This window comes from Microbacterium oxydans (assembly GCF_000956405.1).
Classification (GTDB): domain Bacteria; phylum Actinomycetota; class Actinomycetes; order Actinomycetales; family Microbacteriaceae; genus Microbacterium; species Microbacterium oxydans_C.
This window is the reverse complement of sequence record NZ_JYIV01000030.1, coordinates 285,760-342,160: the sequence shown is the minus strand read 5'-3', so window position 1 is coordinate 342,160 and position 56,401 is coordinate 285,760. Positions and strand designations below refer to the sequence as shown.

Annotated in this window: 55 protein-coding genes and 1 tRNA gene (2 of these 56 running past the window's edge); 24 read left to right on the top strand and 32 right to left on the bottom strand. The window is 67.7% G+C overall.

Annotated features, from left to right (window positions below):
* Window positions 1-275, bottom strand: partial view of a 50S ribosomal protein L19 gene (gene rplS / locus RN51_RS17000; protein WP_045265383.1) — the 5' portion only. 73 nt of this gene lie to the left of the window's left edge; only the first 275 of its 348 coding nucleotides appear in the window; its start codon is at window positions 273-275; the stop codon falls past the left edge of the window.
* A gap of 168 nt (window positions 276-443) precedes the next feature.
* Complete coding sequence (locus RN51_RS16995) at window positions 444-932, bottom strand: hypothetical protein (protein ID WP_045265210.1); 489 nt, start codon at window positions 930-932, stop codon at window positions 444-446.
* 109 nt (window positions 933-1,041) lie between these two features.
* Here RN51_RS16995 and map point away from each other — a divergent pair, with 109 nt between their 5' ends.
* Window positions 1,042-1,824, top strand: a complete 783-nt coding sequence (map, locus tag RN51_RS16990; RefSeq protein WP_045265209.1) for a type I methionyl aminopeptidase — start codon at window positions 1,042-1,044, stop codon at window positions 1,822-1,824.
* A gap of 75 nt (window positions 1,825-1,899) precedes the next feature.
* A complete protein-coding gene (locus RN51_RS16985; protein WP_045265208.1) occupies window positions 1,900-2,493 on the top strand; it encodes a histidine phosphatase family protein in 594 nt (197 codons plus the stop codon).
* A 27-nt stretch (window positions 2,494-2,520) separates the two neighbouring features.
* Here RN51_RS16985 and trmD read toward each other — a convergent pair whose 3' ends face one another.
* The 4 genes from trmD to rpsP are packed head-to-tail and all read right to left on the bottom strand — an operon-like array spanning window position 2,521 to window position 4,532.
* A complete protein-coding gene (gene trmD / locus RN51_RS16980) occupies window positions 2,521-3,240 on the bottom strand; it encodes a tRNA (guanosine(37)-N1)-methyltransferase TrmD (RefSeq protein WP_045265207.1) in 720 nt (239 codons plus the stop codon).
* Between the two features lie 19 nt (window positions 3,241-3,259).
* A complete protein-coding gene (rimM, locus tag RN51_RS16975) occupies window positions 3,260-3,877 on the bottom strand; it encodes a ribosome maturation factor RimM (protein ID WP_045265206.1) in 618 nt (205 codons plus the stop codon).
* Window positions 3,861-4,091: an RNA-binding protein gene (locus RN51_RS16970; RefSeq protein WP_017830729.1), complete on the bottom strand. Its 231-nt coding sequence runs from the start codon at window positions 4,089-4,091 to the stop codon at window positions 3,861-3,863. Before RN51_RS16970 ends, rimM begins: the two co-directional genes overlap by 17 nt.
* Before the next feature lie 6 nt (window positions 4,092-4,097).
* Complete coding sequence (rpsP, locus tag RN51_RS16965) at window positions 4,098-4,532, bottom strand: 30S ribosomal protein S16 (RefSeq protein WP_045265205.1); 435 nt, start codon at window positions 4,530-4,532, stop codon at window positions 4,098-4,100.
* A gap of 210 nt (window positions 4,533-4,742) precedes the next feature.
* Here rpsP and RN51_RS16960 point away from each other — a divergent pair, with 210 nt between their 5' ends.
* Window positions 4,743-5,894: a glutamate--cysteine ligase gene (locus RN51_RS16960; protein WP_045265204.1), complete on the top strand. Its 1,152-nt coding sequence runs from the start codon at window positions 4,743-4,745 to the stop codon at window positions 5,892-5,894.
* Window positions 5,895-5,924: 30 nt separating this feature from the next.
* Here RN51_RS16960 and RN51_RS16955 read toward each other — a convergent pair whose 3' ends face one another.
* Window positions 5,925-6,896 (bottom strand): sugar-binding transcriptional regulator, encoded by a 972-nt coding sequence (locus tag RN51_RS16955; protein WP_045265203.1) that lies wholly within the window; start codon window positions 6,894-6,896, stop codon window positions 5,925-5,927.
* Between the two features lie 102 nt (window positions 6,897-6,998).
* On the opposite strand from RN51_RS16955, the gene RN51_RS16950 reads away from it, so the two are divergent.
* The 3 genes from RN51_RS16950 to glpK all read left to right on the top strand — a co-directional run bounded on the left by RN51_RS16950 (window position 6,999) and on the right by glpK (window position 11,094).
* A complete protein-coding gene (locus RN51_RS16950; RefSeq protein ID WP_045265202.1) occupies window positions 6,999-8,708 on the top strand; it encodes a glycerol-3-phosphate dehydrogenase/oxidase in 1,710 nt (569 codons plus the stop codon).
* A gap of 92 nt (window positions 8,709-8,800) precedes the next feature.
* A complete protein-coding gene (locus RN51_RS16945) occupies window positions 8,801-9,553 on the top strand; it encodes an MIP/aquaporin family protein (protein WP_045265201.1) in 753 nt (250 codons plus the stop codon).
* A gap of 26 nt (window positions 9,554-9,579) precedes the next feature.
* Window positions 9,580-11,094, top strand: coding sequence for a glycerol kinase GlpK (gene glpK / locus RN51_RS16940; protein ID WP_045265200.1), 1,515 nt, complete (start codon window positions 9,580-9,582; stop codon window positions 11,092-11,094).
* A 69-nt stretch (window positions 11,095-11,163) separates the two neighbouring features.
* Here glpK and RN51_RS16935 read toward each other — a convergent pair whose 3' ends face one another.
* The gene (locus RN51_RS16935) at window positions 11,164-12,081 is read right to left on the bottom strand and encodes a hypothetical protein (protein ID WP_045265199.1); all 918 of its coding nucleotides are present in this window, start codon (window positions 12,079-12,081) and stop codon (window positions 11,164-11,166) included.
* 84 nt (window positions 12,082-12,165) lie between these two features.
* Window positions 12,166-13,041 carry a LysR family transcriptional regulator gene (locus tag RN51_RS16930; protein WP_045265198.1) on the bottom strand — a complete coding sequence of 292 codons (876 nt, stop codon included), beginning with the start codon at window positions 13,039-13,041 and terminating at the stop codon, window positions 12,166-12,168.
* 77 nt (window positions 13,042-13,118) lie between these two features.
* On the opposite strand from RN51_RS16930, the gene RN51_RS16925 reads away from it, so the two are divergent.
* Window positions 13,119-14,033, top strand: coding sequence for an EamA family transporter (locus tag RN51_RS16925; protein WP_045265197.1), 915 nt, complete (start codon window positions 13,119-13,121; stop codon window positions 14,031-14,033).
* A 6-nt stretch (window positions 14,034-14,039) separates the two neighbouring features.
* Here the strand turns inward: RN51_RS16925 and ffh are convergent, their stop codons facing one another.
* Both ffh and RN51_RS16915 read right to left on the bottom strand, forming a co-directional pair.
* Window positions 14,040-15,602, bottom strand: coding sequence for a signal recognition particle protein (gene ffh, locus RN51_RS16920; RefSeq protein WP_045265196.1), 1,563 nt, complete (start codon window positions 15,600-15,602; stop codon window positions 14,040-14,042).
* 51 nt (window positions 15,603-15,653) lie between these two features.
* Window positions 15,654-16,238: a TetR/AcrR family transcriptional regulator gene (locus RN51_RS16915; RefSeq protein ID WP_045265195.1), complete on the bottom strand. Its 585-nt coding sequence runs from the start codon at window positions 16,236-16,238 to the stop codon at window positions 15,654-15,656.
* Window positions 16,239-16,335: 97 nt separating this feature from the next.
* On the opposite strand from RN51_RS16915, the gene lipB reads away from it, so the two are divergent.
* The gene (gene lipB / locus RN51_RS16910) at window positions 16,336-16,989 is read left to right on the top strand and encodes a lipoyl(octanoyl) transferase LipB (protein WP_045265382.1); all 654 of its coding nucleotides are present in this window, start codon (window positions 16,336-16,338) and stop codon (window positions 16,987-16,989) included.
* Window positions 16,986-17,975, top strand: coding sequence for a lipoyl synthase (gene lipA, locus RN51_RS16905; RefSeq protein WP_045265194.1), 990 nt, complete (start codon window positions 16,986-16,988; stop codon window positions 17,973-17,975). The genes lipB and lipA overlap by 4 nt, the downstream gene beginning before the upstream one ends.
* Window positions 17,976-17,984: 9 nt before the next feature.
* Here the strand turns inward: lipA and RN51_RS16900 are convergent, their stop codons facing one another.
* From RN51_RS16900 to smc, 3 genes are read right to left on the bottom strand one after another with little or no spacing between them, the layout of a single operon-like run.
* Window positions 17,985-18,485, bottom strand: coding sequence for a DUF2004 domain-containing protein (locus RN51_RS16900; protein ID WP_045265193.1), 501 nt, complete (start codon window positions 18,483-18,485; stop codon window positions 17,985-17,987).
* Between the two features lie 44 nt (window positions 18,486-18,529).
* Window positions 18,530-19,402, bottom strand: coding sequence for a signal recognition particle-docking protein FtsY (gene ftsY / locus RN51_RS16895; RefSeq protein WP_045265192.1), 873 nt, complete (start codon window positions 19,400-19,402; stop codon window positions 18,530-18,532).
* Between the two features lie 57 nt (window positions 19,403-19,459).
* Entirely contained in the window at window positions 19,460-23,011 is a 3,552-nt protein-coding gene (gene smc, locus RN51_RS16890; protein ID WP_045265191.1) for a chromosome segregation protein SMC, read from the bottom strand.
* 527 nt (window positions 23,012-23,538) lie between these two features.
* On the opposite strand from smc, the gene RN51_RS16885 reads away from it, so the two are divergent.
* From RN51_RS16885 to RN51_RS16870, 4 genes are all read left to right on the top strand, one after another.
* Window positions 23,539-23,823, top strand: a complete 285-nt coding sequence (locus RN51_RS16885) for a hypothetical protein (RefSeq protein WP_045265381.1) — start codon at window positions 23,539-23,541, stop codon at window positions 23,821-23,823.
* A 125-nt stretch (window positions 23,824-23,948) separates the two neighbouring features.
* Window positions 23,949-25,019 carry a GNAT family N-acetyltransferase gene (locus tag RN51_RS16880; protein WP_045265380.1) on the top strand — a complete coding sequence of 357 codons (1,071 nt, stop codon included), beginning with the start codon at window positions 23,949-23,951 and terminating at the stop codon, window positions 25,017-25,019.
* Between the two features lie 101 nt (window positions 25,020-25,120).
* Window positions 25,121-25,816, top strand: coding sequence for an ABC transporter ATP-binding protein (locus RN51_RS16875; RefSeq protein ID WP_045265190.1), 696 nt, complete (start codon window positions 25,121-25,123; stop codon window positions 25,814-25,816).
* Window positions 25,813-27,135 (top strand): FtsX-like permease family protein, encoded by a 1,323-nt coding sequence (locus RN51_RS16870; protein ID WP_052674775.1) that lies wholly within the window; start codon window positions 25,813-25,815, stop codon window positions 27,133-27,135. The genes RN51_RS16875 and RN51_RS16870 overlap by 4 nt, the downstream gene beginning before the upstream one ends.
* Before the next feature lie 44 nt (window positions 27,136-27,179).
* On the opposite strand, the gene mutM is transcribed toward RN51_RS16870, so the two are convergent.
* The 6 genes from mutM to RN51_RS16840 all read right to left on the bottom strand — a co-directional run bounded on the left by mutM (window position 27,180) and on the right by RN51_RS16840 (window position 32,277).
* Window positions 27,180-28,046 (bottom strand): bifunctional DNA-formamidopyrimidine glycosylase/DNA-(apurinic or apyrimidinic site) lyase, encoded by an 867-nt coding sequence (gene mutM, locus RN51_RS16865; RefSeq protein WP_045265189.1) that lies wholly within the window; start codon window positions 28,044-28,046, stop codon window positions 27,180-27,182.
* The gene (gene rnc / locus RN51_RS16860; protein ID WP_045265188.1) at window positions 28,039-28,731 is read right to left on the bottom strand and encodes a ribonuclease III; all 693 of its coding nucleotides are present in this window, start codon (window positions 28,729-28,731) and stop codon (window positions 28,039-28,041) included. The genes mutM and rnc overlap by 8 nt, the downstream gene beginning before the upstream one ends.
* A 10-nt stretch (window positions 28,732-28,741) precedes the next feature.
* Window positions 28,742-28,951 (bottom strand): 50S ribosomal protein L32, encoded by a 210-nt coding sequence (rpmF, locus tag RN51_RS16855; protein WP_017830754.1) that lies wholly within the window; start codon window positions 28,949-28,951, stop codon window positions 28,742-28,744.
* Window positions 28,952-28,953: 2 nt separating this feature from the next.
* The gene (locus RN51_RS16850; RefSeq protein WP_045265187.1) at window positions 28,954-29,502 is read right to left on the bottom strand and encodes a YceD family protein; all 549 of its coding nucleotides are present in this window, start codon (window positions 29,500-29,502) and stop codon (window positions 28,954-28,956) included.
* Between the two features lie 72 nt (window positions 29,503-29,574).
* Entirely contained in the window at window positions 29,575-30,072 is a 498-nt protein-coding gene (gene coaD, locus RN51_RS16845; protein ID WP_045265186.1) for a pantetheine-phosphate adenylyltransferase, read from the bottom strand.
* 30 nt (window positions 30,073-30,102) lie between these two features.
* The gene (locus RN51_RS16840; RefSeq protein ID WP_045265185.1) at window positions 30,103-32,277 is read right to left on the bottom strand and encodes an ATP-dependent DNA helicase RecG; all 2,175 of its coding nucleotides are present in this window, start codon (window positions 32,275-32,277) and stop codon (window positions 30,103-30,105) included.
* Between the two features lie 61 nt (window positions 32,278-32,338).
* Between RN51_RS16840 and rsmD the strand changes: the two genes are divergently transcribed.
* Window positions 32,339-32,956 (top strand): 16S rRNA (guanine(966)-N(2))-methyltransferase RsmD, encoded by a 618-nt coding sequence (gene rsmD, locus RN51_RS16835; protein ID WP_045265184.1) that lies wholly within the window; start codon window positions 32,339-32,341, stop codon window positions 32,954-32,956.
* On the opposite strand, the gene thiL is transcribed toward rsmD, so the two are convergent.
* The gene (gene thiL / locus RN51_RS16830) at window positions 32,926-33,921 is read right to left on the bottom strand and encodes a thiamine-phosphate kinase (protein WP_045265183.1); all 996 of its coding nucleotides are present in this window, start codon (window positions 33,919-33,921) and stop codon (window positions 32,926-32,928) included. The two genes, rsmD and thiL, sit on opposite strands and share 31 nt — an antisense overlap.
* A 23-nt stretch (window positions 33,922-33,944) precedes the next feature.
* Between thiL and RN51_RS16825 the strand changes: the two genes are divergently transcribed.
* Window positions 33,945-34,427 carry a DUF3515 domain-containing protein gene (locus RN51_RS16825; RefSeq protein ID WP_045265182.1) on the top strand — a complete coding sequence of 161 codons (483 nt, stop codon included), beginning with the start codon at window positions 33,945-33,947 and terminating at the stop codon, window positions 34,425-34,427.
* A gap of 21 nt (window positions 34,428-34,448) precedes the next feature.
* Here the strand turns inward: RN51_RS16825 and RN51_RS16820 are convergent, their stop codons facing one another.
* From RN51_RS16820 to leuC, 6 genes are all read right to left on the bottom strand, one after another.
* Complete coding sequence (locus RN51_RS16820) at window positions 34,449-35,531, bottom strand: D-alanine--D-alanine ligase family protein (RefSeq protein WP_045265181.1); 1,083 nt, start codon at window positions 35,529-35,531, stop codon at window positions 34,449-34,451.
* Entirely contained in the window at window positions 35,437-36,594 is a 1,158-nt protein-coding gene (locus RN51_RS16815; RefSeq protein ID WP_156149216.1) for an NAD(P)H-dependent glycerol-3-phosphate dehydrogenase, read from the bottom strand. The genes RN51_RS16820 and RN51_RS16815 overlap by 95 nt, the downstream gene beginning before the upstream one ends.
* The gene (locus RN51_RS16810; protein ID WP_045265179.1) at window positions 36,560-37,324 is read right to left on the bottom strand and encodes a lysophospholipid acyltransferase family protein; all 765 of its coding nucleotides are present in this window, start codon (window positions 37,322-37,324) and stop codon (window positions 36,560-36,562) included. The genes RN51_RS16815 and RN51_RS16810 overlap by 35 nt, the downstream gene beginning before the upstream one ends.
* Window positions 37,321-38,688, bottom strand: coding sequence for a UDP-N-acetylglucosamine 1-carboxyvinyltransferase (gene murA, locus RN51_RS16805; RefSeq protein WP_045265178.1), 1,368 nt, complete (start codon window positions 38,686-38,688; stop codon window positions 37,321-37,323). Before murA ends, RN51_RS16810 begins: the two co-directional genes overlap by 4 nt.
* 65 nt (window positions 38,689-38,753) lie before the next feature.
* Window positions 38,754-39,350: a 3-isopropylmalate dehydratase small subunit gene (leuD, locus tag RN51_RS16800; protein ID WP_045265177.1), complete on the bottom strand. Its 597-nt coding sequence runs from the start codon at window positions 39,348-39,350 to the stop codon at window positions 38,754-38,756.
* A gap of 3 nt (window positions 39,351-39,353) precedes the next feature.
* Window positions 39,354-40,796, bottom strand: coding sequence for a 3-isopropylmalate dehydratase large subunit (leuC, locus tag RN51_RS16795; RefSeq protein ID WP_045265176.1), 1,443 nt, complete (start codon window positions 40,794-40,796; stop codon window positions 39,354-39,356).
* 201 nt (window positions 40,797-40,997) lie between these two features.
* Between leuC and RN51_RS16790 the strand changes: the two genes are divergently transcribed.
* Together RN51_RS16790 and RN51_RS16785 are read left to right on the top strand one after the other, a co-directional pair.
* Complete coding sequence (locus RN51_RS16790; RefSeq protein WP_045265175.1) at window positions 40,998-42,293, top strand: O-acetylhomoserine aminocarboxypropyltransferase/cysteine synthase family protein; 1,296 nt, start codon at window positions 40,998-41,000, stop codon at window positions 42,291-42,293.
* Window positions 42,290-43,603, top strand: coding sequence for an LLM class flavin-dependent oxidoreductase (locus tag RN51_RS16785; protein ID WP_045265174.1), 1,314 nt, complete (start codon window positions 42,290-42,292; stop codon window positions 43,601-43,603). The genes RN51_RS16790 and RN51_RS16785 overlap by 4 nt, the downstream gene beginning before the upstream one ends.
* A gap of 20 nt (window positions 43,604-43,623) precedes the next feature.
* Here RN51_RS16785 and RN51_RS16780 read toward each other — a convergent pair whose 3' ends face one another.
* Both RN51_RS16780 and RN51_RS16775 read right to left on the bottom strand, forming a co-directional pair.
* On the bottom strand, window positions 43,624-44,121 hold the full coding sequence (locus RN51_RS16780; RefSeq protein ID WP_045265173.1) for a DUF427 domain-containing protein: 498 nt from the start codon (window positions 44,119-44,121) through the stop codon (window positions 43,624-43,626).
* 35 nt (window positions 44,122-44,156) lie between these two features.
* Entirely contained in the window at window positions 44,157-45,161 is a 1,005-nt protein-coding gene (locus RN51_RS16775) for a TerC/Alx family metal homeostasis membrane protein (RefSeq protein WP_045265172.1), read from the bottom strand.
* A gap of 287 nt (window positions 45,162-45,448) precedes the next feature.
* On the opposite strand from RN51_RS16775, the gene RN51_RS16770 reads away from it, so the two are divergent.
* The 4 genes from RN51_RS16770 (at window position 45,449) to RN51_RS16755 (ending at window position 49,071) form a co-directional block, all read left to right on the top strand.
* The gene (locus tag RN51_RS16770; RefSeq protein WP_045265171.1) at window positions 45,449-46,009 is read left to right on the top strand and encodes an RNA polymerase sigma factor; all 561 of its coding nucleotides are present in this window, start codon (window positions 45,449-45,451) and stop codon (window positions 46,007-46,009) included.
* On the top strand, window positions 46,006-47,166 hold the full coding sequence (locus tag RN51_RS16765) for a DUF4349 domain-containing protein (protein WP_045265170.1): 1,161 nt from the start codon (window positions 46,006-46,008) through the stop codon (window positions 47,164-47,166). Before RN51_RS16770 ends, RN51_RS16765 begins: the two co-directional genes overlap by 4 nt.
* 115 nt (window positions 47,167-47,281) lie before the next feature.
* A complete protein-coding gene (locus RN51_RS16760; protein WP_045265169.1) occupies window positions 47,282-47,830 on the top strand; it encodes a helix-turn-helix domain-containing protein in 549 nt (182 codons plus the stop codon).
* Window positions 47,830-49,071, top strand: coding sequence for an MFS transporter (locus RN51_RS16755; protein ID WP_045265168.1), 1,242 nt, complete (start codon window positions 47,830-47,832; stop codon window positions 49,069-49,071). The genes RN51_RS16760 and RN51_RS16755 overlap by 1 nt, the downstream gene beginning before the upstream one ends.
* 60 nt (window positions 49,072-49,131) lie before the next feature.
* Here RN51_RS16755 and RN51_RS16750 read toward each other — a convergent pair.
* Window positions 49,132-49,204, bottom strand: a tRNA-Glu gene (locus RN51_RS16750).
* A gap of 150 nt (window positions 49,205-49,354) precedes the next feature.
* On the opposite strand from RN51_RS16750, the gene RN51_RS16745 reads away from it, so the two are divergent.
* Together RN51_RS16745 and RN51_RS16740 are read left to right on the top strand one after the other, a co-directional pair.
* Complete coding sequence (locus tag RN51_RS16745; protein WP_045265167.1) at window positions 49,355-49,993, top strand: MBL fold metallo-hydrolase; 639 nt, start codon at window positions 49,355-49,357, stop codon at window positions 49,991-49,993.
* A 2-nt stretch (window positions 49,994-49,995) separates the two neighbouring features.
* A complete protein-coding gene (locus tag RN51_RS16740; protein WP_045265166.1) occupies window positions 49,996-50,880 on the top strand; it encodes an aminoglycoside phosphotransferase family protein in 885 nt (294 codons plus the stop codon).
* Here RN51_RS16740 and pepN read toward each other — a convergent pair.
* Both pepN and RN51_RS16730 read right to left on the bottom strand, forming a co-directional pair.
* Window positions 50,870-53,356, bottom strand: coding sequence for an aminopeptidase N (gene pepN / locus RN51_RS16735; protein ID WP_045265165.1), 2,487 nt, complete (start codon window positions 53,354-53,356; stop codon window positions 50,870-50,872). The genes RN51_RS16740 and pepN overlap by 11 nt on opposite strands.
* Window positions 53,357-53,400: 44 nt before the next feature.
* Entirely contained in the window at window positions 53,401-55,854 is a 2,454-nt protein-coding gene (locus RN51_RS16730; protein ID WP_045265164.1) for a hypothetical protein, read from the bottom strand.
* Window positions 55,855-55,995: 141 nt separating this feature from the next.
* On the opposite strand from RN51_RS16730, the gene RN51_RS16725 reads away from it, so the two are divergent.
* Window positions 55,996-56,401, top strand: the 5' portion of a protein-coding gene (locus RN51_RS16725) for a hypothetical protein (protein WP_045265163.1). Its footprint extends 92 nt past the window's final position; 406 of the gene's 498 nt are visible here — the first part of the coding sequence; its start codon is at window positions 55,996-55,998; its stop codon lies beyond the right edge, outside the window.

The following is a 56,401-nucleotide window of genomic DNA, read 5'->3' as shown; positions in this document are numbered from 1 at the left end:
CGCACGTCACCGCGGGTGACGACCTCGATGTGGTCGATCACCGGCGAGTGGACCGGGAAGGTACGCTCGACGCCGACCTGGAAGCTGATCTTGCGGACGGTGAAGGTCTCGCGGACGCTGTCGCCCTGGCGGCCGATGACGACGCCCTGGAAGACCTGGATACGAGAACGGTTGCCCTCGGTGATGTTGACGTGCACCTTGACGGTGTCACCGGGGAAGAAGTCCGGAATGTCCGAACGGAGGGAAGCCGCGTCGACGGCGTCGAGGATCTGCATGATCGTCTCTCTCTGCACCCGCCACAGGTCGCATGCATGTATTCAAAGGAACAAGAAAAGGGTTGAGCTGTACGGAGCTGACGCGTCCGCGGGCTCCCCTGTGGCAGAGCCGGTCACAGCACAAACAACCATTCTGCCATGGATGCAGCGGCGGGCCAAAACGCGGTCTCAGTCCCGGGAGTCGGTCTCCCGCACCACGATCACCTCGGGGGCACGCGTTGGGACCGATGGCTCGTCCATGGTCGGAATCGTGGACCAGGTGATGGTCTCGCGCAGCCGCGCCCCGCTTCCTCTCGCCTCATTCCACAGCTGCCACAGCTGTAGCCAGATCAGTCCGATCCCGGCGACGATCGCGGCCGTGAGCAGCCACGGGAACGCCCCGTCGATGAAGAACCCGACCGCGATCGTGAGACCATTCCAGACGGTGAATCCGACGACGTCCCACCAGGAGACCGCGCGTTCGATGCGGACGGACGGACGGGACCTCGTGAGAAGGGTGAGCAGCAGCTGCCCCAGGAACACCGAGGGCATCGCGATGAGCAGCACCCACAGGATCGACCACCCGCCCTGGAAGACACCCCACCCGATCAGCAGCCAGAGCGGCAGCAGGAACGCCGCCGGGAGAAGCCAGCGGAAGTAGGCCTGTCGCAACCACATGTTGAGATCGTACGACGACGACCCGACGCGCGCTCCTGTGTTCGCTGAGAGCGCTCGGGCGTCCGCACCCTCACGATCAGGGAGAATGGGAGGGACGAGAGGACAACCGATGATCGAACTGCGCACCCCCGCCGAGATCGAAGAGATGCGCGCCGCCGGGCGGTTCGTCGCCGAAACGCTGGCGACGCTGCGTGACGAGACGAAAGTCGGAACCAACCTGCTCTCGATCGATCGGCGGGCGCACGACATGATCCGTCGCGCCGGCGCCGAGTCGTGCTACATCGACTACCACCCCTCGTTCGGAGCGAGCCCGTTCGGGAAGGTCATCTGCACCTCCGTGAACGACGCCGTGCTGCATGGCCTTCCGCACGACTACACACTTCGAGACGGAGACCTCGTCACCCTCGACTTCGCTGTCGCGGTCGACGGCTGGGTCGCAGACTCCGCGGTCTCCTTCGTCGTCGGAACAGCGCGCGAAGAGGATCTCCGACTCATCGACACGACCGAGCGTGCGCTGACCGCGGCGATCGACGCCGCCACCGTCGGGAACCGCATCGGGGACATCTCCGCAGCCGTCGCCGCGATCGCCCATGGCGAGGGCTACTCGATCAACACCGACTTCGGCGGCCACGGCGTCGGCCGCACGATGCACGGCGACCCCCACGTCCCCAACGACGGTCGCCCCGGTCGTGGCTTCCCCCTGCGCGCCGGCCTCGTCCTCGCCCTGGAGCCCTGGCTTCTCGCCACGACCGACGAGCTCGTCACAGACCCCGACGGGTGGACTCTGCGCAGCGCGGACGGCTCCCGCGGTGCACACTCCGAGCACACCATCGCGATCACGGAGCAGGGTCCGATCATCCTGACCGACCGGTCGTTCCTCGGCGTCGACTGACGCGCGACCCGGCCGATCGTCGGGTCGGCTCAGCACCCAGGCGCGATCGGCGGGCCGGTGTGCCATCCTGAGTCCATGATTCCGCAGGATCGACATGTGCCGGAGAGAGTTCTCCTCGCCCGGCACGGACAGACCCGATGGAACCTCGAGCATCGTCTGCAGGGACGACTCGATTCTCCCCTCACCCCGGAGGGCGTGGCGCAAGCGCATGCGATCGCGGACCGTCTGACAGATGTCGGTGTTCACACTGTGTGCTCCAGCCCGCTGGGCAGGGCGGTGCACACGTCGACGATCGTCGCGGACCGCCTCGGCGCCGACGTGGTCGAGGTGCCGGAGCTTGCCGAGCTCGACCACGGCGAGCTCGCGGGTCTGACTTGGGACGAGATCGACGCGGCCTACCCCACGGTCAGGGAAGAGCGAGCCGCCAACCGATACGGGTGGGCGTTCCCCGGCGGCGAGAGCTATGCCCAGGCGAGAGCGCGAGCACGGAAAGCTCTCACCAGTTGCGGATGGGTGTCGCTCGGCACCCCTCTCCTCGTCAGTCACGAGATGATCGGGCGCATGCTGCGTGCGGAGCTGCGAGGGCTGGATGCACCGACTGCCCTCGGACTGCGACACCCGCACGGTGTGGTCTTCGAGATCGACGGCGGCTCGGAACGGATGCTCTGAGAGGCTGGGCCCGAGGTCGCGGTTCGGTCAGGAAGAGGCTGACTCGTCGTCGCCGAGGAGATCGGGACGCCGCGATCGGGTGCGCTCGAGCTGCTGCTCTCGACGCCACGCGGCGATCGCGGCATGATTCCCGCTCAGCAGCACATCGGGCACGGCCCGCTCCCGCCACGATGCGGGCTTCGTGTACGACGGATACTCGAGCAGCCCATCCTCGTGGGACTCCTCGACGAGGCTCTCCGGGTTGCCGACGACTCCCGGGATCAGACGGCCGATGGCCTCGATCATCGCCATGGTGGCGACCTCTCCCCCGTTGAGGACGTAGTCGCCGAGGCTGATCAGCCTGACCTCGCCCCGCTCGGCCGCGTACTCGAACACACGCTCGTCGATGCCCTCGTAGCGACCGCACCCGAAGATGAGGTGCTCACGAGTCGCCAGATCGCGCGCGGTCTTCTGCGTGAAGACCTCGCCGGCGGGTGACGGGAAGATGATGGTGGGACGTCCGGCGCTCGACGCGGCCGATTCATCGACGATCTCATCGAGAGCAAGCCCCCAGGGCTCCGGCTTCATGACCATGCCCGCTCCGCCACCGTAGGGGGTGTCGTCCACGGTGCGATGGCGGTCCGAGGTCCAGTCGCGGAGGTCCCGGACACGGAGATCGATGATCCCTGTCGCCTGGGCCTTTCCGAGCAGGGAGAGCGTCAGACCGTCGAAGTACGACGGGAAGATCGAGAGGACGTCGATGCGCACGGCGGAACCGTTTCAGCGATCACTCGGACGCATGAGCGTCCGTGCCTGCCTGCGGCTCGGCGTCGGTGGTCTCCGGAAGCTCCTCGAAGAGCCCGGGCGGCGGGGTCACGATCACGCGCCCTGCCTGCACGTCGACGGTGGGCACGATGGCAGAGACGAAGGGCACCATCACCTCGTCGTCGCCTGCCTTGACGATGAGGAGATCCTGCGCGGGGAAGTGCTCCACCCGCACGACTCGACCGATCACCGTGTCGTCGCGAACCACCTCGAGGCCGACGAGCTGGTGATCGAACCATGCGTCGTCCTCGGCCTCATCCGCGTCCTGGTCGATCCAGAGGATGGCCCGCACGAGGCTGTCTGCCGCGTCGCGGTCTTCGACGTCCTCGAAGAAGACGACAGGGTTGCCGTTCATCACCCGGTACTCGCGCACCGTGATCTCCTTGCCGTGCCACGGAGATGCCTCGGGCACCTGCAACGTGAAACCGGCACCGGGGACGAAACGTCCCTCGGGGTTGTCCGTGTACAGCTCGAGCTTGAGACCGCCCTTGAGCCCGTGCGCCTTGACGAGACGCCCGACCCGCAGCTGGTTCTTGCCCTGGTTTCGGTCCTTCGCCACCACGTCAGTCGTCCGCGACATCGACGCGGACCCGACGACCGTCAGCGAGAGCGCTGACGAGAGTGCGAAGGGCCTTCGCTGTGCGGCCGCCGCGCCCGATCACGCGTCCACGGTCGTCGGGGTGCACGCGCACCTCGAGGAGGTCGCCTCTCGGCGAAGTGGATTCGTTGATACGGACATCCTCCGGGTGATCGACGATCCCCTTGACGATGTGTTCGAGCGCGGCGGCGAGCACGACGGATTACTCTGCGTCTGCTGCGGGAGCCTCAGCGGCCTCCGCGTCGGCCGCGGCGGGAGCCTCCTCAGCAGGAGCCTCCGCCTTCTTCTCGACCTTGGGCTTGACGACGGACTTCTTGGATGCGTCGACCTCGAAGGGAACCTTCGGCTCGGCGACCTTGAGCGTGGACTTCGCGTCCTTGTCGCCCTTGAACTTGCCCCAGTCGCCCGTGATCTTGAGGATGGCAGCGACCTGCTCGGTCGGCTGCGCGCCGACGGACAGCCAGTACTGCGCACGCTCGGAGTCGACCTCGATGAACGAGGGCTCCTCGGTGGGGTGGTACTTGCCGATCTCCTCGATCACGCGACCATCACGCTTGGTCTTCGAGTCGGCGACGACGATGCGGTAGTAAGGCGCGCGGATCTTGCCCAGGCGCTTGAGACGAATCTTGACAGCCACGATTCTCCTGAATTGTGTGGAAGGAAACGAACCGGTCGCCTGGAGAGTGGGGTGCACACCCGGCGGAAGCTCTGATGAGTGTGGACTCCTGCTGGATAGAGGGTCGAGCAGGTCGTCCGACCCTCTATTCTGCCAGATCAGCGGGCCGGGCGCGAAACGTGGCGAAACGGCCGTTGCCGTGTCGCGCGCCTCGCGTGCCAGACTGTGCGGGTGAAGCTCGAGTTCGCCCCATCGGCCCGGTCCACCGTCGGTCTCGAATGGGAGATCATGCTCGCCGACCCGGTGAGCGGTGACCTCGTCGGGCGCGCACCCGAACTGCTCGCGGCGCTCGAGGCCGAAAGTGCCGACGAACGCCACACCGTCACCGGTGAGCTCCTCACCAACACGATCGAGGTGACCAGCGGCATCGGAGACTCGGTGGCCCATGCCGTCGACGACATCGCCAACGCGATCACGGCTGTGCGGTCGGCGACCGATCCCGCGGGTGTCGAGCTGCTGTCGGCCGGAAGCCACCCGTTCGCGCAGTGGTACGACCAGCAGGTCACCGACAAGACGCGGTACCACACGCTCATCGAGCGTACTCAGTGGTGGGGGCGCAACATGATGATCTGGGGCATCCACGTGCACGTCGGGGTCGAGGATCAGCGCAAGGTCTTCCCCATCATCAACGCGCTCGCGGGCTTCCTCCCCCATCTGCAGTCGCTCGCCGCGTCGAGCCCCTACTGGGCGGGCGAGCGCACGGGCTACGCGTCGAACCGCGCGCTCGTGTTCCAGCAGCTTCCCACCGCCGGACTCCCGTGGCCGCTGCACGACTGGTCGCAGTACGAGTCGTACCTCGACGACATGGTGCGCACCGGGGTGATGGCCGATGCGACGGAGGTGCGCTGGGACATCCGGCCGGCTCCGCGGTGGGGAACCATCGAGGTGCGCGCCTGCGACGGGTTGTCGACACTGCCCGAGCTCGCCTCGGTCGCCGCGCTCGTGCAGGTCCTGGTCGAGGACTTCTCGCGCCAGCTCGACGAAGGGAAGACCCTCCCCGAGCTCCCGGCCTGGTTCCACCGCGAGAACAAGTGGAGAGCAGCACGTTACGGACTCGACGCACGTGCGATCGTCGATGCCGCCGGAACACAGCGCCCCGTGCGCGAGCACCTGTCCGAGACTCTCGAATCCCTCACCCCGACCGCGGTGGAGCTCGGGTGCGGTCGCGAGTTCGGCGGCATCGCCACGATCCTGGACGGGGGTGCCAGCTACGCGCGTCAGCTCGCCGTCGCCGATGCCGCGGGCGGCGATCTCTCCGCAGTGGTGCATCATCTGATCAGGGAGTTCCGTTCCGGCCCAGAATCGTCGACCGAGGAGCCGTAGCTCTCGAGGCGTCCCCTGCGACGATGCGCGTCAGTCCTCGACGAGGCGCCGTGCGAGCCCCTCGTCGAGGACGACGTCCGTGATGAGTCCGGCCGCCAGGGCGGCGCGAAGACTCACCAGCTTCGGAATGCCCGATACGACGCACACCCGGCGGGGAACCCGTCGAAGTCGATCGAGGCCGGGACCCGTCGCCCGCGCGTTCACGCGGATGTCGCGCCATGACCCGTCGGAGCGGAAGAACACGGTGGCGACATCACCGATCGCATGGTCCTCGCGGAGGCTGCGGTAGTCGTCACGTCCGAGATAGCCGCCCACGTAGACGCGACTGGGCACCTCGGCGGCCGGGGAGCCGAGACTGAACACCGCGACGTCCATCTTCGCCTGGAGGTCGAGCACACGACGCGTGCTGCGTTCGCGCCACATCGCCTCCCGGGTTGCGGGGTCGTCGAAGAAGGCAGGGACCGGGAACTGCTGGACCTGGGCACCGAAGGCGCTGCCGAACCGCTGCAGGATGTCGCTGGAGTACTCGACACCCGTCGTCTGGGTGTTGCCGGCACCGTTGAGCTGCACGAAGGTCGTGTTGTGGGTCTCCTTCTGTGTGAGCCCACGACTCACAGCGCTGATGGTCGAGCCCCACGCGACACCGATGACCATGTTCGAATCGACGAACTGCGACAGCAGACGACCCGCCGTCAGTGCCACGCGTTCGAGTCGCTCGACCTCGCTCAGGATCTCGGGCATGGGCACGACGTGCGCGGCCACACGATGCCGATCTCGGATGCGGTGCTCGAGCATCCCGAGCCGTTCGAGGGGCGAGTTGATGCGGATGTCGACCAGGCCGCTCTCCCGCGCGAAGCTCAGCAGGCGGGAGACCGACGATCTCGAGGTGCCGAGCTCCTTCGCGATGACCTCCATGGTCTTGTCCTGCATGTAGTAGAGCTGTGCCGCGGTGAGCGCCGCGATCAGCTTGCTGTCGCGAGATTCCGCGCCTGCACCGGCCATGACATCCTCCTCATCATCGATCCTTGCACATATGTGCAGTGGGCTTGCGCGGGATGTCACACAGGTCGATGCTGGTGGCAAGCAAGGAAGAGAGGGTCGACGATGATCGATTCGACACACTCGTCGGCGGAGCGCGCGGAGATCCGCGCCGTCCGCGAATCCGGACGCACGACCGTCCTCGTCATCGGTGGTGGGATCAACGGGATCTCCACGTTCCGCGACCTGGCATTGCAGGGCGTCGATGTCGTGCTCGTCGAACGAGGAGACTTCGCCTCCGGCGCTTCCTCCGCGTCGAGCCACATGATCCACGGAGGCATCCGCTACCTCGAGAACGGCGAGTTCCGACTCGTGCGCGAGTCGGTGGAAGAGCGCAACGGTCTGCTCAAGATCGCACCGCACTACGTGAAGCCGCTCCAGACGACCATCCCGATCTACTCGACCTTCTCGGGCATCCTCTCCGCTCCCCTGCGTTTCCTGACGCACAAGAGCGGAAAACCGCAGGAGCGCGGAGCGTTCCTCATCAAGATCGGTCTGACGATCTACGACACGTTCTCCCGGGACGGTGGCACGGTTCCGCGGCACCGCTTCCTCGGCCGCAAGAAGTCGCTCGCCGAACTGCCGTCGCTCGATCCCAAGATCAAGTACACCGCCACCTACTACGACGCCTCCATGCACGACCCCGAGCGCCTGGCTCTGGATGTGCTGCAGGACGGACGCTCGGCCCACCCCGGCGCGCACGCGCTCAACTACGTCGAGGCCATCGCCCGCGACGGCGATAAGGTCGTGCTCCGTGACCGCGAGAGCGGAACCGAGTTCGCTGTACAGGCGGATGTCGTCGTGAACGCCTCCGGTCCGTGGACCGACCTCACCAACGATGCGCTCGGCACCGACACGAAGTTCATGGGCGGGACCAAGGGCTCGCACATCGTGCTGGATCACCGCGAGCTGCTCGAGGCGACGCGTGGGCGCGAGATCTTCTTCGAGCACTCCGACGGTCGCATCGTCCTCATCTACCCCCTCAAGGGACGCGTCCTCGTCGGCACCACCGACATCGACGCCGACCCGCGCGAGGTCGCGGTGTGCACAGAAGAGGAAGTCGACTACTTCTTCGATCTGATCCACCACGTCTTCCCCACCATTCCGGTGTCGCGCGAGCAGATCGTGTACAAGTTCTCGGGAATCCGTCCGCTGCCCCGTCACGAGGACACGGCACCCGGATTCGTCTCGCGCGATTACCGCGTCGAGGTCGACGAGAAGGGCGCGGTACCGCTCGTCAGCCTCGTCGGCGGCAAGTGGACGACGTTCCGCGCACTCGGCGAATCCCTCTCCGACAAGGTGCTCGGACTGATCGGCCGCACCAGGACCGTCTCGACAGCGGGCCGGGCGATCGGCGGTGGGCGCGAGTTCCCGCGCACCGAGAAGGCCAAGCGCATCTGGTTCCAGGAGAACCTGCCCGGCGCCGGAGCACGCGCCGAACAGCTGCTGGCCCGATACGGCACCCGCGCTGCTCAGGTCTGGGAGTTCGTCGAGCAGGGTGAGGACGCGCCGCTCGCAGGTGGTGACCTCTCCACACGTGAACTCGAGTGGATGGTGCAGAACGAGCTGGTGGCCCGCCTCGAGGACGTCATCCTGCGTCGCACCAGCATCGCATTCACCGGCGGCGCGACCGCAGAGGTGCTGCATGAGATCGCCGATGCCCTCGCACCGATGCTCGGCTGGGATCGTGCGCGCCACGACGCCGAGGTCGAACAGACCCGCGAACTGTTGAACGAACGTCACGGACTCGATATCCCGTCCCGCGCCCGCGGCTGACGGGGTCTCGGACTGCCGCCCTCCTCGCGGTGCAACTCCCATAAAGTGTCGGGGCAGAGGGGCCCCGACACACAAGAAAGGTCAAAGAAGACATGGCTGATGTGAATCTCGGTCTCTACTTCCTCTCCGAACTCGTAGGAACAGCGATGCTGGTCCTGCTCGGATGTGGTGTCGTCGCCAACGTCGCACTCGCGAAGAACAAGGGCTTCGGCGGCGGCTTCCTGATGGTCAACTGGGGATGGGGTCTCGCGGTCTTCGCCGGTGTGCTCGTCTCCGCGTACTCCGGTGCGATCCTCAACCCGGCCGTCGGCATCGGCCTGCTGATCTCGGGCACGATCGACTTCCCGATGTTCCTCGTCGCCACCGCGGCAGAGCTCGTCGGCGCGATCATCGGTGCGATCGTCGTGTGGCTCGCGTACAAGCAGCACTTCGATGAGGAGCCGGAGGCCGCCAACAAGCTGGGCGTCTTCTCGACCGGCCCCGCGATCCGCTCCTACGGATGGAACCTGGTCACCGAGGTCATCGGCACGTTCGTCCTGGTCTTCGTGATCCTCGCCTTCGCGGACTACGGCGACATCGAGGTCGGAACGCCCGGAGGCCTCGGACCGCTCACGGCACTCCCGGTCGCCCTGCTCGTCGTCGCGATCGGCGCCTCACTCGGTGGACCGACCGGATACGCGATCAACCCCGCCCGTGACCTCGGTCCGCGCATCGCGCACGCGATCCTCCCGATCAAGGGCAAGGGCTCCAGCGACTGGTCCTACTCCTGGGTCCCGGTGGTCGGTCCGCTGATCGGTGGCTCGATCGCCGCCGTTGCAGCTCCCGTCCTGCTGCACCTTGCCTGAACGACCTGATTTCAAAGGAGAACAACATGGCTGACTACATCCTCGCCATCGACCAGGGAACGACTTCGAGCCGCGCGATCATCTTCGACAAGAAGGGCAGCATCATCGCGACCGGCCAGAAGGAACACGAGCAGATCCTGCCCAAGGCCGGCTGGGTCGAGCACGACGCCTCCGAGATCTGGCGCAACGTCCAGGAAGTCATCGGTCTCGCCCTGAGCCGTGCCGACCTCACCCGCCACGACATCGCCGCGGTCGGCATCACCAACCAGCGTGAGACCGCCGTGGTCTGGGACAAGACCACCGGCAAGCCCGCCTACAACGCCATCGTGTGGCAGGACACCCGTACGCAGGCGATCGTGGATCGTCTCGCTGAAGATGGCGGCGTCGAGCGATTCAAGCCGGTCGTAGGACTCCCCCTGGCGACCTACTTCTCAGGCACCAAGATCGCCTGGATCCTCGAGAACGTCGACGGCGCTCGCGAGAAGGCGGAAGCCGGCGACCTGATCTTCGGCACGACCGACAGCTGGGTCCTCTGGAACCTGACCGGCGGTGTCGATGGTGGCGTGCACGTCACCGATGTCACGAACGCCTCGCGCACGATGTTCATGGATCTCGAGACGCTCGAATGGCGTGACGACATCCTCGAGGCGTTCGGCGTGCCGCGCTCGATGATGCCGGAGATCCGCTCCTCGTCCGAGGTCTACGGTGCGGCGGAGGACTCTTCGCTGCTTCGCGAGACCCCGATCGCCGGCATCCTGGGTGACCAGCAGGCCGCGACGTTCGGGCAGGCCGCCTTCCAGAAGGGCGAGAGCAAGAACACCTACGGCACCGGCTGCTTCCTCATCTTCAACACGGGCGAGGAGATCGTCCACTCGAAGAACGGGCTGCTCACCACCGTCGGCTACAAGCTCGGCGACCAGCCGACGCACTACGCACTGGAGGGATCTATCGCGGTCACCGGATCGCTGATCCAGTGGCTGCGCGACCAGCTCGGCATCATCTCCTCGGCCCCCGAGGTCGAAGAGCTCGCCGACAAGGTCGAGGACAACGGCGGCGTGTACATCGTGCCGGCCTTCTCCGGTCTGTTCGCCCCCTACTGGCGTCCGGACGCCCGCGGCGCCATCGTGGGCCTGACCCGCTACGCGAACAAGAACCACATCGCTCGCGCAGCGCTCGAGGCCGTCGCGTTCCAGACGCGCGACGTGCTCGACGCCGTGAATGCGGACGCCGGTGTGGATCTGACCGAGCTCAAGGTCGATGGTGGCATGGTCGCGAACGACGCGCTCATGCAGTTCCAGGCCGACGTCCTCGGCGTCCCGGTGGTTCGTCCGGTCGTCGCGGAGACCACGGCGCTCGGTGCAGCCTACGCAGCCGGCCTCGCCGTCGGGTTCTGGAACGGCCTCGACGACCTCTCCGCCAACTGGCAGGAGGACAAGCGTTGGGAGCCCTCCATGGACGAAGCGGAGCGCGACCGCCAGCTGCGGCTGTGGCGCAAGGCCGTCACGAAGTCGATGGACTGGGTCGACGACGACGTGAAGTGATCTGACACACTAAAGAAGCGGGTCCGGAGCATGAGCTCCGGACCCGCTTTCGTCTTCGACGAGGAGGACTCAGAATCCGTTGATGGCCGCGAAGAACGCGCCGGTGCCGTCGATGGCGACGCGACCGCTCTCGTCGCTCGACGTGACCTGCTCGTACCCGGACTCGCTCCAGTAGAAGACGTCCGTCGCGATCTCTCCGACTCCCTGCCCGAACGCCTGCTGGGCGAATCCGTGCAGGTCCTGCACGACGTGGATCGCCCCAGGCCCGGTGATGACGTGGAATGCCACGTGATGACGCGAAGGTACGGTGAAGAGGACGCCGTGCGGTGCGGACTCGACGCCGGCGGCCGTCAGCAGCGCCGGGAAGTCGAGGGCGCGGCTCGCCGTGAACATCGACTCGGAGGCGATCGCATGGAACGCCCCGTTACCGACATCGAGGGTGTGGATCTCATCGATCGGCTCGGCAGACACTGCTGTGAGGGCGGTCGCCCACAACTGCTCAGCATCGAACCTGTCGACGATCGAGTCGGGGACGGCGCTCGTGATCTCGGGATGATCGAGCATCAGGATCACCTCGAGGCCGTTCGCGATCACGCGGCGATAGGTGAACGATCCGCGCTGGCTCTCCGGCAGGTATGCGGAGGGGATGAGACGCGCTTTCACCAGCGAGAGGATCTCGTCGTCGGAGAGATCCTCGTCGCGGGGTGCGGATTGCCTGCTGAGCAGGCCGGAGATGTGGCGCTCCACGACTTCAGGCCAGCTCGACTCGGGTTCGAGCTTCACCGCACGAGAGAGGTTGTACAGGCCGTACTGCGCCCCGGACTCCCCCTCGGCGTAGTCGCCGTGCATGGTGATCGCACCCTCGGCCGCTGGCCACTTGGACGCGAACAATGTGCGCAGGAGGGCGGCTTCGCGCACGGTGAGGTCGTCGAGGTCGGGATCAGGTTGCGCGTCTTTCGACTTCTTACCGAAACTCAGGAATCCCACGTGTGCTCTCCTCGATGATCGCCGGCCGAAGCGCGTCTTCGGCGCGGGCTCAAACGCACTCAGGCTAGCGCACGGCGCGCGAGGTCACGTCACAGCCTCGACGACGGCGATGAACGCACGCGCGACATTCCGCGGGGCAGCCGCATCCCAGGCCAGATGCTCGACACGGACAGGACCGCCGCGTACATGCGAGGTGTCCACCTCGAACCCCGAGCGCTCGACCACTCCCGGTGCCAGCAGTGTCACCGCCAAGCCCGACTCCACCAGCCCGAGGAGCAGAGATGCGGAGTCGGCCTCGAACGCGACATCGCGTGTGAGACCAGCCGCTGCGAACGCCGCGTCGCTCTGCGCTCGCCCCGACGTCGCCATCGGGAAATCCGCGAAGGTCATGCCCGCGATGTCCTCCAGCTCGATGCTGCTCCGTCGCGCGAGCACGTGCCCCCGGGGGAGAACGGCGACGAGGCTCTCGCGCGCGAGCACACGGAACCCGACGCCGGCGGGATCCACTCCGTCGCGCAGACCCAGCAGCGCCACGTCGAGCTCATCGTGTCGGAGCATGCGCATCAGGGCATCGCTGTTGCCCACCTGCAGTTCCACCCGCACGTCCGGGTGCGCGGCACAATAGGCGACGAGCACGGCGGGAACGTCGATGGCGGTCACCGTCGGGATGACCCCGATCCGCAGCGTGCCCTCCACGACGCCATCGACCGCGGCGGCGTCCTCCTTCGCCTGCTCCGCGGCCCGGAGCGCAGCGCGCGCATGACCGACGAAAGCCTCACCCGCCTCGCTGAGCCGCACCTGGCGACTGGAGCGGACGAACAAGCGTCGCCCGAGTTCACGTTCGAGCGACGCGATCTGATGACTCAACGCCGATTGGGTGACGAAGCATCGCTCGGCTGCTCGGGTGAAGCTCAGGGAGTCGGCGACTTCCACGACGTAGCGCAGTTGCTGAAGTTCCACGATTCATGATCTCGCTTCATGGGAACCGGTGCAACCATGCGTTGGACTCATCAGTCACGCGCCCGCAAGCTGAAGACATGAACCGCGTGACACTCGTGCTGACCACCGCGCTGGCACCCATCGCCTGGGGTACCACCTACCTCGTGACCACCGAGCTGCTGCCCGCGGGGCACCCTCTGTTCGCCGGTCTGCTCCGCTCACTCCCCGCAGGCCTTCTCGCAGTCGCCATCAGCCGACGACTTCCGCACGGCTCCTGGTGGTGGAAGTCCTTCGCGCTCGGCGCTCTCAACATCGCGGCTTTCTTCCCTCTGCTGTTCCTCGCCGCGGAGCGGCTTCCCGGCGGTGTCGCCGCCGCCGTCGCCGGAGCGCAGCCACTCATCGTCCTGGCTCTGGGAGCACTCGTCCTGCACGAGCGTATCCGGCCGATCACGGCCGTTGCGGCTCTCGCCGGCGCGGGAGGGGTCGCACTCGTCGTCCTCGGCCCGGCCGCCGAGCTGGATCTCTGGGGCGTTCTCGCTGCGCTCGGCGGTGTCACAGCGACTGGAGTAGGCATGATCCTGACCAAGCGGTGGGGTCGTCCCGCCGGAGTCGGTCCCGTCGCCTACGCCGGCTGGCAGCTCAGCGCGGGCGGTTTGATGCTGCTGCCGCTCACTCTGTTCGCCGAGGGGGTACCGCAGGAGATCGACGGCGGCGCCGCTCTCGGTTACCTGTGGCTCGCGACCGCCGGGGGGATCGTCGCCTACACGCTCTGGTTCCGCGGCATCCAGCAGCTTCCTGTCATCGCGCCTGGACTCCTCGCGCTCCTGTCCCCCATCGTCGCGACGGTTCTCGGACTGGCGGTCGCCGGCGAACGTTTCACCGCTCTGCAGGCGCTCGGATTCGTGCTCACACTCGGCGCCCTCGTGCTGGGGCAGGTCGTCACGCGACCGAAGGCGCAGACCGACCGGCGCCCGCAGGAGTCGCTCGACGATGTGCTCTCGGCGCCGCGCTGAGCGCGCTCAGCTCTTGCCGAAAAGCTTCTGGATCTCGGCGAGGTCGGCCTCGCTCGGAGCCTGAGCAGCACCGCCCCCGAGCCCGAATCCTGAGCCGGTGGGCGTAGCGGCGGAGGAGGCGATGCCGGCGTTCTCGGCAGCGCGCTTCGCAGGGTTTCCCGAGCGGGACTTTCCCGCGGTCTTGCCCTTCTTGCCTCGCTTGGAAGACGCACCAGGCCGCCCCATGCCGGGCACAGGTCCCATGCCGGGGATGTTCGGCGTGCCACCGCGCGCGACCGTCTTCATCATCTTCGCCGCCTGCTCGAAGCGCTGCACGAGCTGGTTCACATCTGTGACGGTCATGCCGGAACCGCGGGCGATGCGCAGTCGACGCGAGCCGTTCAGAACCTTGGGGTTGCGTCGCTCGCCAGGAGTCATCGAGCGGATGATCGCCTCGGTGCGGTCGATCTCGCGCTCATCGAAGTCGTCGAGCTGCTGCTTCATCTGCCCCATGCCCGGAAGCATCCCGAGCATCTTCTTCATCGAGCCCATCTTCTTCATCTGCTGAAGCTGGTCGAGGAAATCCTCGAGGGTGAAGGCCTCGGTCGCGATCTTCTCGGCCATCTTCATGGCCTCTTCCTCGTCGAAGGCCTGCTGGGCCTGCTCGATGAGGGTCAGGATGTCGCCGAGGTCGAGGATGCGACTCGCCATACGGTCGGGGTGGAACGGCTCGAGGTCTTCCAGGCGCTCTCCGGTCGAGGCGAAGATGATCGGGCGTCCGGTCACAGAGGCCACCGAGAGGGCAGCTCCACCGCGGGCATCACCATCGAGCTTCGAGAGCACCACGCCGGTGAAGTCGACGCCCTCCTGGAAGGCCTTGGCGGTGTTCACGGCGTCCTGACCGATCATCGCGTCGATGACGAAGAGGACCTCGTCAGGGTTCACTGCCTTGCGGATGTCTGCAGCCTGCTTCATGAGCTCGGCGTCGACACCGAGGCGTCCTGCGGTGTCGATGATCACGACGTCGTGCTGCTGCCGGCGGGCATGCTCGACCCCGTCGCGCGACACCTTCACCGGATCACCGACGCCGTTCCCGGGCTCCGGCGCGAAGACCGTGGCCCCCGCCTGCTCCGCGACCACCTGAAGCTGGTTGACCGCATTCGGGCGCTGGAGGTCGGCGGCCACGAGAAGAGGCGTGTGCCCCTCGCCCTCGAGCTGCTTGGCGAGCTTGCCGGCGAACGTCGTCTTGCCCGAGCCCTGGAGGCCGGCGAGCATGATGACCGTCGGCGCCGTCTTCGCGAACTGCAGTCGGCGCTGTTCGCCACCGAGGATCTGCACGAGCTCCTCATTGACGATCTGCACGACCTGCTGCGCCGGGTTCAGCGCCTTGTTGACCTCGTCGCCCAGGGCGCGCTCACGCACCTTCGCCGTGAACTCCTTGACGACCACGAGCGCGACGTCTGCGTCGAGCAGGGCCCGACGGATCTCGCGTACGGTGCCGTCGACGTCGGCCGCGGTGAGCTTTCCCTTCGTGCGCAGATTGCGGAAGGTCTCGGTGAGCCGATCGGAGAGCGTGCCAAATGTAGCCATGGTGCTCTGATTCTACGCGAGCGAGGCCGAGTTGCTCAGCGCCGGGCGGACTCAGCCCCAGGGCAGGTCGTGGATCGTCGCCAGCGCTTCCCGCAGAACGGTCTCCGGCGTCCCCCGCCCTGCCCCCTGCTCTGCCCACACGCGCAGCGAGGACAGCACCGCAGCGGCGTGTGCAGCTCCGAGGATGTCGGCCCTGATCACGTCGACGCCCGCGGCGGAGGCCGCCAGCGACACGGCCGCGGACAGACGCGCGAGCCGCAGACCGGTGTCGCGCACGAGCTCGTCTTCCAACCCCATCGCCCCTGCGTTGCGGAGGGCGAGAGCGAGCGGGTCCGGTGCGAAATCGTGCACGACCCGCAGCAGTGTCTCACGCACCGATTCGCCCGTAGCAGCCTTCTCCAGCCGGCCCAGGGAATCGATGGCATCGCCGATCCGCTCGTCGACACCCGACCACAGCACGTCGCTCTTGGACGCGAAGTAGTTGAAGAAACTCGAACGGCTCACCCCGGCTCGCTGAGTGATGTCCGCCACCGAGGTCGCGGCATATCCACGCTCCAGGAAGAGCTCACATGCGGCTTCGGCGAGGGTCTCCCGCGACGATGCCTTCGGGCGCCCGGCTCTCCCCGTCGAACTCATGCACTCACGCTACCGCGAGGTGTGGGTCGAGGACGCCGCTCTCTCCAGTGAGGGGTATTGTTGTCCTCGGTCCATCTACACCGAAGGCGGTTCCGCGATGCTCGAGATCCTCACCCCTGGGTTCGCTCCGACGCCCGTGCCGTATGTCGAGGGGTGGGAGCTGCAACGTCGCATCCACGCCGATATCGTCGCCGGCACTCGCCCTGACACCCTGATCCTTCTCGAGCACGAGGCGGTCTACACGGCAGGAAAGCGCACCGAGCCACACGAACGCCCGCAGGACGGCACGCCGGTCATCGATGTCGATCGTGGTGGCAAGATCACCTGGCATGGACCAGGACAGCTGGTCGGGTATCCCATCGTCCGCCTCCTCGAGCCCATCGATGTCGTCGCGCACGTGCGCCGCCTGGAGCGCCTGCTAATCGACGTGCTGCGACCATTCGGCGTCGACGGCTACCAGGTGGAGGGCCGCAGCGGCGTCTGGGTGCGTCGGCCGCTCTCCGAGGACAAGGTGGCCGCCATCGGGGTGCGCGTGCAGCAAGGAGTCACGATGCACGGGTTCGCCATCAACTGCGACAACTCCCTGGCCGGTTTCCGCGACATCATCCCGTGCGGCATCACGGATGCAGGTGTCACGACCGTGAGCGAGGTGACCGGATCGACCGTCACACCCCGAGACCTCGTCGATGCCGTGACCCGTGCTTTCCTCACCGAGTACTCGACCCCCGAACTGTCTGGAGCCCACGCATGACCGCCGCACCCGAGGGCCGGAAACTCCTCCGCCTGGAGATCCGCAACGCCGAGACGCCGATCGAGCGCAAGCCCGAGTGGATCAAGACCAAGGCGAAGATGGGGCCTGAGTACACGGCGCTGCACTCTCTCGTGAAGAGCGAAGACCTCCACACGGTCTGCCAGGAGGCCGGCTGCCCGAACATCTACGAGTGCTGGGAGGATCGCGAGGCGACCTTCCTCATCGGGGGCTCCCAGTGCACCCGGCGTTGCGACTTCTGCCAGATCGACACCGGCAAGCCCGCCGACTACGACACCGATGAGCCACGCCGCGTCGCCGAGAGCGTGCAGCGGATGAACCTCCGGTACGCCACCGTGACGAGCGTCGCCCGCGATGACCTTCCCGACACCGGAGCCTGGCTCAATGCCGAGACGGTACGGAAGATCCACGAGCTCAACCCGAACACCGGGGTGGAGCTGCTGGCCAACGAGCACAATGCCGACCCGGCCTTCCTCGGCCAGATCTTCGACGCTCGCCCCGAGGTCTTCGCGCACAACGTGGAGACCGTTCCCCGCATCTTCAAGCGCATCCGACCCGCATTCCGCTACGAGCGCTCCCTGAGCGTGCTGACCCAGGCTCGCGATGCCGGGCTCATCACGAAGTCCAACCTCATCCTCGGCATGGGCGAGGAGCCGGAGGAGGTCGTGCAGGCGCTCAACGACCTGCACGACGCCGGCTGCGACATCATCACGATCACGCAGTACCTCCGCCCCACGCCGCGGCATCATCCGGTCTCCCGATGGGTCAAGCCGGCGGAGTTCGTGGAGTTCAAGGAAGAGGCCGAGCGAATCGGGTTCCTCGGCGTCCTCGCCGGTCCTCTCGTGCGCTCCTCCTACCGCGCAGGACGCTTGTGGGCGCAGTCGATGACGTCGAAGGGGCGCGAGATCCCCGCACACCTCTCCCACATCGCCGAGAGTGCCGACCTCGGGTTCGCCCAGGCCGTCTGACCTCGCCTGCTAGTCCGCGCTCATCACGGACTGCACGCTGCCGTCGGAGCCGAGGTTCACGAGCAGCACGTCATCCGTCGAGCTGTCGTCGAGGGCGTACTCGAGCACGGCGAACGGCTCTGAACCGCCGTGCTCGTCGGCGAGGATCGTCATGCTCATCAGACGAAGCGAGCGGATGATGTCGACAGCCGCGTCTCCCGACACGTCGACGAGAACGTCGGGCAGGTCGTCGCCGTACGCCTCCTGCTGCTGAAGGATGTACTCGGTCACCTCGCTGGTGCGGTCGTCGACTTCCGCGAGCATGCCCCGACGCGCCGTGCCGTCGACGCTCTCGAGGCCTGCGATGAGCGAGGCGGCGATGTCGAGCGCATCGGAGGACACGTCGTCTTGGTCCGGTGCAGTCAGATCGACGGTGACACTCTGATCGCCGAGCTCCACGGTCTCCGACCAGAAGATCGATCCGTCCGGGCCCGAGGACAGGAGTCCGAAGTAGTCGTGTTCGATCGCCATAACGCTATGAAACCAGCCTCGTGCTCACCGCGGTAGTCCTGTCATCAACCGACCAACGACTGGACGAAAACGTGAGGGGTGAAACCGGTGAGATCATCGATCCCTTCCCCCTGTCCGAGCAGCTTGACCGGGATGCCCGTGCGCTCCTGAACTGCCAGCACGAAGCCGCCCTTGGCCGATCCGTCCAGCTTGGTGAGGACGAGCCCGGTGACTCCGGCGTGCTCGAGGAACGCCTCGGCCTGCATCACGCCGTTCTGACCGGTCGTGGCATCGAGCACGAGCAGCACCTCGCTGATGGGCGCCTGCTTCTCGATCACGCGCCTGACCTTCGAGAGCTCATCCATGAGACCGCCCTTCGTGTGGAGACGGCCGGCCGTGTCGATGATCGCGATCTCGATGCCTTCGCGCTTCGCGTACTCGACCGTCTGGAAGGCGACCGATGCGGGGTCCTGGCCCTCCTGCTGCGGACGGACGATCGCCGCGCCACCGCGCTGTGCCCACGTGGCCAGCTGGTCGACGGCGGCCGCGCGGAACGTGTCGGCCGCGCCGACCACGACGCTGCGCTGGTAGCCCCGGAGGAACTTCGTGAACTTCCCGATCGTGGTGGTCTTGCCGACGCCGTTGACGCCCACGACGAGGACGACAGCGGGACGCTCGGTGAGCTTCAACGTCGTGTCGAACTTCGCGAAATGCTCCTCGAGCGTCTCCCGGAGCATCCGCTGAAGGTCTTTGGGGTCCGTGGTGCGGTACCGGTCGACCTTCTGACGCAACTCATCGACGACGCGCTCACTGATGTCCGGACCGAAATCGGCGGTGATGAGCGCCGTCTCGAGATCCTCCCAGGTCGTCTCATCGATGGTGGGCTTGACGAACATGCCGCGCAGTGCACGACCAAGAGACCAGGACTTCTCCGCCATCCCACCAGCCTACGGGTTGCTCACCGGATGAAATGCGTGCGCGCCGGTGGACGGCGATCACACCGCAGCTGCGGCCCTGTCTCCGACCCGCTGCCCCACGACCGCCGAGACACCGTCCTGCCGCATCGAGACGCCGTACAGGGCATCGGCGATCTCCATCGTGCGCTTCTGATGGGTGATGACGAGGAGCTGCGAACTCTCGCGCAGCTGCTCGAAGACCGTCAGAAGGCGACCGAGGTTCGCATCGTCCAGAGCCGCCTCCACCTCGTCGAGGATGTAGAACGGGCTCGGCCGAGCCTTGAAGATGGCGACGAGCAGCGCGACGGCGGCGAGCGACCGCTCCCCGCCCGAGAGCAGCGACAGCCGCTCGATCTTCTTCCCCACCGGACGGACCGAGACCTCGATGCCGGTCGTCAGCATGTTGTCGGGATCCGTGAGCGAGATGCTGCCCGTTCCACCGGGGAACAGGAGCGGGAACACCTGACCGAACGCCTCCTTCGTGTCTTCGAAGGCGCTCGCGAAGATCGTCTGCATGCGTTCGTCGAGGTCGGCGATGATCGTCAGCAGATCCTGTCGCGTCTGGGTGAGGTCGGCGAGCTGCTCCGTGAGGAAGGCATGCCGTTGCTCCAGTGCGGCGAACTCCTCCAGGGCGAGTGGGTTGACTCGCCCGAGCTGCGTGAGCTTGCGCTCCGCTTCGGCCAGACGGCGCTGCTGGATGCGGCGATCGAAAGGAATCGCCGCCGCGTCGGCTGAGTCGTCTCCCCCATCTGCGGATCCCGCGATCGGGTCGCGTGGGACCAGCTGGTCGGGGCCATATTCCGCGATGAGAATATCTTCGTCCAGCGCCAGTTCCGAGGAGACGCGCTCGAGCAGGCTGTTCAGGTGCAGCTTCTTCTCGTGGATCTGCAGCTCGAGACCGTGGACGCTCTCGGTGAGCCCGGCGAGGCGTTCGCGCAGCGAGGTCTCCTGGGCGCGAAGACCGACGAGTTCCTGGTTCTGCGCCGACCGAGCGGCCTCTGCTTCTTTGAGCGCGAGTCGTGCTTCGGTCACCGAACGATCCAGCGAATCGAGGATACGCGGCAGCTCGTCCGCCACCCCAGAGGCGGACTCCCGCTGGGCGCGACGGATGACCGCGCGTCGGGCTGCTTCGGCCGCAGCCTCTCGCTCGTGCTCACGCTGTCGTTCCAGACTCGTGACCCTCGACTGCGCCGCGCGGACCCTCTCCCGCAGCGTCTCGACCTCGAGCCGAGCCCGCACCTCGCCCTCTCTCGCCAGCTCCAGTGCCTCGAGGAGTCCGTCCCGTGCGGATGCATCGAGCACGGGCCTGGGCGACGCGATCGCGTCATCGAGAGCGGCTTTCGTCGCCTGCGCCTTCTGCTCCGCTTCCGAGACCGCAGACTGCGCCTGGGCGAGCCCGGTCTCCAGTCGCTCGCACTCCGCGACAGCGGATTCGTGGCGCACCGTGATCCGGTTGACCTGCTCCGCATGCGTGGCGAGAGCAGCATCGTGCTCCCGAAGCGCCCGAAGCGCGTCCTTGGCCTGCCGCCTCGTCGTCTCGACCGCCTCGTCAGCGTCCCGACGAGCCTCTCGGAGCGAGTCCGCGACGATCCGGATCTCCGAGAGGCGTTCGGTCGCGGCATCGCGTTCGGCCGCGAGCTCCAGGCGGGAGCGCTCCCCTCCCGAGCCCGTCCGCAGAGTGTGCGCGGTGATCACGTCACCCTCCACGGTGACGACGGTGGTCGCGGTGTCCCCCATCGCATCGAGCGCGGTTCTCGCAGCGCGGGCTGCTCCCAGATCATCCGCGAGCAGGACGTGCGAGAGTACTCCGAGCACGCCGTCGGGAGCGGTCACGACGTCGATGGCCGGTGTGACTCCCGAGAGTTCGGGGAACGCTGCCGCAGACCGGGGCGCGTCCGCGATCACGAAGTCGACCACTCCCCTGCGCTGGTGCGAGGATTCCGCCGCCATCGCGAAGGCATCGTCAGCGGTGTCGATCAGAACACCCTCCGCGAGCGGGCCCAGGACAGCGGCGACGGCCGCTTCGTATCCCGCCTGCACCTGCACCGCGTCGCCGACGAGACCGCGGACGCCCTGGCCGCCCGCCCTGACGATCTCGGCTGCACCGCCGGAGAGCGCCAGGGCGCTGCTCAGGGCGGATGCCTTCGCGGTCAACGAGTCGACTTCACGCTCCGCCGAGTGCAGACGTTCCCGGAGCGACTCGCGCTCGGTCTCCGCCGCTGTGGCAGCCCGCTGTGCGCTTTCGTAGGCCGCCGCGTGCTCGGCCGCCGAGCCTTCCGGCGCTTCGGCATCGTCGATGGACTCGAGTGCGTCCGCCGCTTCCCGGCGACGTGCGTCAGCGGCTTCGAGCGCGTTCTCCTGCCGAAGGACGGCCCCGCGCACCGCGGCGAGGGCGGATGCCGCAGCATCGGCGGATCCCCTCAGCGCGGAAAGGCGCATGTCGTACTCGGAGACGAGCGCGCTCTGCTCGGCGATGTCGACATCGAGGGTGTCCAGTTCCGCGCGAGCGTGCACGACCTCGCGGCTCGCGGCGACGGCCGCATCCTGAGCGTCCCCCAGCCCTGCGGAGATCGTGTCGATCTCTTCCCTCGCCTCATCGATCGTGGACTGCGTCACGGTGATCGCGGTGATCGCAGCATCATCATCGTCGGTTCCGAGAAGCGCCAACCGCTGATTCGCGAGCGTGTAGAGCCCGCGCATCCGCTCCTGGACCTGCTCGAGCCCGAACGCGACGCTGCGCGCTTGGTCCACGGCGACCGAGTTCTGATCCTGTTCGAGGCGTGCGATGCTCGCGCGCACCGTCTCCGCCTGATCGGACAGCACCAGGCGCTCGGTGTGACGCTCGTGCTCGGTCCGGGTGTGATCAGCGAGAGCAGCGCGCAGAGCGACGACGTCATCCGCGAAGATGCGCGCCTTCGCATCGCGCACGACTGCGGCGATCGTCTGCGCCTCGCGAGCGATCTCGGCCTGTCGACCCAGAGGCTTGAGCTGTCGACGGATCTCGCCCGCGAGATCGCTCAGCCGTGTCAGGTTGGTCTCCATCGCATCGAGCTTTCGGAGCGTCTTCTCCTTGCGACGGCGATGCTTGAGGATGCCCGCTGCTTCTTCGATGAAGCCGCGACGGTCCTCGGGAGATGCCTGCAGCACCGTGTCCAGACGGCCCTGACCGACGATCACGTGCATCTCACGGCCGAGTCCCGAGTCGCTCAGCAGCTCCTGCACGTCGAGGAGACGGCAGCCCTCGCCGTTGATGGCGTACTCGCTCGAGCCGTTGCGGAACAGAGTACGGCTGATCGTCACCTCTGCGTAGTCGATCGGGAGCGCACCGTCCGCATTGTCGATCGTCAGCTGCACCTCGGCTCGACCGAGAGGGCCACGGGTCGACGTGCCGGCGAAGATGACGTCTTCCATCTTCCCACCGCGCAGGGTCTTCGCCCCCTGTTCACCCATCACCCAGGCGAGTGCGTCGACGACGTTCGACTTCCCGGAACCGTTCGGCCCGACGATGCAGGTGACCCCCGGCTCGAACACGAAGCTCGTCGGCTGCGCGAACGACTTGAACCCTTTGAGCGTCAGGCTCTTCAGATGCATGCGGCCACCGCTCGTCCGGGGAGAATCACGCGGCTACGCTACCGGAATTCCGGGCCTGGAGCGTCATCCCGCGCGGGATGACGGGTAACTCGAGAGCCCGGCGACACGCCGAGCGGAACAACATGTGCTTGACGTGGCTCGCGCGTGTTCGCTACCGTTTCCTCCGGATCGCCACACGAAAGGAGGTTACCGATGATTACGACTCAGCTCAACGCACAGGCCACTGGCCTCGCCGCGCCCGCGCACTTCGCGCCGCGCCTTGCGTTCTCGGTAACCGCCGGCGTCCGCACGAGCGCTCTCTCGTAGAACCGCACCCCGACTCTCCGGACCCTCGTCGGTCCTGTCCGTCCGGTTCTCTCGCGCCCCCCTCCGCAGATCTGCGCCACAGGTCTCGGCACTTCCCGCATCGGATGGCCGCCTCTTCGGCCCCATCGATGTCTGCTCTCCCGCACCGTTCTCCGCTGCATCCGCAGCCGACGTGCGGTGCTTCCGCACCCATCATCACCGTCACTTCCGAAGGAATCACCGTGAACACCACGTTGCATCGCAGCGACATCCACCCGCCCGATATCGAGGACCGCGAGGTCCTCCAGATCCCTCGTCCCGACGAGCTGCGTCGCCTGTCGATGACAGATCGCCTCTCCCTCAGGATCGGCCTCTGGCTCTTCCAGAGGGCACAGCGTCCGCGTCGTCCGCGTCGCGGTCCGCGTATCGATCCAGCCGATCTGTTCCTGCTCGGCGAGCAGCGTCACCGCTCCGCTGCAGAGTCGAACGCATTGCTCACGTACGACATGCAGCGCGGCATGCGCTGAGGTCGGCAGAGGGCCATGACGAACTGCTCCGCGACCGCGCCCGCCCGCATCATCCGCGAGCGGGCGCGGTCAGCACCACGATCCCCCAGCTGCACACCCCGGACGGAAGAACACGAATGAAGACCATGGAAACGACGATCACACCGCTGATCGTCCCGGTCACCCTGCAGAGCGCGGATGCCGCCGAATTCCTCGCCTTCGGCGAAATCAACCGGCTCGTCTGCGATGAGCAGGTGGGTCTCCCCGATCTCGCCCCTGACGCTGCACAGATGCTGCCGAACTGGCAGGACGACACCGATGCGCTCGACGTGGGTTTCGTCGCACGAGCCGGCGGCGAGATCGTCGGCATCGTGACGATGTCGTTCGCCCAGGAGGCCGATGCGCATGCCGCAGAGATCGACCTGCTCGTCCCCTCGGCCTACTGGGGCCGAGGCGTGGAAGAGATGCTTCTCGACCGGGCGGAGGCCGAAGCGCGTGCGCGAGACCGGAGCGTCCTGCAGATCTGGAGTCTGCACCGCCCCGAGGAGAGCGAGCGGATGCTGGTTCCGCGCACGGGGTGGGGGCGCATTCCCTCGACGCCGCTCTCCGACCTCGTCGCGTCGCGTGGTTATGTCCTCGAACAGGTCGAACGCAACAGCGAGTACGACCTCGGACGCGACCCGGCACCGCTTCGCACGGCGCTGCACGATGCGATCGCAATGGCGGGCGAAGACTATGCGCTGCTCGAATGGGACATGCCCACTCCTCCGGAGCTGAGGGCTGGATTCGCCGCTGTGCTCGCCCGCCTCTCCGCCGATGCACCCAGCGGAGACATGGACTTCGTCGCAGAGGTCTGGGATGCCGAGCGAGTGGTGCGGCGCGAGGCGCGACTGCTCGGCGCCGGCCAGGCCGTCTCCGTGGCGGCGGTCCGGCATGTGCCGACCGGGGCCATCGTGGCGTACAACGAACTGCTCATCGCCGCCGACCGAACGGGTGTGACGCACCAGTTCGGGACGCTGGTGAGCAAGGACCACCGTGGCCATCGTCTGGGAACCATCGTGAAGTGCGCCAATCTGCTTCGTTGGCGGGATCTGATGCCGGAATCGCCTGTGGTCTCCACCTTCAACGCGGAGGAGAACCGGCCGATGCTGGACATCAACGAGACCATCGGATTCGTGCCGGTCTCCTACGCCGGAGCGTGGCAGCGGAAGCTCTGACACGCATGCGGGCTCGATCTCATTCTCCGGGATGACGTCGAGCCCGCACGGTCATCCGCCCGGGCGACGACCGGGCCGGGCGGGACGGAGAGGCTGGAATCATGAACATCCCCGTGATCGAAGCCCACGCCCTCAGCAAGAACTTCGGGTCGACACGCGCTCTCGCCGGCGTCGACCTCGCCATCCATCGAGGTGAGTCCGTCGCCATCATGGGAGCCTCCGGGTCGGGCAAGACGACGCTCCTCCACGTCCTGGCCGGGATCACCAGTCCTGACGCCGGCGGGGTCGTCTTCCGTCCCGCAGAGGGAACTGCCATCGAGGTCACCGCGCTCGGCGAGTCCGCGCGCTCCAGACTGCGACGCGAGAGGTTCGGATTCATCTTCCAGCAGGGCCTTCTCATCCCCGAGCTGACGGCGGTGGAGAACGTCGCGCTCGCCTCGATGATCAACGGCGTCCGCCGTCAGGACGCCGTGCAGCACGCCGCCTCCTGGCTGGCAGCGCTCGGACTCGCCGGGATGGAGGACCGCCGGATCGGCGAGCTGTCGGGTGGGCAGGCGCAACGCGTCGCGATCGCGCGCGCGCAGGCCACCGGCGCAGAGGTCGTCTTCGCGGACGAACCCACCGGGGCGTTGGACTCGACCACGTCGTCGGAGGTCATGGATGCGCTCCTCTGGTCCACGACCGGGCAGGGCCGCACACTCGTCGTCGTCACGCACGACGCCGACGTCGCAGCCCGGTGTACGCGCACGATCGCGGTGCGCGACGGACGGATCATCTCGTCGGCGGTGACCGCGTGAACCGCAATGTGCTGGCCCTCCTGTTGCGTCCCGCTCCCGGTCAGGGCGGCGTGCTGGTCCTGCCCGTCGTCGCGTTCGCCGTCGTCACGACCCTCGTGCTCACGGTCATCGGCGGCGCACAGTCGTTCTGGGGGTGGACAGACGAGTTCGCTCCTCTGTACCAAGCGCTTGCGGCCATCGCCCTCGTCCTGCTGGTCGTCCCGCTGATGTCCGTCGGCGGAGCGGCCGCCCGACTCTCCGCTCGTCGACGCGACGAACGACTCTCCACCCTTCGCCTGCTCGGGGTGTCACCCTCCGGCGTGACCATCGCTACGGTGACCGAGTCCGTGCTCGTCGCTGCGGCAGGTGCCCTCGTCGGAATCGTCGCGCACGTCGCGATCAGCCCGCTCATCGGCCTCATCCCCTTCCGCGGCGAGGCTCTGGGGTTCGGCGCCGTCGTCCTTCCACCTGCGCAGACGGCCGTCGTGGTGGCCGCCGTCCTCGCTCTCGCCTCCACGAGTGCGGTCATCGGTCTCCGCCGCGTCGTCATCTCGCCACTCGGTGTCCGCACGCGCACCGATGTCCCGAAAGTCCACTGGATCCGGGCCGTGCTCGCCGTGAGCGCGATCGCCATCGCGTTCGTCCTGATCAAGGTCTTCCCGTCCGTGGGCGGACTCGTGCTGACGATCGTCGTCCTCGCCGGGCTGTTCGGTGCGGCACTCGCCGTGTTGAATCTCGTCGGCCCGTGGGTGCTCAAGGTCTCCGCATCAGGTCAGCTTCGTCGAGCCGAGCGCCCGGAGCGTCTGCTGGCGGCGCGTATCGTGCTGGACTCCCCGAAGGCCGCGTGGCGACAGGTGGGCGGCATCGCCATGGCGAGCTTCATGGCCGTCTTCGCCGGCACCGGGGTCGCGATCATCAGCATGATCGATTCCTCCGATGCCGCTGCTGCCGACGTGGCGCTCGCCGACGACATCCGGACCGGTCTCATCATCACCCTCATCGGCTCCTTCCTGATGGTCGCGGCGTCCGTCGGGGTGAACCAGGCCTCCGACGTGCTCGACAAGCACGAACTGCACCGCAGCCTGCACCACCTCGGCATGCCTCTCGAGACCGTAGACCGCGCGCGACGGCGAGCGATCATGTCACCGCTGCTGGTGACCGCGATCGGCTCGGCGCTCGTGGCCGCGATCCTGGTCTTCCCGTTGGTCGGCATCGCGCTGATCACCGCGCCGGAGTCCCTGCTGACCATCGCGCTCGTGGTGTCCGTCGGGATCGGCGTCGTCTGGGCGACGACCTGGGCGACCCGTCCACTCCTGCAGCGCTCGTTCCTGCCCGCCTGAACGCGACCTTCGGGACGGATCGGGCACGGCGCCCCTGTCAGCGGCTATCTCGGCAGCCGCTGACACCGCGGGCAGAAGTGCGAACCGCGGTTCATGAAGCTCTCGCGCACGATGAGCGTGCCGCAGCGTGGACAGGGCTTGCCCTGCTGCCCGTAGGCGTTGAGCGAGTGCGCGAAGTAGCCGGCTTGACCGTTGACGTTGACATACTGCGCATCGAAGCTGGTCCCGCCTTCGGCAAGGGCCTTGGTGAGCACGAGTCGGACTTCGGCCAGCAGCCTGCGAACCGCCTGCGTCGAAAGCCGATCCGCCGGTGTCTCCGGATGGATCCGCGCGGCCCACAGGGACTCATCGGCGTAGATGTTGCCGATCCCGCTCACGACCCCCTGGTCGAGGAGGACACGCTTGATCGCGCTCCCCCGTCGCCCCAGGGCAGCCCGGAACGTCCGTTCGTCGAATGCCGGGTCGAGAGGGTCGCGCGCGATGTGGGCGACCTGGGTCGGAACCCGCGAACCGCTGTCGTCGATCAGTGCGTCGACGGCAAGGGACCCGAAGGTCCGCTGATCGGCGAACACGATCGCGAGCTCGCCGTGACGGGGATGCTCGATGCCGATCCGCACGCGCTCATGACGTTCGGCTCCCGCGTCCGGAGCACGCAACAGCATCTGACCGCTCATGCCGAGGTGCCCGATCAGCGCGGAGTCCCCGTCGTCGAGCGGCAGCCAGAGGAACTTGCCGCGGCGCGACGCATCGATGAACATGCGTCCCTCGAGTCGAGCGACGAAGTCAGCCGCTCCGGCGACGTGACGCGTGAGTGCCCGCTCATCGAACACGCTCACCGCGGTGATGGTGGATCCGACGACGGCCGGCGCGAGACCGGCGCGGACGACCTCGACCTCGGGAAGCTCAGGCACGCTCGCTCAGGCTGCGCCAGGCGCTGAGCGCCGCAGCCATCTCGGCGGTCTTCTTGCTGCTGCCGACACCGGTCATGCTGACATCGCCCACGCTGACCGTAGCGAGGAATCGACGGTCGTGATCTGGTCCGCTCGCCTCCACCGAGTAGCGAGGAGGAGTCGCACCGAGGCGGGCGGCGAGCTCCTGGAGACTGGTCTTCGGATCCATCGCCGCACCGTAGCGCTCCGGGTCCGCGAGCAGCGGCTTCGTCAGGCGGAGCACCAGTTCCGTGGCGGCGTCAGGACCCGCCGAGAGGTACGTGGCTCCGATGACGGCTTCCATCGTGTCGGCGAGGATCGAGTCCTTGTCGCGACCACCGGTCTGCTCCTCACCGCGACCGAGCAGCAGGTGACTGCCGAGGCCGATGCCCCGCGCGACCTCGGCCAGCGCGACCGTCGAGACGACGCTGGCACGTCGCTTCGCCAGTTCGCCCTCATCGAGGTCGGGGTGAGTGGTGAAGAGCATGACGGTCACCGCCTGCCCGAGCACCGAGTCGCCGAGGAACTCGAGCCGCTCGTTGTGCGGGATGCCGCCGTGCTCGTAGGCGTAGGAACGGTGAGTGAGGGCCAACTCCAGAAGCTCCGCGTCGATCTCGACGCGGAGCTTCTCTGGGAGAGGCCTCGTCCCCCCGGGGACCTCCGTCACGGTACGCGACTCAGACGTCGGCGACCTTGCGGCCCTTGTACTCCAGGAAGAGCTCGGTGCCCTGCGAGTCGGTGACGACCTTGGCCTGGTGGGGACGGCTGTAGACGACCTGGCCGTTCTCGATGGTCTTGACGAGCGCGACGGGCGCCGCCTTCCACTGCGCGCGGCGCGAGCGGGTGTTGGAACGGGATACCTTGCGCTTCGGGGGGTTACCAGCCATGACTAGCTCTCTTCTTTCTCGGCGGCACGAGATTCTTCCGTGCCGTCTTGGTCTGTGATGTTCTGGAGCGCGCTCCACCGAGGATCGATGGGAGCGGCCTGCTCCGTTCCGGTACTCACGGTCAGTCGTTCACCCGTTTTCGGGTCGAGACCCGGGCAATCCGGCTGACACACCGGCTGAAAAGGAAGTGCCAGTACGGCCGCATCCCTGACGAGAGTTTCAAGATCCACGTGGTCGTCTTGAACCTCGAAGTCAGTTTCTTCCTCACCAGGATACGCGAAAAGCTCCTGGAACTCGACTTCGACGGGCCGAGTGATGTCCATGAGGCATCTTCCGCACACTCCGGCGTACTCGCCGTCGGCGCTTCCCGACACGAGGATGCCTTCGTGGACGGACTCGAGCCGGACATCGAGATCGAGGTCGGAGCCGGCTTCATACGACACGATCCCCTCACCCCACGATTCGGCGAGGGTCACGGTGAACTCGTGTTCCCGCATCTCGCCCGGACGCCGGACGATGTCACGGACGGGGAGCACGAAAGGGCCGTTCATTCGAGAGCGCACACGTCCATGCTACCGGCCGATACCCGCACTCGTCCTGAACCCGCACCCAGGCGGGAGGCGTCAGATCCCGCGGGCCCCGGTGTCCAGGAAAGCCGCGACCGCAGGCGGAACGAAGGGGCTCACGTCTCCGCCGAGAGAGGCGACCTGGCGCACGAGCGAACTCGACACCATCGCGTGCGAGGGGTCGGGAAGGAGGAACACCGTCTCGATGCCGGCGAGGTGTCGGTTGACGATCGCCATCGGCGACTCGTATGCGACGTCGACCTGCGAGCGGATGCCCTTCACGAGCACTCCCGCGTTGACGTCGCGGGCGTAGTCGACCAGGAGCCCCATGCTCCACGAACCGATCACGATCTCGCCCTGCATGCCGTCGTCGGCGATCGACTTCTCCAGCAGAGCGAGTCGCTGCGCGATGGGGAGCATCGCCTCTTTACCCGGGTTGTGCACGACCAGCACGTGCAGCTCGTCGTACAGGGCCGCGGCGCGCCGGATCACATCGAGGTGACCGAGGGTGGGCGGATCGAAGGAACCCGGGACGACGGCGATCCGGCTGCTCATGGTTCCAGCCTAGGGCACGTCGGTTCCGGATCAGTTCTTCGCCAGCGCAGCCCGATCCTCGTCGCTCACGCGGCGTCCGATGGCGTCGCGGAGTCCCGGGTGATCGGCCAACTGCGGATCGGCGCGCAGGATGCCCTCAGCGATCTCGCGTGCACGAGTGATCAGTCCCGCATCCTTGACGACCCTGAGCAGCTTCAACGAAGAGCGGACGCCTGCTTGCACCGCACCCAGCACATCGCCTTCGCCACGCAGTTCGAGATCGACCTCCGCCAGTGCGAAGCCGTCGAGCGTGGCGGCGACCGCGTCGACCCGCTCGCGGGCGATCGTGTCCGCCTCGGCCTCGGTCACGAGCAGGCAGAGCCCCGGCACCCCGCCTCGACCGACGCGCCCACGGAGCTGGTGCAGCTGGGAGACGCCGAACCTGTCCGCATCGAGGACGATCATCGTGGACGCGTTGGGCACGTCGACGCCCACCTCGATCACTGTCGTCGCCAGCAGCAGGTCGATGTCACCGCGCGCGAAGGACTGCATCACGCCGTCTTTCTCGTCCGAGGGCATGCGACCGTGCAGCACGGCACGCCGCAGTCCACCCAGGGTGGGGTGCGTCGCCAAAGCCTCATCGAGCTGCACGACACCCCAGCGAGGTCCTGACGCTCCCTCCGGAGCGAGCGCCGCCGGCTCACCCGCCTCTGCCGTCTTCTTGGTCGTGTCGATCGCGGCGCACACCGCGAAGACCTGCCGCCCCTGAGCGATCTCCTCGGCCGCGCGCTCCCAGACCCGGTTGAACCACCCGGGGTGCTCGGCGAGCGGGGCCACGAACGACTCGATACCCGCACGACCGGCCGGCATCGTGCGGATCACGGAGGTGTCGAGGTCGCCGAACACCGTCATGGCGACCGTGCGCGGGATCGGAGTCGCCGTCAGCACGAGAGCGTGCGGACTCGAACCCTTCGCGCGCAGTGCCTCTCGCTGCTCGACCCCGAACCGATGCTGTTCGTCGACGACGACGAGGCCGAGATCGGCGAAGGTGGTCTTCTCGCCCAGCAGAGCATGGGTGCCGACGACGATCAGCGCTTGCCCCGAGGCGACGCGCAGGGCTGCCTTGCGACGCTCGGCCGCAGGCATCTGGCCGGTCAGGAGCGTCGGCATCAGCAGCGGGGCGAGATCGGGGCCGAGCATCTTGGTGATCGAACGGAGGTGTTGGCCCGCGAGCACCTCCGTCGGTGCGATCAACGCCGCCTGTCCGCCGCTCTCCGCCACCTGCAGCATCGCCCGCAGAGCCACCAGGGTCTTACCGGAGCCGACCTCACCCTGGACCAGACGGTTCATGGGCCAGGCGCCCACGAGATCCTCCGCGATCTGCCGTCCCACCGTCTCCTGATCGGCGGTGAGCGTGTACGGAAGGCTCGCGTCGAAGCGTTCGAGCAACCCGCCGGGCTTCGCGGGGCGAGACGTGGCTGCCAGCGCCCGGATCGCGTCGCGCTGCTGGAGCAGTGCCGTCTGCAGCGTGAGGGCCTCGTGCATCCGCAGCGTTCGCACGGCCGGATCGATGTCGTTGCGCGTGCGGGGCCGGTGCACGAGCTCCAGAGCCTCGCGGGCGGTGAGCAGCTCTTCCCGCTCCCTGATCTCCGCGGTCAACGGATCGGGCGCGTCTGCCAGATCGTCGAGCACCCGGCCGACGAGTCGGGCGATCTGCCAGGTCTGGATCGCCGAGGTCGCGGGGTAGATCGGGATCGGCACGGTGGCGCGTGCATCGGCACTGCGGCGGGCGGAATCCTCGTCATCGAACAGCTCGTACTCGGGGTGGGCGAACTGCGTCACGCCGTTGAACTCCCCGACCTTGCCGGAGAACACGCCGCGACGACCGACCGCGAGGTCCTTCGAACGCCACTCGGCCGCACCGACGTTCTTCGCGAAGAACGTGAGAGACATGCGGCCGATGCCGTCGCCGATCACGACGTCGACCATGGCGCCGGGGCGGTTCCGCATCCTCCGGAAGCTCGACGACAGCACCTCGGCGACGATGGTGACGGTCTCGCCGAGCGGCAGGTCCCGAATGGGCGTCAGCTCCCCCGGATCGGCATAGCGGCGGGGATAGTGGGACAGCAGGTCGCCGACGCTCTTCATGCCGAAGGCCCGACCGAGCGTCTTGGCCGACGCCGCGCCGAGGGCGTCCTCCAACGAGGAATCGAGCGTGAGCGACATGCTCCGAGTCTAGGGAACACGACGGACACGACCGCCACGTGAGCTGTCGTATCGTGAACGGGTGACGAGGATCATCGCAGGCAGCGCCAGAGGAGCCAGGCTCGACGTGCCGGGCTCAGGGACCCGCCCCACGAGCGACCGTGTGCGCGAATCGCTTTTCGGCGCTCTGGAGTCCTTGAGCGCCATCGCCGGCGCGAGGGTCCTCGACCTGTACGCCGGGTCGGGCGCGCTGGGGCTCGAATCCCTCAGCCGTGGAGCGGCGAGCGTCGAGTTCGTGGAACGCGGACGGCAGGCCGCGGCCATCGTCCGACGCAATGTGGAGGTCGTCTCGAAGGCCGGGAATCTGCCCCGCGGACGTGTTCATGAGAGTACGGCGCAGGCGTTCCTCCATCGCGCGGTGGGGCCCTACGATCTCGTGTTCAGCGATCCGCCGTACGACCTCGACGACGCTGCCATGACCGCCGATCTGATCGCGCTCGCGCCGCTTCTGTCCACGGACGCCGTGGTGGTCGTGGAGAGAGCTCGTCGATCAACGCCTCCGGACTTCGGCGCAGCGAACCTGGCGCAGTTCCGCGAGAAGTCATACGGCGACACGACCCTGTGGTGGGCCGAGCCTGCGACAGAAGACGAGAACCCGGATGGGGTCGATCAGCCCGCGGCCGAGTCCCAGTCCCGATAGGGGTCCCATCCGCTGAGGTCGACCGGCTGCTCGTCGCACAGCAGATCGTCTTCGCCGGCGGCGCGCACCGTGCCGATCACCCGGAATGCCGGCGGCAGGAGCCCCTCGGGGAAGGTGGCGAGCAGCGCGTGGTCCTCTCCCCCGGCGATGGCGCGCTCCGGATCGTCGCCGAGGAGCGAGCTGTCGAGGGCGATCGTCACCCCGGAAGCGGCCGCCATCCGTCGCGCATCGAGAGCCAACCCGTCGGAGATATCCATCATGGCGGTGGCGCCGGCGGTCGCGGCCACTGCGCCGAGGCCGATGGGTGGTGACGGTCGCAGCTGCGCGATCACCGCTTCGCTCTCACCGGGTGCGAGCTCAGCAGGATTCACGGGGACGGGCACGCCTCCGTCACGGAATCGCCCGAACAGCACGGCGAGACCACGCACCGCATGGCCGAGCTCTCCCGCGATCGCCACCACGTCACCGGGGCGCGCGCCGCTCCGCGTCACCGCAGCACGTCCTTCGAGATCACCGAGGGCCGTGACCGCGACCGTCAGCACATCGGACACCGTGAGGTCGCCACCGACCACCGCGCATCCCGGCGCGAGCGCGGTGCAGGCCTCCCGGAAACCGTCCGCGAGCCGCTCGACGAAGGAGAGCCGCAGGTCGCGTGGCACGGCCAACGCGACCAGAAGCGCAGTGGGGCGCGCGCCCATGGCTGCGACATCCGCGAGGTTGACCGCGGCCGACTTCCAGCCGAGGTCGTACCCGCTCGACCAGGCGAGGCGGAAGTCGGGGCCGTGCACGAGAGTGTCCGTCGTCGCCACCACGGAACCGGACGGAGCGGCGATCACCGCGGCATCGTCGCCCGGCCCGATAAGAGCATGCGACGCCGCCGGCGTGCGAGACAGGATGGCGCGGAGGATGTGCCCTTCGGACACGTCTCCCAGGCGTGGATCGTCGACGTCGGGTCGGGAGGGCATGCTGTCAAAGGTAGCCTGGAAGCATGCCCCGTTCCCGTCGCCTCGCTGTCCTCGCCGGAGCAGCGGCACTCAGCGCCGTGCTCGCCGGCTGTGCGACCACCGTGCACCTCGAGCCCGCTGCAGATGCGAACAATCCCGCATGCGCGAACGTCTCTGTCCTGCTCCCGGAGAGCGTAGGCGGTCTCGATCGCGTCTTCACCGATGCGCAGGCGACAGGTGCGTGGGGAGACCCCACGGTCGTTCTGCGCTGCGGCGTGGAACCGCCTGCTCCCTCCGCGCTGGTGTGCACCACCATCGGCGGAGTCGACTGGCTGGTCCTCGACCAGGAGGAGGAGCGCCAGCGCCTCGTCACCTTCGGTCGCGACCCCGCGGTGGAGGTCACGATCAAGCGCGGTGAGCAGATCGACTTCCAGACCATCGTCGACAAGATCTCGGCCAGCATCCAGTCGGGCCTGCAGCCGGCGACCGGGCAGTGCACGGATCGCGTCGAGTTCCCCGCGAGCTGACGCCCACGGGGAACAGGTCGCTCAGCGGCGGAGACCGGCCTCGACGAGCTCGGTGATCAGATCGCCATAGCTCAGACCGGAAGCGACCCAGCACTTGGGGAACATCGAGATCGGCGTGAAGCCCGGCATGGTGTTCAGCTCGTTCACGACGAGTTCACCCGACGGCGTCAGGAACATGTCGACACGCGCGAGCCCACGACCGTCGACCGCTTCGAAAGCGCGCACACCGATGTCCTGGATGGCCGTGCGCTCCGCCTCCGTGAGGTCAGCTGGACACACGACGTCCACGCCGTCGCCACCCAGGTACTTGCCCTCGAAGTCGTAGAAACCTCGCGACGTCAGCACGATCTCGCCGGGGAGCGACGCACGGACGCCGTCGGCACTCTCGAGCACGGCGACCTCGATCTCGCGGCCGCTCACGCCCGCTTCGATCAGCACCTTCTCGTCCTCGGCGAAAGCCACGGCCAGTGCCGCATCGAGCTCATCGGCGTGCTCCACCTTGGAGACCCCGACGCTCGAGCCCGCACGAGCAGGCTTCACGAACACCGGAAGACCGAGTGCGTCCGCCCGTGCACGCACCTCGGTGACGTCGCGGTCCCAGTCCTTGCGCCGCACCGTCACCCCCGGTGCAACCGGGATGCCTGCCGCCTCCAGGGCGATCTTCATGAAGTGCTTGTCCATGCACAGCGCGGAGTCGAGGACCCCACCGCCGGCGTAGGGAACCTCGAGCGTGTCGAAGTACCCCTGGATCGTGCCGTCTTCGCCGTGCGGTCCGTGCAGGATGGGGAGCACGACGTCGATCTCGCCGAGGCCGTCGACGGAGCCGTCGCTCTGCACCACGCGCAGCGTGCGGTCTCCGCCCGGCTCCGGCCAGAGCACACGCGTGCCGTTGTCCACCACCTCCGGAAGGTGCTCCGCATCGAGCGGGAACTTCGCGGGATCGTCGTCCTCGAGCACGAAGGCACCTTCGCGGGTGATCCCGACGGGGATCACGTCATAGCGATCGCGATCAATCGCCCCCAGGACGCCCCCCGCCGTTGCGGAACTGATCGAATGCTCGCTGGAGCGCCCGCCGAAGAGCACCACCACCGTCTGCTTGTCCATGGTTGGTCCTCTCACCCTGCGGGGTGTCGTCGTCCGTCGTCAGGTGGGGCGCGATGTCCCGCGGATCCATCTTCCCGTCGAGCACCATCTTCACCTGCTCGACGATCGGCATGTCGATGTCGGCCTCGCGCGCCAGCTGCAGGATCGGCGCGACGGACGCGAGTCCCTCGGCAGTCTGCTGCATCTGTTTCACGACGTCCTGGAAGCTGTAGCCCTGTCCGAGCAGACGCCCGGCGGTGTTGTTGCGACTCAACGGCGATTGGCATGTGGCGATGAGGTCGCCGAGGCCGGCGAGGCCCTGGAGCGTCTCCGGGTGCGCCCCGTTCGCCACCGCGAAGTCGGTCATCTCGACCAGGCCGCGGGTGATGATGGAGGCCTTCGTGTTCTCGCCGTAGCCCACACCGTCGACGATCCCGATCGCGACCGCGATCAGGTTCTTGAGGACGCCACCGAACTCGGTGCCGATGACGTCGGTGTTCACGAAGGTGCGGAAGTAGTCGTTCCGTGCCGCGCGCGCGACGATCTCCGCCGTCTCCTGGCTGCGCGACGAGATGACGGCCGCGGTCGGCTGCTCGCGGGCGATCTCGAGCGCGAGGTTCGGCCCGGATGCCACGGCCACACGATCGGGATCGCAGCGCAGCTCCTGCTGGATGACCTGACTCATACGCAGCCCGGTGCCGCGTTCGACGCCCTTCATGAGGCTGATGATCTTCGTGTCGCTGTCGGCGATCAGTGGCCGCAACGCCTTCAGGTTCTCGCGCAACGACTGGCTCGGCACCGACAGGTAGACCTGGTCGACGCCGTCCAGCGCGGTCGCGAGCTCGTGCGTCGCGGCCATCGTGCGCGGGAGATTAATCCCCGGCAGATAGCGGGAGTTGCGCTTGCCCTCGTTGATCTCCTGCGCGAGCTCTGCGCGGCGCGCCCACATCGTCACCTGAGCACCGCCGTCGGCGAGGATCTTCCCGAAGGTCGTGCCCCAGCTGCCCGCACCGATGACGGCGACTCGCGGACCGGCCGGCGCGGTTCTCTTAGGAGTCAAGGCGTCCTGTCTCCTTCTGACCATGGGTGGCGGGATTCCAGCGTTCAGCCGGTGCCTTCTCGTCTCGCAACTCCTCGAGGAGCGCCGTGATCGCGTTCATGAGTCTGTTCGTGGCTTCGTTGAGAGCCGCCGGCTCCCCGGCGCGGCCTTGCAGATCGGAGATGTCGACGGGATCGCCGATCAGCACCGTGACGGGCTTGCGCAGCGGCCAGAGGCTCAGACCCTTCTGGTAGCGACCCATGATCGCCTGCGTACCCCACTGCGCCATCGGGATGAGCGGGATGCCATCGGCGAGTGCCAGCCGAACCGCACCCGACTTGCCGCGCATCGGCCAGAGATCAGGGTCCCGCGTCAGCGTGCCCTCCGGATACACGATCACACCGCGGCCGTGCTCCACGAGCTCTTCCGACTGCTTCATCGTCTGACGCGCGGAGGCTGCCGAGGAGGTGCGTGCGACGGGGATCATGCCCGTGCGGTGCAGGAACCAGCCGAGCACGGGCACCTTGAACAGGCTCTCCTTCGCCATGAACCGAGGAGCACGACCCGAGCGCCACACGGCGACCGCGACGATCAGCGGGTCGAACTCCGAGTAGTGGTTGGGCGCCAGGATGTAGGAGCCCTGCTGTGGCAGCTTCTCCGCCCCACGGACCCGGATCTTCGCGATCAGGGAGACCGGGGGGATGACGAGCGCCGCGAGCGGCCAGAAGATGCTCGGCCGCGTCGTCTCCGATGATCGGGACGTCACGGCGGTCACCGGATGACGTCGAAGTCGGCGCCGAGCGCGTCGAGCTTAGCGAGGAACTTCTCGTACCCACGGCTGAGGATGTCGACACCGGACACCTTCGACTCGCCTGTCGCCGTCAGTGCCGCGATCACGTGGCTGTATCCGCCGCGGAGGTCGGGAACCACGATGTCGGCACCGTGCAGCGGCGTGGGGCCGGTGATGACGGCGGCCTGCTCGAGATCGCGACGGGGAACGCGTCGGGGGCCGTCCTGCAGACCACGGGGGTGCACGACGATGTCGGCTCCCATCTTCACGAGCGCATCGGTGAAGCCCATGCGGTTCTCGTAGACGGTCTCGTGCACGACGGAGCGACCGTGCGCCTGGGTCAGAGCGACCACGAGCGGCTGCTGCCAGTCGGTCATGAAGCCGGGGTGCACATCGGTCTCGATCACGACAGGCTTGATGTCGCCTTCGCGACGGAACAGGATGCCGTCCTCCTGGATGTCGAACCAGCCGCCCGCCTTGCGGAAGACGTTGAGGAAGGTCAGCATCTCCTGCTGCTTGGCGCCGCCGACGAAGATCTCCCCATCGGTCGCCAAGGCCGCGGAGGCCCAGGATGCGGCTTCGTTGCGGTCGAAGATCGAGCGGTGGTCATAGCCGCGGAGCTTCTCCACCCCTTCGATCACGATGACGCGGTTCGGCTCGTAGGAGATGATCGCGCCCATCTTCTGCAGCACCGCGATGAGGTCCATGATCTCGGGCTCGATCGCCGCGTTGCGCAGTTCCGTGACACCTTCGGCGCGGACGGCGGTCAGCAGCACCTGCTCGGTCGCCCCGACACTCGGGTACGGGAGGTGGATGTTCGCGCCGTGCAGGCGGGTCCCTCCCGTCGAGAGACGGATGCCGCTGGGGAGCTTCTCGACGATAGCGCCGAACTTGCGCAGAGCATCGAGGTGGAAGTCGATCGGGCGGTCGCCGATGCGGCAGCCGCCGAGGTCGGGGATGAACGCCTGGCCGAGACGGTGCAGCAGCGGTCCGCAGAACAGGATCGGGATGCGCGACGCACCCGCGTGTGCATCGATCTCCTCGAAGTGGGCGGACTCCACATCGCTCGGGTCGAACACCAGCGAGCCGGGCTCATCGCCCTCCGAGACGCGGACGCCGTGCACCTCGAGCAACGAGCGGACGACGGCGACATCGCTGATCGCCGGCACGTCGCGCAGAGTGCTCACGGTCTCGCCGAGGAGCGAGGCGACCATGGCCTTGGTGGCCAGGTTCTTCGCACCCTTGACGTCGACGCGTCCACGGAGCGGGCGTCCGCCGCGAATGGCGAGGACGTCTCCGGTGAGTGCAGGGACTCCGTCCGGAAGAGCGTCGCGCACAGGTGTCGTCATTCGGAGCCTCACTTCATCTACGGATTTCGGGGGCGGGTTGCCCCTGGCTCCCCCGCCCCCACCGTCTACTGAACGGGAAGGGTTCGGGGCCGCCACGACTCGCGACGGGCCTCGAACTGCGCGATCTTGTCTTCGTTGCGCAGCGTGAGCCCGATGTCATCGAGCCCTTCGAGGAGCCGCCATCTAGTGTAATCGTCGATCCCGACCTCGGCCTGGACGTCGCCGATCGACGCGGTGCGCGCCTCGAGGTCGACGGTCATCTGCGCGCCGGGATTCCGGTCGATCTCGGCCCAGAACCGCTCGAGATCCTCTTCCGAGATCGTCGCGGCGAGCAGACCCTGCTTGCCCGCGTTGCCACGGAAGATGTCGGCGAAGCGCGGGCTGAGCACGACCTTGAAACCGAAGTCGCGCAGCGCCCACACGGCGTGCTCACGGCTGGAGCCGGTGCCGAAATCGGGACCGGCGACGAGCACGGAAGCACCCTGGAAAGACGGCTGGTTGAGCACGAAGTCGGGGTCCTGTCGCCAGCCGTGGAACAGCGCGTCCTCGAAACCGGTCTTCGTGACGCGCTTCAAGAACACGGCAGGGATGATCTGGTCGGTGTCGACGTTCGAGCGCTTCAGCGGAGCGGCGATACCGGTGTGGGTGGTGAACTTCTCCATGGGTCAGAACCCTTCCGTCAGGTCGCTCGGGCTGGACAGTGTGCCGCGGATCGCAGTCGCAGCCGCGACGAGAGGCGACACCAGGTGTGTTCGTCCTCCCTTGCCCTGTCGACCCTCGAAGTTGCGGTTCGAGGTCGATGCGCAGCGCTCGCCCGGCGCCAGCTGATCCGGGTTCATGCCCAGGCACATCGAGCAGCCGGCGAACCGCCATTCCGCCCCGAAGTCCTTGATGACCTGATCAAGGCCCTCGGCCTCTGCCTCCAGCCGCACCCTGGCGGAGCCCGGGACGACCATCACCCGCACGCCGTCGGCCTTCTTCTTGCCCTGGATGATGGAGGCGAACGCACGGAGGTCCTCGATGCGGCTGTTGGTGCACGAGCCCATGAACACGGCGTCGACCGGCACCTCCTTGAGGGGTGTGCCCGGCGTCAGGTCCATGTACTCCAAGGCTCGTTCCGCTGCCGCGCGCTCATTCGGGTCGGCGATCTCCGCGGGGTTCGGGACTGCCGAGGACAGCGAGCTGCCCTGCCCCGGGTTGGTGCCCCACGTCACGAAGGGCTCCAGCTCGTCGGCGTCGATGAACACCTCGGCGTCGAAGGTCGCGCCCTCCTCGGTGGGCAGTGTGCGCCAGTAGGCCACCGCATCGTCCCAGTCCTGGCCCTTCGGCGCGTGCGGACGGCCCTCCAGGTACGCGAAGGTGGTCTCGTCCGGCGCGACCATCCCGGCTCGGGCGCCAGCCTCGATCGACATGTTGCAGATCGTCATGCGGCCCTCCATCGAGAGCGCACGGATCGCACTGCCGCGGTACTCGAGCACGTAGCCCTGTCCCCCGCCGGTGCCGATCTTGGCGATCACCGCGAGGATGATGTCCTTCGCGGTGACGCCGGGGCGCAGAGTGCCCTCGACGTTGATCGCCATCGTCTTGAAAGGCTTCAGCGGGAGGGTCTGGGTCGCCATGACGTGCTCGACCTCGCTCGTGCCGATGCCGAACGCCATCGCCCCGAACGCGCCGTGGGTCGACGTGTGCGAGTCGCCGCAGACCACGGTGATCCCGGGCATGGTCAGTCCGAGCTGCGGACCGACGACGTGCACGATCCCCTGCTCCGCATCGCCGAGCGAGTGCAGACGCACACCGAACTCGGCCGCGTTGCGCCGGAGGGTCTCGATCTGCGTGCGGCTGGTCAGGTCGGCGATCGGCTTGTCGATCTCCCACGTGGGCGTGTTGTGGTCCTCGGTCGCGATCGTCAGGTCGAGACGGCGAAGCGGGCGCCCCTCGCTGCGGAGGCCGTCGAACGCCTGCGGGCTGGTGACCTCATGCACGAGGTGCAGGTCGATGTAGATGAGGTCGGGCTGGCCGTCCTCGCCCTTGACGACGAGATGGTCGTCCCAGACCTTCTCAGCGAGCGTTCTGGGGCGTGCGGAATCCGCACCGGCGGTGGTGGTCATGGCGTGTCTCCTGTGGCTGGCGGTTCGGCCCACGATGGACTCCGCGACGAGGAGGGGCTCAGAACGAGGTCTCGTCGCGGCGCCTAAGAAGAAGGAGCACGGTCCGCATGACGTCAGATTACCACCGCTCGGGCGTGCCTCGACCCGACGTGACACTCTGATCACACCCGCGCGTAACGCGCGCCGACCGAGAGGCACCGCATGACCGTCGACACCGCCCGCTTCGCCACCCGCGCAGTCCACGCGGCGAGAAGCAGGGAGACGGCGGCTTCCCGCGCCACGCCGATCTACCTGACGGCGGGCTTCGAGTTCGACGACTTCGACCACGCGGCAGACCACTTCAGCACCGGCACGGGGTTCGGCTATACCCGCACCGGAAACCCCACGGTTCGCGCCGTGGAACGCCAACTCGCCGCGCTCGAATCCGGAGCGGACGCCGTTCTCGTCGCCAGCGGGCAGGCCGCCGTCGCCACCGCGCTGCTCACCGTCGCGGGTGCGGGCGACCACATCGTGTCCTCCACGCACATCTACGAGGGCACTCGGGGCCTCCTCCTCGACAATCTCGCTCGGCTCGACATCGAGACCACCTTCGTCGACGACATCGCCGACCCGGCGGCTTGGCGTGCGGCGATCCGCCCGAACACGCGCGTGCTGTTCGCCGAGTCGATCGCGAACGCCCGCAACGACGTGCTCGACATCCGCGCCGTCAGCGGCATCGGCGACGAGTACGCGATCCCGCTGGTCGTCGACAACACGCTGGCGACACCGGCACTGCTGCGGCCGATCGAGCACGGCGCGGCCATCGTGGTGCACTCCGCGTCGAAGTTCCTGGCCGGGCATGGATCGGTCCTCGGGGGTGTGATCGTCGACGATGGGCGTTTCGATGCGGACCTCGCGGGCCACAACGCTCCCCATCTCGTGCTCCCCGGCCGCGGGGACACCCCCAGCGTGTTCGCGCGCCACGGAGGACGAGCACGGATCGGGTACGCGCGGGAATCCGTGGCTCCCCGCTTCGGCGCCTCCCCCTCACCTCTGAACGCCTTCCTGATCGGGCAGGGCGTCGAGACACTGGGGCTGCGTGTGGAGAGGCAATCGAGAAACGCGCTGCAGATCGCGCAGTGGCTGGAACAGCACGCCGAGGTCGAGAGCGTGGACTACGTCGGGCTCCCCTCGCACCCGGATCATGAGCTCGGCAGGCGCTATCTCGACGGCGGCTCCGGTTCGATCTTCACGTTCACGCTGCGCGGGGGTCTTCCGGCGGCACGCCGATTCGTGGAGCACGTGCAGGTGTTCACGCACATGACCCACATCGGCGACGTGCGCTCTCTGGTGCTGCACCCCGGTACCACCAGTCACGCCCAGCGCACCGAGGAGGAGCGAGAGGTGCTCGGTGTCCGGCCCGGGACTCTGCGGCTCTCGATCGGCATCGAGGACGTCGACGACCTCCTCGCCGACCTGTCCCAGGTGCTGCAGAACGTGCGGGAGACGGTGGCATGAGCCGCCCTCAGCACTTCGGCTGGTTCCTCGCCCGCGGCTTCGGACCACAGGGATGGGGCTACCCCGCGCTCGACTGGGACTACGACTGGACTCGCCCTGAGGTCTATCAGGAGGCCGCACGAACGCTCGAGCAGGCCGGGTTCGACCTCGTCATCATCGAGGATGCGCCGTCGCTGGGGTCGCCGTCGACGATCGACCTCCGCGTCCGACACGCCTTCGGCGGACCGAAGCACGACCCGCTGCTCCTCGCTCCGTACCTCTTCCAGGCGACCAGGCACCTCGGCGTGGTGCCCACCGTCAACCCGGCTGCGTACCTCCCCTACACCGCCGCGCGGCAGTTCGCGACGCTGCAGCACCTGAGCGGACACCGACTGGGCCTCAACGTCGTCACCGACACCGGGAGCGCACGGCATTTCTCCGACGCACCGCAGCTCGGACACGACGAGGCATACGACCGCGCAGAGGAATGGCTCTCCGGCATCCGCGACCTCTGGCGCAGCTGGGACGACGGTGCGCTCGTCGCCGACCGGGAGACAGACGTCTTCGCGGACGGCAGCCGGCTGCGAGCCGTCGAACACCGCGGCGACTATTACGCCTTCGACGGTCCGCTGAACGCCGTGCCCTTCACCGACGGCGACCCCGCGATCGTCTCACCAGGCGGTTCCGGCCGCGGACTCGGCTTCGCCGGCGCGAACTCGGACGTGCAGCTCGCGCTTGCTCCGTTGCACGAGAAGTCCGTGCGGGAGTACCGCGCCAAGGTCCATGACGCCGCGCTCGCGAGGGGAAGACGCCCGGAGGACATCAAGATCCTCTTCGCCATCCAGCCCGTGATCACGACCTCGTCCGAAGAGGCCGATCGGATCGTCGCCGCATCGGCGCGCCCCGACGAGGCGGCCCTCGTGCAGATCGCACGAAAGCAGTCGAGCGACCTGGAGACCGATCTGACCTCCCTCGACCTCGACAAGCCGCTCGACCTCTCGATCTTCGGAGCGCATGTCTCCCGTGGCAGCATCCAGCGTCTGATCGGCGATCGCGCGGAGGACGCCCCTCTGCGCGCCCACCTCACCGCTCTCGCCCGCGCCGGCAGGATCACCGACCGTACGGGGTTCGTCGGGACAACGGAGGAGTTCGCCGATCTGATCGAAGAGCTCGGCGAATGGGGCAACGACGGAGTGCTGCTCTGGGGCGACTTCCATCCGGTCACCCTGCACCGCACGCTCGACGAACTCGTCCCCGTCCTCCGTCGGCGCGGAATCCTCCGACGCGAGTATGCGGAAGGCGGCCTGCAGGCGAACCTCCGCCAGTTCTGACCGCCCCCCGCGGACGGATGTCACCAGCCCAGCGAACCGGGAACGCCCTTGAAGGGGCCGACCACGCGTGACGTGACCCAGCCGCCGTAGAAGCCGCCGGGCTGCGGAACGGCGACCTCGTCACCGACGGTGCATTCGTCCATCTGCCCCGCGTATACGGCGACCCGGTCGGTCAGAGCTTCGAACCCGGGATTCGGCTGGGGATAGTTCCAGGCCGCCTCTCGGCGCACCGTGTCCCGTGCGCGCACATCGAAGTACCGAGCCATGCCCTTGAACTCGCAGAACGACGACCCCGCGGCCTCGACGAGGGCACCGGGCACGAAGTCCGCGACCGGAACGTAGTACACAGGAGGGTGGCTCGTCTCCAGCACGCGCACGGCATCCTCGGTGTCGGCGATCAGCTCGCCGCCGAGCCGGATGGTGATGCGCTCCGTGACTGCCTCGACGCGCGGTGGCCGCGGATAGTCCCAGACGGATTCCTGCCCCGCGGCGGGGGTGACGGGGCGCGGCCTGTGCATCTGCTCACCCTACGTCGCGCGACCCCCGAGCCGGGTCAGTCCACGGGTGTCGTGGCCCGCGCCGCCCGCTTCTCGCGCGAGGACGCGATGAGGCTCGCGACCGTGGCGATGGTCATCGAGGCCAGGATCACGCCGAGCGAGACCATGTTGCTGATGTCCGGCACCCATTCCACGTGCTCGCCCCCGTTGATGAACGGCAGCTCGTTGACGTGCAGGGCGTGCAGGATCAGCTTGACGCCGATGAAGCCGAGGATGACCGCGATGCCGTAGTGGAGGTACCGCAGACGGTCGAGCAGGTCGCCGAGCAGGAAGTAGAGCTGACGCAGACCCATGAGCGCGAAGATGTTCGCCGCGAAGACCAGGAAGCCGTTCGTGGTGATCTCGAAGATGGCGGGGATCGAGTCGATCGCGAAGATCAGGTCGGTCACACCGATCGTGATGAAGACGATCACCATGGGCGTCCACATCCGCTTGCCGTCGACCGTGGTGCGGATCTTCGAGCCGTCGTAGGTCTCGCTGATGTCGACTCGACGACGCAGCAGGCGGACGATGAAGTTCTCGCGCTGCACTTCCCCCTCGTGGTCGCCCTCCGGCATCGCCTGACGGATCGCCGTCCAGATGAGGAAGGCGCCGAAGATGTAGAAGATCGGCGAGAAGTTCTCGACGATCGCGACGCCGGCCATGATGAAGAGTCCGCGCAGCACCAGCGCGATGATGATGCCGATCATGAGCACCTGCTGCTGCAGACGTCTCGGCACGGCGAACTGCGCCATGATCAACACGAACACGAACAGGTTGTCGATCGAGAGGCTGTACTCCAGCGCCCAACCGGTGATGAAGTCGCCCGCGTTCTGCCAGCCTCCGACGTTGCCGAGGAGAACCGCGAAGAGCAGGGCGAGGCCGACGTAGAAGACCACCCAGAGCGTGGATTCCTTCGTCGAGGGGATGTGGGGCCGCAGCCGGATGAGGAGCAGGTCGCCGATCAGGATGATCGTGAGGACGACCATCGAGGTGATCTCGAACCAGACAGGGATTTCCAAGGGCGCACTGCACCTTTCGCGGAGGGGTCGGGAATGAGTCGAAAGTCTCTCCCCCGCACGGATGTGCGTCGCGCGCCCGGAGCAACGATGACGGTGCTCGTGATGACGGACGCGCGGTTCCGGGATACTCCCTCTCGCCCGGGCCATGCTACCCGAGGCACGGGACGAGCGGGAGCGGATGTCGTCCGAATGTCATCCGCGAGACAGCGAGGAGATGCCCCTGCGGGATCTGAGACGATGGGGCGGCGATCGACACTCTCCCGTGAGAGACACCGAACGGAACCAGGATGCCCCTGCAGACAGATGACCAGAGATGGGCGGCGCAGGCCGCGGCCGGCGACGAGAGCGCCTTCCGCGATCTGTACCGGGCTCACGTGCGACCCGTGTATTGGATCGCGCAAGGCATTCTCGCCTCGCCGGCGGATGCCGAGGATGTGACGCAGGAGACGTTCGTCGTCGCCTGGCGGAAGCTTCCCGGCCTCGAACTCCAGGGCGAATCGATCCTTCCGTGGCTTGCCACGATCTGCCGTTTCCAGGCGGCGAATCGACTCCGGCAACGTCGACGAGACCAGGCGCACACCGCCGAGGCCGTCGACGAGGCGGTGCTCCCCGACACGGTGAGCGTCGAGGAGCAGGTCATCACGGCGGAGCTCGCAGCGCGGATCGCCCGAGAGGTGGGCACGCTGAGCGAGCTGGATCGCGAGGTCTTCCGCCTCTGCGCTTCGGAAGGCTACGCCTACCAGGCCGCTGCGGATGAGCTCGGCGTGACCCACGCCGTCGTCCGGAACCGTCTCTCACGAGTGCGCACGCAGTTGCGGGGCGCCGTGACCGAAGCGAGGGACGCATGAACGATCAGACCACCGGCAGCGACCTGCCCGAGAACGCGGACGACCTGCCCGAGCTCTCGGACGAGACGATCGCCCGTATCGAGGATGCCGTGTTCGCCGAGATCGCCGCGGTGCCGGCGCCTGCACGACGCACCGCAGTGAAGGCACGTGACCGGCGCCGCGGCTGGCTCACCGCAGGCGGCATCGCGGCAGCCTTCGTGGTCGGAGTGCTCGTGACCCCGCCCATCCTCGGCGCAGTCGGCGGAGCGAGCTCCATCACGGCCGACGGTGTGAGCACGTCCGATGGCTCGGTCGCCGACTCCGCACCCTCCGTGCCCGACGAGCCGCTCACGGGTCTGACCGCCGAGTCCATGCCGGATGGTGCGCGGAGCTCCGATGTGAACGGGGCGGCGCTTCCCGGCGCGGCGGACGCCGGCAGCGGTCGCGAGATCATCGCCACGGCGCAGGCCACGGTGCAGGTCCAGAACATCCCCGAAGCGGCAGCTTCGATCGCCGCCCTCGCCGAGAAGCACGGCGGCTACGTCGAGAGCACCGAGATCGGCAAGTCCGTCGCCGTCGACGGCTCGTCCGAGCCTGCTCCGACGCCCGCTGACTCGGCGTACGGCTGGATCAGCATCCGCGTGCCATCGGCCGATCTCCCGAAAATGATCGCCGCCCTCGACGACACGGGCGAGGTGCTGTCCTCGTCCTCCTCGAAGCAGGATGTGACCTCTGTCGCGATCGATCTCCAGGCCAGGGTCGACTCCGCAAAGGCGTCCGTCGAGCGGCTCACGCAATTGATGTCGCAGTCGGGCAGCGTGTCGGAGCTGATCGAGGCCGAAGTGGCGCTCACCGACCGTCAGGCGCAGCTCGAGTCGTACGAACAGCAGCTCGCCGCGCTCGACGACCAGGTCGCGATGTCCTCACTTCAGGTGCAGCTGACGAAGGCGACCGCCCCCACGACCGCAGACCCCGCCGGCTTCGGCGACGGCCTGATGGCCGGATGGAACGGACTCGTCGTGTCGCTGAACGCCCTGGTGATCGCCCTCGGGTTCATCCTCCCCTGGCTGGCGATCGCGGGGGCCGTCGTACTGATGGTCTGGCTCATCCGTCGCGCGCGCCGGAGCCGGCGCCGCACGCAGGCAGCGTCCCAGGCAGAGGCCGTCGACGAAGCCTGACCCGGCCCGAGTCAGGAGAGGCCGGTTCCTCACGGGGAACCGGCCTCTCCCTTGATTTTCCGGGGTATACAAGAACTCTTGTGCGTTCCACGTCGTGCGCTTAGCGTCGTCTTCCGTGGAAGACATCGCCGTGATCACCGCAGTACACCATCCGCTGCGCCGCCGCATCTACGACTATCTGCTCCTGTATGGAACGGCACAGGTCACGGCGATCGCCCGCGCGCTGGACAGTCAGGTCGGCAGCATCAGCCATCACCTTCGCATGCTGGAGCGCGCAGGAGTCGTGGAACGAGCCCCTGATCCCGATGGAGACAAGCGCACCAGCTGGTGGAGAGTGGCACGCCGGGGTCTCAGCTGGTCGACAGACGACTACGCGGACTCGCCAGCCGACGCCCTCCTGGCCCGCGAGGCGCAGCGTCAGGGGATCCGCATGCAGATCGACCGCCTCCAGCGCTGGCATCGTCATCGTCACGACCCCGCCTACGCAGAGTACGACGGTTCCAACACGGAGACCACGGCATGGGCCTCACCTGACGAGCTGCGGGATCTCTCCGCGCGGCTCCTCGAGACGATCAGGGAGTGGCAGGACGGCATCGATCTCGACGACGGCCGACGCCGTGCTCCCATCTTCGTGTTCGCGCACGCGTTCCCGACGGAGCCTTGATGTCCGCCGTCATCGACCCGGAGGAGATCGTCGCCCCTCCTCCCTTCCGTCGCGACCGTCTCGTGCACGCCTGGATCGGGGTGAAGGCACTGTCGGATGCGGGTGACGCACTGTGGACCATCGCACTCGCGTGGACGGCCGTCCAGGTAGCCTCTCCCGCCGTCGCCGGTCTGATCGTCGCGGCCGGCACGGTACCCCGGGCCGTGATCCTGCTGTTCGGAGGAGTGATCGCGGACCGCGCAGACCCGCGCCGCGTCATGCTGGTGTTCAACGTGCTCCGCGTCGGTGTCCTCGTCGCCGTGTCGCTGTGGGTGCTCGCGACGCCACCCACGGTCACGGTGCTGCTGTTCGCGGCGATCGCATTCGGGATATGCGACGCGTTCTACGAACCGTCCGCCGGGACCATCGCCCGTCAGCTCGTGCGAGCCGCGGACCTCCCCTCCTACGGCGCAGCGGCTCAGACGGCCTCGCGTCTGGGGACCATGGGAGGCGCGGCGATCGGCGGGTTCATCGTGGCCCATGCCGGCCTTGCGGGAAGTGCGTCTGTGAACGCTCTGACCTTCACCCTGGTCGTCGCCTTCATCGCGATCTGGCTGCGCCCGCGCTTCCGCCTCGTCAGGGCGGAGAAGGAGTCGGCACTGCGGGGGATCGCGCGGGGATTCGCGCACCTCTCCGACAGCCCCACGACACGGACGCTGGTGATCGCCCTCTCCGGGCTGAACCTGGCTGTCGGCCCGGCGATCGGGATCGGTCTCGCCCTCCGCGCACATGCAGAGGGGTGGGGCGCGCAGGCCGTGGGGCTCTTCGAAGCGCTGCTCGGGCTCGGTGCAGCGCTCGGCGCGATCTCGGTCGTGAAGTGGCGTCCGAGTCACGAGGCGCGCGGTGGGTTCCGGGCGCTGGTGATTCAGGGCGCCGGGATCATCGCCCTCGGAATCGGACCGGCTTGGAGCGTGGCCATCGCCGCCTTCGTCATCGGAGCAACGGCCGGATACGCATCGGTGCTGTTGAGCGCGACGTTCTCGGCCACGGTCGACACCGCGTACCTCGGACGGATGAGTTCGCTCACGCGCCTCGGCGACGACTGTCTCATGCCGCTGGCGATGGCCGGATTCGGTGCTCTCGCGTCGTCGACGGCGCTCTGGGTGCCGTTCACGCTCTTCGGCGGGGCGATGATGGCGCTGATGATCGTGCCCCTGAGCAATCGCACATTCCGGTCGCTGTCGCTGAAGACCGCTGCGTGAACGAAGAGCAGTCCGCGAAACAAGAAAGCCTCCGGCGAACCGGAGGCTTTCTCTGTTGTGTGACCCCAGCGGGATTCGAACCCGCGTTACCGCCGTGAGAGGGCAGCGTACTAGGCCGCTATACGATGGGGCCGTCTGGCGGAATGTTTCCGTTCCGCGACAACCGTTCAAGTATGCCACGGCGATTCTCACTGCGCCAAATCGACGCCTCCCCGGCGCGAATCCCGGGCGTGGCGCACCGGAAGCGTTTGCCGTGTGCGGTCCGAAGGAGTTGACTCTTCCCATGCGCGTCACCAAGTTCGAACATGCCGCCCTCCGTATCGATGCGAACGGCGAGACCCTCCTGGTCGATCCCGGCTCGTTCACGGCCCCGCTGGACGACCTCACCCATCTCGTGGCGGTCGTCATCACGCACGAGCACCCGGACCATTGGACGGCCGACCACTTCGACCGGCTGCTGCGTGCGGCGCCCGGAACTCCGATCTTCGCGCCCGCGGGTGTCGCCCGTGCCGCCGACGGCTACGACATTACGGTCGTCGCGCCCGGAGACTCGGTGGAGGCGGGCGGCTTCTCGCTCCGCTTCTTCGGCGGAACCCATGAGGTCATCCACTCCTCGCTCCCGACGGTCGAGAACGTCGGAGTGCTCGTGAACGACGAGCTCTACTACCCCGGCGACTCCTATGCCGTTCCCGAAGGCATCTCCGTCGGTACTCTCGCCGCTCCCCTCGGGGCTCCCTGGCTGAAGATCGGCGAGGCCATGGACTACGTGCTGGCGGTCGCCCCGCGCCGGGCGTTCGGGACTCACGACATGACGCTGTCCACGATCGGCAAGAACATGCATCGGCAGCGGCTGCAGTGGGCGACGGAGCAGGGCGGCGGCGAGTTCTCCGTGCTGGAGCCCGGCGACTCCCTCGACCTCTGAGCATGGTCGACTCCCCTGGCGCGGAGGTGTCGCTCGACGTCGACGATGTGAGAAGGCTCGTCCGCACGGTCGCGCCGGAGCTCGGCGACCTGCCGCTGACGCGGGTCGCCGAAGGCTGGGACAATGTGACCTGGCGGCTCGGATCCGACCTCGCCGTGCGGATGCCCCGTCGGCACAGAGCAGCACCGCTCATCCGTCATGAGCAGCAGGCACTCCCCCTCCTGGCGATCCATCTTGCAACGGCGAACATCCGCACGCCGCTGCCGATGCACAGAGGAGAGCCGACGCCGTACTTCCCGTGGCCCTGGTCGATCGTGCCGTGGCTGCCGGGGAGCCACGCCCTCGGACGCCCACGCCGCGACAACACCGCCTGGGCTGCTCAACTCGCCGGGGCGCTCCTTCTGCTCCACCGCGAAGCGCCCGGCGACGCACCCGTGAACCCTGTGCGCGGTGTCCCCCTGCAGGCACGCGACCAGAGCATCAGAGATCGACTCGCCGACCTGGATGCGGCGACCGCCGGGCCGCTGGGAGAGCTCTGGTCGGCAGGGCTCGAGGCTGCACCCACCACGGAAGCCGTCTGGATCCACGGCGACCTGCATCCCGGGAACATCCTGATCGACGGCGACAGGTTGTCTGCCGTGATCGACTTCGGCGACGTGACCTCCGGCGACCCCGCCTACGACCTCGCCGCGGGCTGGCTGGCCTTCGATGCCGAGGGTCGACATGTCTTCCGCCGGGCCACCGCGGGACGATACGACGACGCGACCTGGGTCAGGGCGCGCGCCTGGGCTGCGGGGATGGCCGCCATCCTCTGCCAGGCGAGCGACGATCGGCCGGATCTGCGCACACTCGGCCAGGAGACGGCCACCGAGCTGATCAGCTGCTGAGCACTCCCCGCACCCGGAGATCGCGCGCGAGATGATCCCGCTGCTCGATCACGAGTCGCCGCAGCGCGGCAGGCGCCGCCGGGTTCGCTGCCAGCCAGGCATCCACCGGCTCCAACGAGTCCGACGCGGGGAACAGGCCGATGACCAGGCGCCGCGCGATCTCGATGCTGCGTTCGGACCATGCCCGACCGATCCGCACGAAGTACTCGTCGTCGAAACCGGAGATCAGATCACGGCGTCCCCCTGCACGGAAGCCGCCGATCACTGCATCGAGGTGATCGTTACTGAGCGAGAGATCGTTCCACGCCGAATCCCACGCGTCGCGCCGCACATCCGCGTCGGGACGCGAGGCACGAGCGCGCCGCGCCGCCGTGCGTCCGTCGCCGGTATCGTCTCGCTGCTGCTCAGCCGTCACAGCTTCGTCGTCGGCGCGCCCGACGGTCACGAGCGCGGTGAGGAGCTGCCAGCGCAGATCGGGATCGACCACAAGCCCCTCGGGGGCGTTCCCCTCCAGCAGCGCGCGCACCTGTTCGTGCCGGCGGTCGTCGAAAGCGGAAGCGGTCGCGACCGCACGCGCCCAGGAGAGCTGGGCATCGCTGCCGGCATCGGCGGCCTCCAGAGCGTTCCACACCGTGTCGGTCCAGTGGTGCTGCTCCTCGTCACGGCCCGCGTCCGGCACGAAGTGGCGGATCGTGTAGATCGCGTTCGCCAGGACGCCCGTCAACAACGAGATGTTGGACTCGGCCGGCGCGTGGCTGCGCACGATCCGGAGGTAGCGGCGGGCATCGAGTTCACCGTCGCGAGTCGCGTTCCACAGCGACGACCACACGAGGGCGCGCGCCAGCGGATCGTCGATCGCGGAGAGGGACTCCTCGATGGTGTGGAGCGAGCGTGCATCCAGACGCGCCTTCACATAGGTGAGGTCATCGTCGTTGAGCAGCACCAGATCGGCATCGGGGAGCTCGATCGTCGTGCGCTCGCCGATCACGTCCAGCTCCTGCTGCTCACGACGGACGACACGGCCGTCGACGCGCTCGTACATGCCGATACGGAGCCGGTGTGGCCGCGGATCGGTCTGCACGAGAACGGACCGTCCTTCGTCGTCCGTCTCCGTCCACAACGTCGACACGCCGGACGTCTGCAGCCACGCCGTCGACCAGTCGCTCATGTCGCGACCCGATACCGCGCTCAGCTGCACCAGGAAGTCGTCGAGCGTCGTGTTGCCGAACGCATTGGCCGCGAAATAACGGCGGGCCCCCTCGAAGAACGCGTCGTCGCCGACGAATGCGACGAGCTGTTTCAGAACGGCCGCACCCTTGGCATAGGTGATCCCGTCGAAGTTCAGCTTCGCGGCCTCGAGATCGGTGATGTCCGCGACGATCGGGTGCGTCGTCGGCAGCTGGTCCTGCTGATAGGCCCATGCCTTGCGTCGCGCGGCGAACGTCACCCACGCGTCCTGGTAGCGCGTCGCCGCCGCCGACGCGTGCGCGCCCATGTAGTCGGCGAACGACTCCTTCAACCACAGGTCGTCCCACCAGGTCATGGTGACCAGGTCTCCGAACCACATGTGCGCCATCTCGTGCAGGATCGTGTTCGCCCGTGCCGCGCGCTGTGCATCCGTCGCCGCCCCACGGGAGAGGTACGCCTCCGTGAAGGTCACGAGACCCGGATTCTCCATGGCGCCGAGGTTGTACTCCGGGACGAAGATCTGGTCGTACTTGCCCCATGGGTACGGATACGCGAACGCCTCGCCGAAGAAGTCCAGCCCCTGGCGGGTGACCTCGAGGATCTCATCCGCCTCGAGATGCGCGGCCAGCGACCGCCGCACGAACACGCCGAGGGCGATGTGCTGCTCGTCGCGCCGCCACTCGCCGTCGACCCGCGAGTACGGACCGGCAGCCACGGCCGTGATGTAGCTCGAGATCGGCAGGGTCGGGGCGAACTCCACCCGCTGCACTCCGACTCCCAGGTCCGTGCGCGCCGGCGACTGGTTCGAGAGCACCTGCCACCCGGAGGGGGCGTCGACGACGAACGTGTACTCGGCCTTCATGTCCGGCTGTTCGAAGCACGCCATCACCCGACGTGCGTCTGCCGGCTCGTACTGCGTGTAGAGGTAGGTCTCGTCGTCGACAGGGTCATGGAAGCGGTGCAGTCCCTCACCGGACCTGCTGTAGGCCGCGACCGCCTCGACCCGCACGACGTTGGCGGCCTGGAGACCGGAGAGCGAGATGCGCGCGCCGTCGTAGACGACCTCCTGATCGACGCCGTTCACCGAGACCTTCCGAACCTCCTCGCCGATGAAGTCGAGCCAGGTCGCCTCATCGGTCGAATCGAACTCGAGGGTCGTCACCGTCGGGAACCCGGTGCGGGCGCGCTCCGGCGCACCCGTCAGGTCGAGCTCGACGCGGATGCGGTGCACGGTGACGGCGGCGGATCGCGCTGCCGTCTCCTCGCGGGTGAGGTTGGCTGTGTCCATGCATCCATCCTGTCATCCGGATGCCCGACGGCTTACTCTCACGCTCACGCCGGTCGGAGCCGGTGTCTGATCGTCGAGTACACCTCCGCGGACGCGGCTGACCGGGCCCGTGCAGCCGCTTCGTCATGACGAGCGAACGCGATGCGCGACAGGATCGCATCGCTGCGTGCCACTTCGGCCCGGTCTCCGGTCGCCTCGGCGACGCTCCGCGCTTCTTCGGCGTGCCGCTCCGCCTCGGAGAGCAGATGCGGGGACGCGGAATCGTTCTCCGCAGCCAGGACCAGGATCTCGGCGAGCGAATTCGCGGCCTCGGTGGCGATGAGCGGCGAACCGGCGCGCTCCGCCTCACGGAGGATCCGCTGCGCCGTCGTCCGCGCGCGGTCGGACTCGCCGCCCCGCCCGTCGATGCGGGCCCCGAGGAGTTCGAGATCTGCCGACGTCGCAAACTCTCCCGCGGACTGCAGGGCGCCCATCGCGTCGGCGCAAAGCTCACGCGCCAGCTGGTCGTCACCCCGCGCTTCCGCGATGAGCGCACGTGTCCGGCGGACGAACGGCAGCGGTTCACCGTTCGATCCGTCCATGAGCTCCTGCAGTTCCGCGTCCGCGGCGTCGAGGTGTCCGGTCGCGAGCAACATCAGCGGGCGATTGCCCCGGACGACAGCGATGTTCAGCTCGTCCCCCTCCGCCTCCGCGATGCTCAGTGCCGTGGCGTACCCCTGCAGCGCCTCCGGATAGCGGGCGAGGATGCGAAGGGTGTCCGCATGGTTGCCGGTGGCGCGCCCTTCCACGGCCCTGTCCTCCGCATCGCGCGCGTGCGCGATCGCCCGCTCGTAGGAGACCAGCGCCTCCTCGAGATGACTCATCCAGCGTTGCACGTTGCCGATCTGGTTCCAGGTCCGTGCGAGAGCGGCGCCTGAAGCGATACGACGCACGCGGTGCAGGATGATGAGCGCCTCGTCCAGCCGACCGAGCTTCTCTGCGCAGTGCGCCACTCCGAGAGCGATGTCGGGCACCAGGTCGAGGCCGCCTCCGCGCGCTGCCAGATCGTGCAGCTGCAGTGATTCGCTCCAGAGCGACCAGCGGGACAGCACCGGGTGCGCTGCGAGAGCCAGCCGTTCCACTTCGGAGTCGAGTCCGTGCTCCCGCGCCGCCTCCGCCACTGCGAGCACCGTCCCCACTTCGCGCGCGGCGAAGTCCGGCTCCTCGCCCATCCGGATCAGCACGGCAGACGCGGAGCCTCGAACGAAGTCCCGGCGGACGGATATCGGGCGGAGGGAGCGCGACCGCTCGGCGGCGAAGGCGAACACCGTGTCGTGCATCCGCACACGCCCCTCGCGCAACTCCACGAGGTGTCGGGCATGCAGTCGGTGCAGATCGCCTGCGGCGGCTGGGCCCCCGGCTGCGATGAGCACTCCTTCCTCCACCTCCCGGTCGAGCAGCGCGGCGTTGGCGAGGAGATCGGCCTCCCCCGTCGGCAGGGAACGTGTCGCCGCCTCCAGAACAGGTCGGATGCGCACATCGCGAGGCTCGTGCTCGAATCGCGATGCCAGGTCCGCGAACGACCACCCCTCGTGCTCACGGATGATCCCGGCGAGCATCACGAGATCGAGGGGCAGGCCGCCCGCCACGGCGACGATGCGCTGCAACGCCGCAGCGCGCGCATCGCTCCCCTTCATCACTGCCGAGGAAGTCCCGTCGAGGGAGAGCAGATGGTCGAGCAGGCGCTGGGCCTGCGTGTGCGACATCGGCGGGACGACGACCCTCTCCACGCGCAGAGCCGTCGCCGACAGGCGCTCCTCGAGGCCCGTGAGGTCGACGCGTGCCGTCACGATGAACCGCACACCCGGAACCAGCAGCGCAGCCAGGCGCGCCGGATCGCCCGCATCCTCGATGATCACAGTCCGCCCGCCCACGGTCTGACGCAGCTGTTCTCGAAGACGCGCCAGCTCGTAGGGAAGGGAGCGGACGCCGAGAGCACCGAGCATGCGCCGCAGGACGTCGATCGGATCCGCCGGAGGGCGCTCGGTGTCGGATTCGCGCAGGTGCACGGTGAGCACCTGCGAACGGCCGGCCAGCGCCGAGGCGAGAGTGGTCTTCCCCGCCCCCGGCAAACCCGTGAGAACCAGCACGTCGGCGTCGGGAACAGCGGTCAGCAGCTCTTCGCGTCCGATCTCCGCACCCGCGGATTCCCGGATTCCGAGTGCCACCTCGACATGCACCCCGGATCGTGCACCGTTGAGAGACCGCGCGGTCTCACCCCACCGTGCGACCTCCTCGTCATCGCCCCCGAGCGCACGGACGATGTCGCCCACCAGACGATCGTCCACGCGCCGCCGTCCCGGTCTGAAGCAGTCGTAGACGGTCACCTTCGGCGGCTCGGCACCGTGACGAACCTGACCGATCCGACGGGCGATCTCGGCATACGACGGCGAGCCCGCGCTCACACGCATCCGTCCGAGGCCCAGGCAGAGCTCGTCGAGGGTGCGCGGCGCGGGCATGAGTCGAGCCTAGGACACGTGCCCCACGCATTCGGCGCTGTGCGTTCGGGCTCGTTCGGACTCCGGCAGGACCGCGCCACCCACATCTAGGCTCTCTCGGCAGAGAGGCCGCGCGGCCTCCCGGAAGAGGAGAGAATCCCGATGACGACACGCGCCGAGATCGCGGCCAAGCTCGATGACTTCTCGTACCAGAAGCTGAACTTCGGCGGGTTCCTGATGAACAAGCGCGCCAAGAACTCGCATACCCTGTGGACCCGCACTGCGGACAAGGGCGTCACCGAGCTGACGCTGCTCGCGACGAGAGACTTCGGCGAGGGGAACGTCTACGACGTCGCCGCCTTCACCCTCGAAGGGACGATTCCCTCCGAGGTCGTCGAAGAGCTGAAGCAGCAAGCCAAAACTCTTGCCGACCGCGTCAATCTGCGTGCACACGGATACGTGTATACGTGCCTGGAGCCCTGGGACGGCGGTGGAACGATCTGGATCTCGAAGAAGCCCGAGTTCCGCGAGCTCAGCCGCCTCGATCAGGGCATCCACGTCGTACCGA

Excerpts from the sequence above, each read along its gene's own strand:
- RN51_RS16995 (WP_045265210.1), bottom strand. The coding sequence starts at position 932 with ATGTGGTTGCGACAGGCCTACTTCCGCTGGCTTCTCCCGGCGGCGTTC.
- map (WP_045265209.1), top strand. The coding sequence starts at position 1,042 with ATGATCGAACTGCGCACCCCCGCCGAGATCGAAGAGATGCGCGCCGCC.
- RN51_RS16985 (WP_045265208.1), top strand. The coding sequence starts at position 1,900 with ATGATTCCGCAGGATCGACATGTGCCGGAGAGAGTTCTCCTCGCCCGG.
- rimM (WP_045265206.1), bottom strand. The coding sequence starts at position 3,877 with ATGTCGCGGACGACTGACGTGGTGGCGAAGGACCGAAACCAGGGCAAG.
- RN51_RS16955 (WP_045265203.1), bottom strand. The coding sequence starts at position 6,896 with ATGGCCGGTGCAGGCGCGGAATCTCGCGACAGCAAGCTGATCGCGGCG.
- RN51_RS16950 (WP_045265202.1), top strand. The coding sequence starts at position 6,999 with ATGATCGATTCGACACACTCGTCGGCGGAGCGCGCGGAGATCCGCGCC.
- RN51_RS16945 (WP_045265201.1), top strand. The coding sequence starts at position 8,801 with ATGGCTGATGTGAATCTCGGTCTCTACTTCCTCTCCGAACTCGTAGGA.
- glpK (WP_045265200.1), top strand. The coding sequence starts at position 9,580 with ATGGCTGACTACATCCTCGCCATCGACCAGGGAACGACTTCGAGCCGC.
- RN51_RS16925 (WP_045265197.1), top strand. The coding sequence starts at position 13,119 with ATGAACCGCGTGACACTCGTGCTGACCACCGCGCTGGCACCCATCGCC.
- ffh (WP_045265196.1), bottom strand. The coding sequence starts at position 15,602 with ATGGCTACATTTGGCACGCTCTCCGATCGGCTCACCGAGACCTTCCGC.
- RN51_RS16915 (WP_045265195.1), bottom strand. The coding sequence starts at position 16,238 with ATGAGTTCGACGGGGAGAGCCGGGCGCCCGAAGGCATCGTCGCGGGAG.
- lipB (WP_045265382.1), top strand. The coding sequence starts at position 16,336 with ATGCTCGAGATCCTCACCCCTGGGTTCGCTCCGACGCCCGTGCCGTAT.
- lipA (WP_045265194.1), top strand. The coding sequence starts at position 16,986 with ATGACCGCCGCACCCGAGGGCCGGAAACTCCTCCGCCTGGAGATCCGC.
- RN51_RS16900 (WP_045265193.1), bottom strand. The coding sequence starts at position 18,485 with ATGGCGATCGAACACGACTACTTCGGACTCCTGTCCTCGGGCCCGGAC.
- ftsY (WP_045265192.1), bottom strand. The coding sequence starts at position 19,402 with ATGGCGGAGAAGTCCTGGTCTCTTGGTCGTGCACTGCGCGGCATGTTC.
- smc (WP_045265191.1), bottom strand. The coding sequence starts at position 23,011 with ATGCATCTGAAGAGCCTGACGCTCAAAGGGTTCAAGTCGTTCGCGCAG.
- RN51_RS16880 (WP_045265380.1), top strand. The coding sequence starts at position 23,949 with ATGGAAACGACGATCACACCGCTGATCGTCCCGGTCACCCTGCAGAGC.
- RN51_RS16875 (WP_045265190.1), top strand. The coding sequence starts at position 25,121 with ATGAACATCCCCGTGATCGAAGCCCACGCCCTCAGCAAGAACTTCGGG.
- rpmF (WP_017830754.1), bottom strand. The coding sequence starts at position 28,951 with ATGGCTGGTAACCCCCCGAAGCGCAAGGTATCCCGTTCCAACACCCGC.
- RN51_RS16850 (WP_045265187.1), bottom strand. The coding sequence starts at position 29,502 with ATGAACGGCCCTTTCGTGCTCCCCGTCCGTGACATCGTCCGGCGTCCG.
- coaD (WP_045265186.1), bottom strand. The coding sequence starts at position 30,072 with ATGAGCAGCCGGATCGCCGTCGTCCCGGGTTCCTTCGATCCGCCCACC.
- RN51_RS16840 (WP_045265185.1), bottom strand. The coding sequence starts at position 32,277 with ATGTCGCTCACGCTCGATTCCTCGTTGGAGGACGCCCTCGGCGCGGCG.
- thiL (WP_045265183.1), bottom strand. The coding sequence starts at position 33,921 with ATGCCCTCCCGACCCGACGTCGACGATCCACGCCTGGGAGACGTGTCC.
- RN51_RS16825 (WP_045265182.1), top strand. The coding sequence starts at position 33,945 with ATGCCCCGTTCCCGTCGCCTCGCTGTCCTCGCCGGAGCAGCGGCACTC.
- RN51_RS16820 (WP_045265181.1), bottom strand. The coding sequence starts at position 35,531 with ATGGACAAGCAGACGGTGGTGGTGCTCTTCGGCGGGCGCTCCAGCGAG.
- RN51_RS16815 (WP_156149216.1), bottom strand. The coding sequence starts at position 36,594 with ATGGTCAGAAGGAGACAGGACGCCTTGACTCCTAAGAGAACCGCGCCG.
- murA (WP_045265178.1), bottom strand. The coding sequence starts at position 38,688 with ATGACGACACCTGTGCGCGACGCTCTTCCGGACGGAGTCCCTGCACTC.
- leuD (WP_045265177.1), bottom strand. The coding sequence starts at position 39,350 with ATGGAGAAGTTCACCACCCACACCGGTATCGCCGCTCCGCTGAAGCGC.
- leuC (WP_045265176.1), bottom strand. The coding sequence starts at position 40,796 with ATGACCACCACCGCCGGTGCGGATTCCGCACGCCCCAGAACGCTCGCT.
- RN51_RS16790 (WP_045265175.1), top strand. The coding sequence starts at position 40,998 with ATGACCGTCGACACCGCCCGCTTCGCCACCCGCGCAGTCCACGCGGCG.
- RN51_RS16785 (WP_045265174.1), top strand. The coding sequence starts at position 42,290 with ATGAGCCGCCCTCAGCACTTCGGCTGGTTCCTCGCCCGCGGCTTCGGA.
- RN51_RS16780 (WP_045265173.1), bottom strand. The coding sequence starts at position 44,121 with ATGCACAGGCCGCGCCCCGTCACCCCCGCCGCGGGGCAGGAATCCGTC.
- RN51_RS16770 (WP_045265171.1), top strand. The coding sequence starts at position 45,449 with ATGCCCCTGCAGACAGATGACCAGAGATGGGCGGCGCAGGCCGCGGCC.
- RN51_RS16765 (WP_045265170.1), top strand. The coding sequence starts at position 46,006 with ATGAACGATCAGACCACCGGCAGCGACCTGCCCGAGAACGCGGACGAC.
- RN51_RS16755 (WP_045265168.1), top strand. The coding sequence starts at position 47,830 with ATGTCCGCCGTCATCGACCCGGAGGAGATCGTCGCCCCTCCTCCCTTC.
- RN51_RS16745 (WP_045265167.1), top strand. The coding sequence starts at position 49,355 with ATGCGCGTCACCAAGTTCGAACATGCCGCCCTCCGTATCGATGCGAAC.
- RN51_RS16740 (WP_045265166.1), top strand. The coding sequence starts at position 49,996 with ATGGTCGACTCCCCTGGCGCGGAGGTGTCGCTCGACGTCGACGATGTG.
- pepN (WP_045265165.1), bottom strand. The coding sequence starts at position 53,356 with ATGGACACAGCCAACCTCACCCGCGAGGAGACGGCAGCGCGATCCGCC.
- RN51_RS16730 (WP_045265164.1), bottom strand. The coding sequence starts at position 55,854 with ATGCCCGCGCCGCGCACCCTCGACGAGCTCTGCCTGGGCCTCGGACGG.